Source organism: Herbaspirillum sp. 3R11, from assembly GCF_004563925.1.
Classification (GTDB): Bacteria; Pseudomonadota; Gammaproteobacteria; order Burkholderiales; family Burkholderiaceae_D; genus Herbaspirillum.
This window is the reverse complement of sequence record NZ_SPNJ01000002.1, coordinates 974808-1030815: the sequence shown is the minus strand read 5'-3', so window position 1 is coordinate 1030815 and position 56008 is coordinate 974808. Positions and strand designations below refer to the sequence as shown.

Sequence of the window (56008 nt, the reverse complement as noted above, 5' to 3'; positions counted from 1 at the left end):
ACAAGCAGAGCCGGCCGGCCGTCAACCAACCCGGGGATCAATTTCCAGTCGTTGATACCGGCGTAGTTGCCGAAGTAGCGCGATACTTCCTTGCGACCGCTCATGCGGGTGCGACTGACTAGTTCCAGTGCAACGTCGTCGGCCAGCATGTTGCGCACGGCATCGAAGTCATGGGCATTGAAACGGTCGGCGTAAGCCGCCAGGCGATCCAAGTCCGCATCGTCCAGAGCCGGGCGCTCGCCCGAGTTGTCGGCCAGCTCACGCAGACGGCCCCGTCCGCGATGCAGTGCAGCCTTGACCGCGGGAATCGTCAGGCCGGTAATGTCCCCTACTTCCCGCAACGAATATCCCAGTACATCCATCAGGATGACCACGCCGCGCTGGGCGACGGGAAGGTGCATGAAGGTGCGCAAGGCGGCTGCCGCTGCATGTCGGGAAACGGCCGATGCCGTTTCGTCGACTGCCGATTCCGGATCTTCTTCGGAATGAACGGCTTCTTGCCGGCGCCGGCGGCGCAGGAAATCCATCGCGGCATTGTGCGCAATACGGAAGAGCCAGCTTTCCGCATTGTCGATTGGCGTGCGGCCATATGCCTCGACCGCCTTGATCAGCGCTTCCTGAACGATATCTTCACCGTCGACGGCGGAACCCGCCATGCGTGCGCAATAGCGATGAAGCTTGGGACGCATGTCACCGAGCTTCCGGTCGAACAACAGTCGCGCCTCTTGCTGGTCTGAAATGAAAGCCATGTCTCTTGTTTCCTGACGCTCAAGAATCATCATCCGTCATGCCGTAACTACCGACGACCGTCACGTCGAGTCTCTGTGCGGGCGCAAGCAAACGTGTTCTGATATCCCATTGAAAGGATGCGAACGCTTCCGATTGCGCAAACGGCTCGACACCCTCGGGGGCTTGCAAAAAATGAAAGAATTGCCCGTTCGCTGCGCGCAATGCCATGTAGCGAAGCCCCTCCGGCGCCGTCTTCCGGAGCTCATCGAAGACGTCCCGGATCAGATCGGCATTCTCGTCCGCGCGTTCGGGCCTGGTGCTGTAGCTTATCAATATTTTCTGCATGAAATGACTCCGGGGAAAGTGCCGTGCCTGACGGCGTTGATCTTAGCCCGCCGCAACGTCTTATCAGCGGCGCCTGGCTCACGCTGATAAGACGTTTCGGAAAGCGAAAAGGATGCGCTGCCGCTCATGCTTGCTGCGACATTTTGCCGCAAACCTGAATCGTCAAATCAGAGGATAATGAGAACCATTATTGATTGACCTTGCAGACTTGCGTTGCTGCACGGACACCAGGCAGCTCATGACTTCCTCCCCAGCCACTGCAGCATCTGCTGCCCCATCCACTACCCTTGCCGATCTCGCCAAGGGCGAGCAAGCCTGCATCCGTTTCCTCGCTGCACCGCAAGGCGCCGAACAATCCGCGCTGCGCGAACGGCTGGAAGAACTCGGCTTCCTGCCCGGCGAAATCGTGCGCGTGGTGGCGCTGTCGTTTCCGGCCGGCGATCCGATCGCGGTGCGCATCGGCAACACCACTTTTGCATTGCGCCGCCACGAAGCCGAACTGATCCACATCGACCGGCTGGCCTGATCCATCCGTATCCAGGACATCCACCATGCAGCAATCCGACACCCTCTCGCCTCCATTTAACCTCGCCCTCGTGGGCAATCCCAATTGCGGCAAGACCGCGCTGTTCAATCGTCTCACCGGTGCGCGCCAGAAAGTCGCCAACTATGCCGGCGTCACGGTCGAGCGCAAGGCCGGGCGCTTCGTCTCCGGCAGCGGCGCGTCCTATCGGCTGGTCGACCTTCCCGGCACCTACAGCCTCAGCGCGCTGACGCCGGACGAAGCGGTCACGCGCGCGGTGCTGCTCGGCGAGCGCGCGGACGAAGCGCTGCCCGACCTGATCGTGCTGGTGGCCGACGCCAGCAAGCTGCGCCTGAATCTCAAACTGGCCATCGAAGTCCTGCGCCTGCAACGACCCGCCATCCTCGCGCTCAACATGTGCGACGTCGCCCGCAAGCGCGGCATCGAGGTGGACGCCGCCCGGCTCAGCGCCGAGCTTGGCATTCCCGTGGTGGAAACCGTGGCCGTGCAGCAGCAAGGCGCAACGGCGTTGGCCGACGCCGTCGACGCCTGGCGCAACCGCCATCCGGACAGCGGGCCGGATGCCTGGATTTCACGCCGCTTCGGCGATGCGTCCACACCGATGAGTGCGACCGAACGCCAGCAAGCCGTACGCGGCATCCTCGAAGCCGCCGTCACCGAACGCGCACAGGCGCGCACCACCGAAGACCGCATCGATGCCTGGGTGCTGCATCCGGTGTTCGGTTATGTGCTGTTGCTGGTGTTGCTGTTCACGATTTTCCAGGCGGTGTTCAGCTGGTCTGCGCTGCCGATGGACATGATCAAGAGCGGCGTCGACGGCATCGGCGCACTGGTCACGCAAACCATGCCGGAAGGATTGCTGCGCAGCCTGATCGTCGACGGCATCATCTCCGGCGTCGGCAGCGTGCTGGTATTCCTGCCGCAGATCCTGGTGCTGTTCTTCTTCATCCTGCTGCTGGAAGATTCCGGCTACCTGCCGCGCGCCGCCTTTCTGCTGGACCGGCTGATGGGCAGCGTCGGCCTGTCGGGACGGGCCTTCATCCCGCTGCTGTCGAGCTTCGCCTGCGCGATTCCCGGCGTGATGGCCACGCGCACCATCCAGAATCCGCGCGACCGCCTTGCCACCATCATGATCGCGCCGCTGATGACCTGCTCGGCGCGGCTGCCGGTGTATGCGTTGATCATCGGCGCCTTCATCCCGGATCGCGCGGTCGGTATTTTCAATTTGCAGGGACTGGTGCTGTTCGGCCTGTACGTGCTCGGCATCGTCTCGGCGATGGCGGTGGCGTATGTGTTCAAGCGCGTGATCGCCAAAGGCCGGCTGCAGCCGCTGCTGCTGGAACTGCCCAACTACCACGTGCCGCATCTGCGCAACCTGGCGCTGGGGCTGTGGGAACGCGCGCGTATTTTCATCACGCGGGTGGGCACCATCATCCTGGCGCTGATGGTGATCCTGTGGTTCCTGTCGACCTTCCCCGGTGCGCCGGACGGCGCGGTCGGCCCGGCCATCCAGTACAGCCTGGCGGGTCGCATCGGCAGTTTCCTCGAACCGCTGTTCGCGCCGATCGGCTTCAACTGGCAGATCGCCATCGCGCTGATCCCGGGTCTGGCCGCGCGTGAAGTCGCGGTCGGTGCGCTCGGCACCGTGTATGCGTTGTCGGCCAGCGGCGACCAGCTGGCGTCGGCGCTGGAGCCGATGCTGACGCAGACCTGGAGCCTGCCGACCGCGTTGTCGCTGCTGATCTGGTATGTGTTCGCGCCACAGTGCATCTCGACGCTGTCGATCGTCAAGCGCGAAACCAATTCGTGGACACCGGCGCTGGCGATGGCCGGCTACATGTTCGCGCTGGCCTATCTGGCTTCGCTGGCGACGTTCCGGCTGGCCACGGCCTTCCTGTAGAAGCGAGGATCATCATGCAAAACCTCATCGTCGCCGCCATCGTGTCCTATGCCTGCTGGTACGTGCTGCGGCGCTACCTGCCGAAACCATTGAAGCGCCGCATGGCGACTGCCGTTGCCGCATGGTGCCGGGATCGCGGCTGGCACGGCATGGCTGCGCGGATGCAAGCGACGGAGCAAGCGCCGGCGACCGGCTGCGACAGTTGCAGCGCGTGCGCGGGTGCGGAAGAAAAGGGAAAAGATAAAAAGGGAAAAGATAAAAAGGGAGCTCAGACCGTCCAGAAGATTTCGGTGGACAGCCTGAGGCGCAGTCTGCGCCGTTAGGTTTCTACAGCAGAATGCAAGCGGCAAGGACCGCCGCAACAACATCAATCGCCGCCATCGCAACGACGCCGATGCGACGCTGCATGAAGGCGCCCAGCGCCCAGAACGCCACCAGCAAGGCGCAGCACAGTTCCAGCAGGCGCGCGTAGGAAAGATCGTCCGACACCCACATGCACGCCGCACTGGCCGCCAGCAACAGGCTGAATTGCAGCACCGCCAGGACACCGGCGCCGCGCGACAACTTCGGATCGTAACGTTCGCGCGCCGCATCCAGATTGAATTCCGGTCCCGTCGCCGTCATCCCCGCCGGCAACCAACCGGGCGGCTTGAACCACAGCTTGAGCTTGTCCTGCCAGCGCGGCAGGCGCGCCGCGGTTTGCGCCAGTTGCCAGTAACCGCTGGTCACTGCCCACAGGGGATCCCAGCTCTTGAGCGGCGTGCGCGTGCCGTAGACGCAGGCTTCCTTCTCTTCCGCGAAGGTGCCGAACATCCGGTCCCAGATCACCAGCATGCCGCCGTAATTCTTGTCGAGGTATTGGTCGTTGACTGCGTGGTGCACGCGATGGTTGGACGGCGAGGAGAATATTTTGTCGAACCAGCCCAGTTTTCCCACGTGTTCGGTATGGATCCAGAACTGATACACCAGCACGATCAGGCCGGCAATCGCGAACTGCTCGGGCGGCACGCCCAGCACCGCCATCGGCAGGTAGAACATCCAGCCGATGAGGATCACTGTGCTCTCCTGGCGCAGCGCCGTCGACAGATTGAAATCCTGGCTCTGGTGATGCACCGCGTGTGCGGCCCACATCACGGCGTTTTCATGGCCCATGCGATGCAGCCAATAATCGAAGAAATCGAACAGCAGGATCGCCGCAATCCAGCCGGCCGCGCCGTGCCAGAAACGCGCATGCGGCGCGATCGCCACGAAGCGATAGGCAAAAGTATACAAACCGATCTGGAACAATTGCGTGACCAATCCCACCAGCTGGCCGATCAGGCCCTGGCTCAGGCTGCTGATGGCGTCGTTGAGGCGATAGGTATTGCGCCCGCGGAAATAGCCGTAGGCGAGCTCCGCACAGATCAGCACGAGGAACAGCGGGATGATGTAGACGACGAGTTGTTCCATGGGATATTTCTTGTAATTTCAGGCGACACCGTCACAACGAATCACGCGTGGGTGCTGGCGTTCAGCGCATCTTGCAGCGCACAACGAATTGTACGGCAGATAGCGAAAACGCGTCGGGGATGTCTTGCGGAAACGAATGATGACAGTGGCTTGAAATGAGAAGCGGGCATGACTGCTGAAGATCATGCCCGCAATGTCGTTGCGACTTTCCAGTAAGAAATGTTTCCGCTTCAAGCCGGCTGCAGCGCATCCCGATATGCGTACAACGCTGGCGTGCCACCCGTCATCACGAACAAAATATTCGCACCCGTTTGATATTGCCCTGCCCTGATCGCCGCCAGCATGCCGGCGAAGGCCTTGCCCGAATACACCGGATCAACCAGGATGCCTTCGCTGCGCGCCAGCGCCAGCAAAGCTTCCCGCATTGCCTCGGTGGCGATGCCGTAACCCGGGCCGCGCTGGCTGCCGTCGACCAGGATGTCGGCGTCGGCAATTGCAGTGTTGTCTCCCAGCAGCGCCAGCGTCTCGCGCACCAGCGTCAGCGTGGTCGCCTGCGCCGTTGCCGCTTCCGCCAGCGTGCTGTAGGCCTGCACCAGCGTCGCCGCTTTGCCGGCATGCACCAGCCCGGCGACCAGACCGGCATGCGTTGCGGAACTGCCATTGGGCACCACGATGCCGTCGAATTGCACCCCCAGCTTCTCGCCCTGTTGCAGCAATTCTTCCGCGCAGGCGACATAGCCGAGGCTGCCCACTGCGGTCGAGCCGCCGGTGGGGATCAGGTAAGGCTTGCGTCCGGCCGCGATCAGTTCGGCGACGCGTTCACGCGCCCGCACGATCGGCGCCACGCCATCGGGCGCGATCTCGACCCGTGCGCCGAAAATGGCGTTGAGCAGCACGTTGCCGCCCAGTGCATATTCTTCGTTGGTGCGCGGCACCAGGCGACCGAGCACGATCTCGCAATGCATGCCCGCTTTGGCCGCTGCCGCCGCAGTCAGGCGTGCGTGATTCGACTGCAGGCCACCGACGGTGACCAGCGTGTCGGCGCCTTCGGCCAGCGCAGCGCCGATCAGGAACTCCAGCTTGCGCAGCTTGTTGCCGCCGCCGCCCAGCGACATCAGGTCGTCGCGCTTGACGAAGATGTTGACCGCCGCCGTCTCCGGCAACAGGCGACGCAAGTTCTCGAGTTTCTGCACCGGCGTGGCCTGGTCGAGCAGACGGTAGCGCGGGAAGCGATCAAGTGAAGATGTTTGATTCAGGGACATGGATTCCTCATTGGTCTGGTGTGTTCTGATTGTGCAAATTCCACGTACGCCGATGATACGACGCCGGGTATATTCATGCTGCCGGCCACCGGTGCCCGGACGGCAATTGGTTTACCATCCGGGCTATTCCTCATAAAAACATTTCCGTACAGGACACCCGCATGAAAACCGGCACAAGGCGCCCCTTCGATGATCTTCAGGTCGGCAGCATCGAGTTGTTCTGTCTGGCCGCGGAACTGAGCAGCTTCAGCGCCGCCGCCGTGGCCGCCAGCGTGACGCCGGCCGCAGTCAGCCGTTCGGTCTCACGCCTGGAGGAGCGCCTGGGCGTGCGCTTGTTCGTACGCACCACGCGCCAGATCCGCCTGACCGAAGAAGGCCAGTTGTATTTCGAGCAATGCCGCAATGCGCTTTCCACGCTGATCGAAGCCGAACGCCGCGTCAGCGGACTGCACGGAAAACCGGCCGGCACGCTGCGCATCAGCCTGCCGACGCCGTATGCGCATTACCGCGTGCTGCCTATCCTGCCGGAATTCCGCGCACGCTATCCCGACGTCGCCGTCGAAACCCATATCAGCAACCGCAACGTCGATTTTGCCGATGACGCCTACGACCTGTCGGTGCGCGGCAAGGCGCCGGACGACTCGAACCTGATCGCGCGCACGCTGGAAGATGCCGAACTGGTCATCGTCGCCAGCCCGGACTACCTGCGCCAGGCCGCTGCGCCTCAATCTATCGACGAGCTGCATGCGCACGAATGCATCCAGTTCGATCTGCCCAGCAACGGCCGCCGCTTGCCGTGGACGCTGCGTCAGGACGGCGTCGACATCGACGTGCCGACCGCCGGCAACTACGGCTGCGCCGAAGACGTGCTCGGCGGCGTCACGCTGGCGCGCGCCGGCGCCGGACTGTTCCAGACCTATCGCTTCGTGGTCGAGGCAGACTTGCGCTCCGGCGCCCTGGTCGAAGTGCTGTCCGACTACGGCGGCGTCACCCGCCCCTTCGTGATGCTGTACCCGCACGCGCGCCACATGTCTTCGCGCGTGCGCGCCTTCGTCGATTTCATGATGGAGAAGCTGCAGCGCTAGGGCAACTTCCTGCGTTTTCCAACAACCTTCACCAGCGACCGGAACTGGCGCCGCCGTCAACCGGCAGGATCGCACCGGTGGTGAAGTTGGAATCGGTCAGGTATTGCACCGCGCCGATGATGTCGTCCACTTGGCCGATCTCGCCGGTAGGCTGCAAGGCCTTGAGGAAATCGTGACTGCCCGGAGCATGCAGCGGCGTCTCGATGATGCCGGGCGCGACTGCGTTGACCTTGACGTTGTGTGCCGCCAGCTCCAGCGCAAGTGCACGCGTGGCCTGGTTCAGACCGCCCTTGATCAGCACCGGCAACAGCGCCGGCACGGCGGTAGTCGGCTGCATGGCGATGCTGGCGGTGATGTTGATGATGTGGCCGCTGCGATGCTCGACCATGTGGCGCACCGCTTGCTGGGTGATGTAGAAGAAGCCCTTCAGGTTGGTGCTGACGATGCTGTCGACGTCCTGCTCGGTGTAGTCGACGGTCGGCTTGGCGATGAAGATGCCGGCGTTGTTGATCAGCACGTCGACCTTGCCGAAACGATCCAGCGCTTCCGAAAAGATTTCTTCCGCAGTGGCCGGCAGCGCGATATCGCCGGCCACGCCGAAGAAGTTGCCGGCGTTCTCGAACTGCGCAGCCGCAGCTTGCAAGCGCTCTTCGGTGCGCGCATTGCCGACGACGTAATCGCCACGCTTCAGATAGGCTTGCGCCAGGGCAAAGCCGATGCCGCTGGAAGCGCCGGTGATGACGATGGTTTTTGGTTGATAAGACATGATGATTTCCTTTGAGAGTGATTGACCGCAGTGCATGGTTTCGGCTTGCGGATCGCATTGATCTCGCGTTGCCTTGGAATGCACTATAGGGATTCACGCTCTGGGGAAAAAGCGGCCGGGCCGCATTTGACTTGATACATCGTGGAACAGATCAGCGGTGGATCACTACCCGTTGCCGGTCGCATTGCACGACCGGCAAACCCGCTGCACCACTGTTGTCCTCAGCTGTCCTCAGCCCGGCTGGCGCGGGATCTTCACCGTGAAAATGGTTTTGTCGTCCGCACCGGATTGCACCTCGATGTCGCCCTGATGCGCCTGCACGATCTGCTGCACGATGTACAGGCCCAGTCCGAGTCCTTCATTCTGGCCGCCCCGCGGCGCGCCGCTGCGGAACGGATCGAAGATGCCGGGCAGCACCTCGGGCGGAATGCCGCCGACGTTCGCCACCGAGAATATCGCCTGCTCCGGCTCGCTGCCGTCCAGCAGCACCAGCACCGTTTCGCCCGGCTTGCCGTGGCGGATGGCGTTGCCCAGCAGGTTGGCCGCCACCTGGCCCAGACGATCAGGGTCCCAGTGACCGGCCGGATCGCCGTCGATTTGCAATTCGATGCGGCTTTCCGGAAACGCCGCCTGATGTTCCTGCACCACGCGCTGCATCACCTCATCCAGACTAACCGGCTGGCGCGTCAGCGGAATACCGCCGGCCAGGCGCGCACGCGCCAGGTCAAGCATGCCGTCGATCAGGCGTCCCATGCGCTTGCCGCTGTTGATGATCTGCGCGCTGGCCTTCTGGGCGACCTCTTCCTTGTAGGCGCGCTGGATCAGCGACGCCGCGGTCAGCACCGCACCGAGCGGATTGCGCAGGTCGTGGCCGAGGATGGCGACGAACATTTCGTTGAGGCGCAGGGTCTCGGTGCGCTCGCGCAACTCCAGCGCCAGCTGTTGTTTCTGGCGATACAGCTGGAAGAACACTTCAGCCTTGTTGCGCAGGATATGCGGCTCGATCGGCTTGTAGAGGAAGTCTACCGCACCGCTCTCATAACCCTTGAACATGCGGCGCTCGTCGCGCGCGCCGGCGGTGACGAAGATCAGCGGCACGTTGCGCGTACGCTCGCTACCGCGGATCAATTCGGCCAGTTCGAAACCGTCCATGTCCGGCATCTGCACGTCGATGAAGGCCAGTGCCACGTCGTGCACCAGCAGGTATTCCAGCGCTTCAAAGCCGGAGCGCGCCTGCAGCAGTTCGACGTCGTCGCGTTCGAGCAGCGCCGACAAGGCCAGCAGGTTTTCGTCGAGATCGTCGACGAGGAGAAACTTCACGCGGGGCAGCATGGTTTCCTTGTTTTGATTGTTCATTTTTTTGTCTTCCCTTGCAGCGTTCCCAATAACGCGGCAATCTGCTCCAGCGTCAATACGTAATCTACTTCGCCCTGTTGCAACGCCAGCTCGGGCATGTACGGCACCTGCGCGGTGTCCGGCTGTTGCACGATGCTCATTCCGCCGGCCGCGCGGATCGCCTGCAAGCCGGCGGCGCCGTCCTGGTTGCCGCCGGTGAGCACGATGCCGAGCAGGCGCTCGCCGTATTCGTCGGCGGCCGACTCGAACAATACGTCAATCGCCGGCCGTGAAAAATTGACCAGTTCATCCGACGACAGCGCCAGTTGCGGGCCGGCGTCGATCAGCAAATGATAGTCAGGCGGAGCGAAGTATATCGTGCCGGCCTCAACCGGCTCCTTGTCGGCTGCCTCGCGCACCGCCATGTCGCACTTCGGCGCAAAAATATCGACCAGCAGGCTGGGCCGTTCGCGCGGCAAATGCAGCACCACGAACACCGCCACGGGTGCACCGCGCGGCAGCGCCGGCAGCAAGCGCGACAGCGCTTCCACACCGCCGGCCGAGGTGCCGATGACGACCGCGTCGATGCGACCTGCGAGCGAAACCATGGTGTCGATGGTACTCATAACGTGTTCTTTTTCTGGAAAATCCGATCCTCGCGCACGACGTCGTCAAAAGCCTCCGCATGCTCCGAAAAGCGCAGCGACTCCTTCGATCCCAGGCCGAGGAAACCCTTGCGGCACAGCGACTCGCGGAACAAGCCGAGCGCGCGTTCCTGCAATTGCCGGTTGAAATAGATCAGCACGTTGCGGCACGACACCAGGTGCATCTCGGCGAACACGCTGTCGGTCGCCAGGCTGTGATCGGAGAACACGATGTATTGGCGCAACGACTTGTCGAACACCGCACGGCCGTACGCCGCCGTGTAGTAGTCCGACAGCGAGGTAGGCGCACCGGACTTCTGGTGGTTGCTGGTGAAGCCGGCGATGCGGTCGAGCTCATAGACGCCGGCCTCGGCCTTCTGCAGCGCGGTCGGATTGATATCGGTGGCGTAGATCAGCGAACGCTCCAGCAAGCCCTCTTCGCGCAGCAGGATTGCCAGCGAATAGACTTCTTCACCTGCGCTGCAACCGGCCACCCAGATCTTCAGCGACGGATAGGTGCGCAGCAGCGGCACCACCTTTTCACGCAGCGAACGGAAATAGCTCGGATCGCGGAACATCTCGCTGACTTGCACCGTCATGTATTCCATCAACAGCGGGAATACTTCCGGATCGTTGAGCACCTTGTCCTGCAACTGCGACAGAGACTGGCAACGGAAACGACTCATCGCGCTGACCAGGCGGCGCTTGAGCGACGCCCCGGCATAGCCGCGAAAGTCGCAGTGATACTTGAGATAGATGGCGTCCAGCAACAGCTGCATCTCGATATCGAAGTGGCTTATCGGTGTCGGCATCCGGGGCTCAGCAATCACTGTTCATGATGGTCACGAAGTTCAGGATGTTCATTTCGGCATCCAGACGCGCACCAGCGACAGCAGCTTCTCGACGTCGAGCGGCTTGGCGATGTAGTCGTTGGCGCCGGCTGCCAGGCACTTTTCCTGATCGTCCTTCATGGCCTTGGCGGTCAGGGCGATGATCGGCAGCTTCTTCCATTCGGGCTGGCGACGGATTTCGCGCATCGCGGTCATGCCGTCCATCTCGGGCATCATGATATCCATCAGCACCAGGTCAATGTGCTGCGCACCCGGCGTCTGGCTGCGCTTGAGCGCCTCCAGCGCCTCGATGCCGTTGCGGGCGATCTCGACCTTCATGCCCTTCGGTTCCAGCACGCTGGACAGCGCAAAAATGTTGCGCACGTCGTCCTCCACCACCAGCACGCGGCGGCCCTGGAACACCGCTTCGCGATCGCGCGCCACCTTGAGCAGGCGCTGGCTTTCGGCGGGCAGCGTGGTTTCAACCTGATGCAGGAACAGCGTTACTTCATCGAGCAGGCGCTCGGGCGACCGTGCGTCCTTGATGATGATCGAGCGCGAGAAGCGGCGCAGGCCCTGCTCTTCTTCGCCGGTCAGCGAACGGCCGGTGTAGACGATCACCGGCGGGAAGGCGACGTCTTCCTGTGCCGCCATCTTTTCCAGCAACTCGTAGCCGCTCAGATCGGGCAGGTTGAGGTCCATCACCATGCAGTCGAAGGTGGTGGTGCGCAATTGTTCGAGCGCCTCGGCCGCCGTCTCGACACCGACGATGTTGACGTCATCGGTGCCCAGCAACTGGCGGATGCTGTCGCGCTGGCGCGCATCGTCCTCGACCACCAGTACATGGTGCAGGCTTTGCGAGAACTTGGCTTCGAGCTTGCGGAAGGCATCAATCAGCTGTTCGCGCTGGACCGGCTTCAGCGCGTAGCCGACGGCGCCGCGTTCCATGGCTTCCTGGATGTAGTCGGCGACCGACACCACATGCACCGGAATATGGCGCGTGCGCGGATTGCGCTTGATCTGGTCGAGCACGCCGAGACCGGAAAAATCAGGCAGGTTCATGTCGAGCAGGATCGCACTCGGGCGGTACAGATCGGCCGCCGCCACGCCGTCGTTGGCGGAGTGCGTGATCACGCACTGGAAGCCCATCTCATGCGCCAGGTCGCGCAGGATCAGCGCAAACGCAGTGTCGTCCTCGACCACCAGAATCAGGCGCGAAGCCGGTTTGAGGCGATGGCGATCATCGTCGAGGGAAATCGGATGCAGGCTTTGCGCAGTGCGCGAGGGCGCCTGCACATCGGGCGCCGCAGTGGCGGCCAGCGACGCGCGTGCGGCCGAGATCACCGATGAAGCGTGGTTGGCGTGGTTACCATGAGAGGTCTGCGTGCCAGACGGCATCGCCGCGACCTTGGCGTCGCCGGTCATCGGCAGCACCCGGTTCGAAGCTTCCGGCGAATACGCCAACGGCAAGGTCAGCGTGAAGATGCTGCCTTCACCCAGGCGGCTCTGCACCTGGATGTCGCCGCCGAGAATGCGCGCAAGGTCGCGCGAGATCGACAGGCCGAGGCCGGTGCCGCCATATTTGCGATGCGTGCTGCCATCGGCCTGGCGGAACGCTTCGAAGATGAACTGTTGCTGGTCGTCGGCGATGCCGATGCCGGTGTCACGCACTGAAAACGCCACCCGGCCTTCGGCATTCGGATAAATCGTCAACGTGACTTCGCCCTTGTCGGTGAACTTCACCGCGTTGGACAACAGGTTCTTGAGGATCTGGCCGAGGCGTTGCGCATCGGTGACGATATGTTCCGGCGTGCCGGCTTCGACGATGGTCCTGAACGGCAAGCTCTTTTGTTGCGCGGTCGGCAGGAAGGTCGCCGTCAATTCTTCGGTCAGCTTCTGCACCCGCACCTGCTCGGAGACGATGTCGATCTTGCCCGCTTCCATTTTCGATAAATCGAGGATGTCGTTGATCAGCGCCAGCAGATCGTTGCCGGCCGAAGAAATGGTCTGAGCGAAACGCACCTGCTCGTCGGTCAGGTTGCCGTTCTTGTTGTCGGCCAGCAGCTTGGCCAGGATCAATGTCGAATTGAGCGGCGTACGCAACTCGTGGCTCATGTTGGCGAGGAATTCACTCTTGTACTGGTTTGATCGCTCCAGTTCGGAGGCCTTCTCCACCAGTACGATCTGCGCCTTGGACAGATCTTCCTTTTGCGCTTCCAGTTGCTGCGCCTGTTCTTCCAGCTGAGCGTTGGTTTCTTCCAGCTCGCTCTGCTGGGTTTCCAGACGCGCCTGCGACAACTTGAGCGCCTGGCTCTGTTCTTCCAGTTCTTCGTTGTTGACGCGAAGTTCTTCTTCCTGCGTTTGCAGTTCTTCCGCCTGGCGCTGGGTTTCTTCCAACAGTTCTTCCAGTTTCGTGCGGTCCTTGGAAGAGCGCACCGAGACGGCAATCAGTTCGGCGGTACGCTCCAGCAACTCCAGTTCAGCCGCGTGCAGCGGACGGAAGAAACCGAGTTCGATCACCGCCTGCACCGCACCGTCGATGCTGGCCGGTGCGATCAGCAGCTCGCGCGATTTGCTGGCGCCGAGACTGGACGTCACCGGCAGGTAACCGTCCGGCACGTCGCGCACATGCACCACGCGATTGTTTTTTGCCGCCTGCCCAAGCAGGCCGTCGCCGGGTTGCAGCGCGGCATGGCTGGAACCGGCGCCGATGGCGTACGAGCCAAATCGACGGAAAGTCTCGATGTCGTCATGGATGTAAATCGCGCCGACCTGCGCGCCCAGATAGTCGGCCAGGAAAGCCAGCGCGTTGTCGCCCAGCACGTCGAGCCGTTGCTCGCCCTGCAGGCGTGCAGCGAGTCCGAGCTGGCCGGAGCGAATCCACACCTGGCGCTCACGCGCACGGTAGTCACGCGACGTCATCACCGCAGCCGCCACGATCAGCACCAGCAACACGCCCGAGCCGATCCAGGTCACTGCGGAGGCGAACACCACCGCATCGCGCCACTCTTCCTGGCGACTGGCCAGCAGGTTGCGTTCATTGAGCTCCATTTCATCGGTGATCGTGCGCAAGCGGTCCATTGCCACCTTGCCGCGGTTGGTGCGCACCACCGCCAGTGCAGCTTCCGCCCCGAGCGAGCGGCGCAACTCGATGCTTTCGGCCAGCTCATCCATCTTGTCCTTCGCCATGGCGGCGGCGGCATCGAGCCGCTGGACCTGTTCAGGATTGTCGCTGATCAGGCTGCGCAGGCGTTTCACCTGACCCGGCAACGCCGCCTTGGCGTTGGTGTACGGCAGCAGGTAGGTTTCGGTATTGGTCAGCAGGAAGCCGCGCTGGCCGGTCTCGGCATCCTTGAGCACGGACACCAGCGCCTGCAGCTGTTCGCGCACTTCGATGGTGTGCGACACCAGCTCGGCAGTGCTGGCGCGCACTTCCTGCGCACGATAGGAAAAGAAGGAAATCAGGATCACCGCGAGAATCGCGACGCCGAAACCGATCAGCGGTCCCGGCGGCAGCGGCGGACCGGAAATGGCGCCACCGGCGCGTGTTGGTTTTGCATCGATGCGTTGATCAGCTGGCATGGAAAAACCTGGCACGTTGTGCTCCGTCGAGTGGTGTTGGGGACAAGGAATAACAAGACGATAATCGTGACCGGTCAGACCGGATCACCGCGTTGGTAGTTCTTTTTCTTATAGGGAAATCGCGCGAAAATTATACTTGAATCCCTCTGCACGCAGGGACTGCCCGGCAGCTCTTGCGATCCTCGTTTAATGTTGTCTTTTCGACATCATCAAACTGAATCAGCGCACCGCCTCCAGCGCGAAATCGATGAAGGCCCGTACTTTGGCCGGCGGCCGGTGACGCGAAGGATGCAGCGCATAGAGCGGAAAGCGTTCGTCGGGCCAGTCCGGGAAAATCTCCACCAACTGCCCCTGCTTCAGCACGTTCTGCGTACCCAGCGCCAGGATCTGGGCGATGCCGGCGCCGGCGCTACACGCCAGCAGCATGGTGCCGGAATCGTTGAGGATGAGCCGGCCGGGCGGATCCACCTCGATCACCTTGCGCCCCTTGTGGAACACCCACTCGTACGGTCGGCCCGTGGTCGGGTCACGGAAATGGATGCATTGATGATTGACCAGCTCGGACGGATGCGCCGGCTTGCCATGCTTTGCCAGGTAAGCCGGCGAGGCGACCGTGAGGATGCGCGTCTCCAGCAGCTTGCGCGCCACCGTGGTCGAGGTCGGCGGTTTGCCGAAACGGATGGCGACGTCGATGCCGTCGGCGACCAGGTCGCCGAGATGTTCGCGCGTGGTCAGCTCCAGCGTCAGGTCGGGATATTTTTCGAGGAAGGCGCCGAGATGTTCGGCCAGCAGCAGCCGCGAGAAAAAGGGATCGAGGTCCACCCGCAGGCGGCCGCGCACGGCGCTGGCCGAGCCGGAGGCGTCGACGGCGGCCTCTTCGATACCGGCCAGCAGCGGCGCCACCTGCTCGTAAAAGCGCCGGCCTTCATCGGTCAGGTTCATCGAACGCGTGGTGCGGTCCAACAGGCGCACGCCGACGCGTACCTCCAATCGGGCGATGGCGCGGCTGACGCCGGAGTCCGACATGTTGAGCGCTTCGGCCGCACGCGCGAACGTGCCGCGCTCGATCACCGCGGCCAGCACGCTGACGCCGGCCAGCAGGCGTCCGTCAAAGGTCATGGCTTGCCTCCGGCTGATCAGCCGCGCGCGGGAATCGCCAGTCCCTTGATCACCGCAGGACGGGCGACGAAGGCGTCTAGTGTGCGTTTGATGTTCTTGAAATCCTGGAAGCCGACAAGCTCGCCTGCTTCGTAGAAACCAACCAGGTTGCGCACCCACGGGAAGATCGCAATGTCGGCGATGCCGTAGTCGCCCATCACCCATTCGCGGTCCGCCAGGCGCTGGTCGAGCACGCCGAGCAAGCGACGCGATTCGGCGACGTAACGGTCGCGTGGACGCTTGTCTTCATATTCCTTGCCGGCGAAGCGGTGGAAGAAGCCGAGCTGGCCGAACATCGGACCGATGCCGCCCATCTGGAACATCACCCATTGGATGGCTTCGTAACGCGCGGCCGGATCCTGCGGCAGGAACTTGCCGGTTTTCTCGGCCAGGTAAAGCAGGATCGCACCCGATTCGAACAGCGCCAGCGGCTTGCCGCCCGGACCATCGGGATCGATGATCGCCGGGATCTTGTTGTTCGGATTGAGCGACAGGAATTCCGGCGACATCTGGTCGTTGGTGTCAAAACTGACCAGGTGCGGCTCATAGGCCAGGCCGGTTTCTTCCAGCATGATCGAGGCCTTCACGCCATTGGGCGTCGGCAGCGAATACAGCTGGATACGCTCGGGATGCTGCGCGGGCCATTTAGCGTTGATGGGGAAATCGGTAATCTTTGAAGCAGCGTTGGAAGCAGCGGACATGTATTACTCCATATCGAGAATCGGATCGAAGGCCTGGACGAATTGCTCGAATCCGTCCAACGGCAGTGGCCGGCAGAAGAAGTAGCCCTGGTAGGCGTGACATCCTGCATCGGCCAGGAAATTACGCTGCGCGTCGGTCTCGACACCCTCGGCGATGACGCCCAGGCCGAGACTTTGCGCGAGTGCGACGATGGTCTTGGCGATGGAGGCATCGTTGGGGTCGATCAGGACATCGCGCACAAACGACTGGTCGATTTTAAGCTGATTCAGCGGCAAGCGTTTGAGATAGGACAAAGACGAATAACCGATGCCGAAGTCGTCCAGCGAGAACTCGACGCCCTTGGCCTTGAGCGCATACATCTTCTGGATAATGTCTTCGACGTTGTCGACCAGCAGGCTCTCGGTGAGCTCGAGCTTGAGGCGCTTCGGATTGGCGCCGGTGCGTTCGAGAATGCCGCACACAGTCTCGACGAAATCAGCTTCGCGGAATTGCTGCACGCTGACGTTGACGGCAATGCTCAGGTGCGAGGTCTCCGCGCGCAACGCCCAGCACGCCAGTTGCGTACAGGCAGTTTCCATGACCCAGTTGCCGAGCGACAGGATCAGGCCGGTCTCTTCGGCCAGCGGGATGAATTCGGAAGGCGGCACCGTGCCGCGCTGCGGATGCTGCCAGCGCACCAGCACTTCGGCGCCGGTCACGCGGCCGCCGTCGACCACTTGGGCCTGGTAGTGCAGCACCAGTTGGCCGCCGTCAATGGCTTTGCGCAGGCCCGCTTCGAGCGCGGCGCGCTCCAGCACCACGGTCTGCATCGCCGGGTCGAAGAAACTCATGGAATTGCGGCCGGTTTCCTTGGACTTGTACATCGCCAGGTCGGCTTGCTTGAGCAACTCGTCAATCGAGGCCTGGCGACCGCGGAACACCGTGGCGCCGACGCTGGCGGTGGTGCGGTATTCGATGTCGCCCAGTTGATATGGAGAATCGAGCACGCTGAGAATTTTTTCGCCGATGGCCTTGGTCTGGCTGGCGGCTTCCTGCGGATTGCGATGCAGGCTTTCCAGCACCACCACGAACTCGTCGCCGCCCACGCGCGCGACCGTATCGTTGGCGCGCACGCTCAACGCCAGCCGCTGCGCCACCTGTTTGAGCAGCATGTCGCCCTTGTCGTGGCCGAGCGTGTCGTTGAGCGTCTTGAAGTGATCAAGGTCGATGAACAGCAAGGCGCTGCTGGTCTTGTGGCGCGTGCTGACGGCAATCGCCTGCTTGAGGCGATCAAGCAGCAGCGTTCGGTTCGGCAGGCGCGTAAGCGCGTCGAAGAAGGCCAGCTCCTTGATGCGCTCTTCGGCGATCTTGCGTTCGGTGATGTCGTGATGGGTGCCGACGTAATGCGTGACCACGCCGTCATCGCCCTTCACCGCCGAGATGGTCAGCCATTCGGGATAGACCTGGCCGTTCTTGCGGCGATTCCAGATTTCGCCCTGCCAGCCGTCGGAGTGACGCACGCTTTCCCAGATGGCGCGATGGAACGCCGGGCTGTGTCGATCCGAGCGCAGCAGGCGCGGCGTCTTGCCGATGACTTCGTCGGCGTCGTAACCGGTGATCTGGGTAAAGGCCTGGTTCACACGCAGGATCCTGCTGTCAGCGTCGGTGACCATCATGCCTTCGAGCGAATCGAAGGCCACTGCTGCGATGCGCAGTTCAGCCTCGGCCTGCTTGCGCTCGGTGATGTCGCGACCGCTGGTGCGGAACCCCGTGAAGATGCCGTTGGCGTCGGTGATCGGCAACCATGACACCGACAGCCAGAACAGCGAACCGTCCTTGCGCACACAGCGGAATTCGAGATCGTCGCCGCGCTCGCCGAGCAGACCCTTGTCGAGCTCGGGCACCACGCGCGGCAGATCTTCCAGGTAAATGAACTGCGCCTTGAAGTTCGGCATCGCCATGCATTCCTCGACGGTGTAGCCGGTGTAATGGAATACCGAGGGATTGATCCAGCGCGGCTTGCCGTCCAGGCCCCACCAGACTTCCCAGTTGACGGTGCAGTCGGCGATGGCGCGGAACTGTTCTTCGCTGGCGCGCAGTTCGCTGGTCATCTTGTTGGCCAGACGAATCGCACGACGCCGGCTCGACATCAGCAGCCAGGCCAGCAACGCCAGCAGCACGCTCAGGCCGACGCCGGTCAGCGCAGTCTGCACTTCCGCGTTGCGGCCGAAGCGCGTGGTGAAGTCGTCAAGCGTGTTCATCGACAATGTCCAGTTATGGCCGGCCACCACCAGGTATTCGGTTGCGCTGATCAACGCCGGCTTCTTCTGGTCAAGACCGACCGCCGACTGGTACAGCAAGGCTTCGGGCGACGGTTCGACTCCGTCGTAAATGGCAAACGTCACCCCCATCGGCTGCTCGCCGTACAGGCTGGCGACCACATCGCTCATACGGAACGAGGCATGCACCCAGCCGATCAGGCTGGCGCGGCGTTCGGCGATGGTCGACTGCGGCATGCCGCGCGCATAGATAGGCAGGTACATCAGGAAGCTGGGCTGGCCCTGGCCGTCGGCGTCGAGGTCCAGCTTGACCTTGCCGGAGATCGCCGCCATGCCGGAGTCGCGCGCTTTTTCCATGGCGCGCCGGCGATAGGGTTCGGCCCAGGGATCGAAGCCGAAGGTGACGCGATTGCGACCGACATAGGGCTCGCGCATGATGATCGGCGCGTAGTCGGAACGCTCTCCTGCGGGCCGGATGGCGTAATCGGTGAAACCGAGTTCGTGCATGCGCGCGATGTGCGCAGTCTTGTCGGCTTTGCTGATCCATTCTTCCGCGCCGATGGCCTGGATGCCGGAAAAATTGGCGTCGAGATTGAGCGACGCGACATACTCATGCAGTGCCGTGCGGTCGAATTTTCCGTTGGCGGTGAACAGACCCTGCACGCCGTGCAGCATCTGTTCATAGCTGGAGACGCGCTGCTCGACGCGGCTGACCGCTTCGCGCAGGGAGAAATCGAATTGCGCGCGCAGCTCTTTCCGCGAGGCGTCGCGCTCGTGATCCCAGGCGACCCAGGTCACGCACAGGCCGGCGACCAGGATGGTCAACGGCAACAGGATTTGCCGTATCCAGTTCACGGCTCGGCCTTGAAGTCGACCATTGATGCCGCCAGCGAGGGTGGGAAATATTTTTCGAAGATGCGGCGGACGGTGCCGTCGGCGCGCATTTCTTCCACCAGCGCACGCCACTTGTCGCGCTCGCTGGGCGGCAAGGCCTTGTTGGACATGATCAGCCCGTGCGGAATCGAGGGATCGTTGAATTCGATGATCGCGGTGACGTCGCGTATGTGTTTCTCTTCCACCACCGGATAGTCGAACGGCTCCATGATCATGCCCTGGATGCGATTGGCCATCAGTGCCTGGTACAGCGGATCGAGGCCGCCGGCCTGGGTCACGCGATTGGCGCTTGCCAGCTTGTCGACCAGGCGGTTGGCCGAGGCGCTGTAGCGGAAACTGCGGATCACGCCGAGCCGGAAGGTCTCGCTGCGTTCGAACTCGATCAGTTGGCGCATGCCGGCGTCCTTGCGCACCAGCAAGTAATACTTGTTGCTGAAGTACCAGGCGAAGGAAGCGAAGCGGCTCCGCTCGGGACTGGCGATGCCGGACAGGCTGAAGTCGAGCGCGCCCGATTCGATCAGTTGCCAGATGCGCGCGCGCGACATCAGGCTGACGCCGACCTTGCAGCCGCTGCGCCGGATCAGCTCATCGGCGAAGTCCTTGTCGATGCCGGTGTCGGTATCGGCGGAATACAACAGGCCGTGGTCGTGCAGAGCGAGGGTATATGGGCGGGAGCAATCGGGACCGGCTGCCTGAGCAGCGCCCGCGACGCAGGTCATGAACAACATGCTGCATGCACAGACGATGCCGGCGAAGCGTCGGCGGATCACCGTTCCCCCGGCGGTAAGAATGACTGAAATACGGCCCCCTTCATGTGCACCGTGTACTGCTTACGTATTCTTTTGTGCAGCCTGCGGACGATTGTTTTTATTGCCGCAAACCAACAACGCGATGTGGTGCAAGTGCGCATGCAAATGCGCGTACAAATTTGGTCCTGCTGCCGGTTATTTTCCTGATTCGTCCGGCAAGGCGGACGAATGATGTTACCCGACGCCTATTGAAACTGCAACCGAGGAACACAGCCGGGAAAGCGGTGCTGAAGCACGCTTTGAAGTCGGCTTGGAAGTTCGCTTGGAGGTTCACTTGGACGTTCTATTTGAAGCGCGCCGGAAGTCCGCAGAATGTCAGCGTACAATTTGCATCATCCACCGTCATCATCCAAAAGAGGCCGCCATGCACTACGCCCTGTTTTATCGCTTCGTCAAAGACAGCAAGACCGCCAAGCAGCCGTTCCGCAGCGAGCATCTCAAGTACGCCTGGGAAGCCAGTGCGCGCGGTGAACTGATCCTCGGCGGGGCGCTGGCCGATCCTGAAGATGAGGCCTTGCTGCTGTTCACCGGCGATTCGCCGGAAGTCGCCGAGAATTTCGCCAACAAGGATCCCTATGTCCTCAACGGTGTGGTGACGCAGTGGCAGGTGCGGCCGTGGACCACGGTGGTGGGGAAAACCGCAGCGACGCCGGTGCAACCGGATTGAGGCAAAAAAAAGAGGACCACGCGGTCCTCTTTTTTATTGAGCTTCAGGGAAGAAAAATCCCCTTACCTTCCCCTTACCTGCCGACCTGATGTCCGATCACGCCGCCCACTGCAGCGCCGCCGGCGGTGCCGATGCCGCTGCCGCCGGTCAGGACCGCGCCGGCTACCGCGCCGATGCCGGCGCCCACGGCCGTGTTCTTGTCGCGTCGAGACATGTTGCTGCAACCGCTCATCGCCGCCAGCGCGCAGACCGTGATGGAAATGACTGTGATTTTTTGGATTGTTTTCATAATGAGAGTCCCTGTAAAAATAAGGTCGCTGCGTCGGTGGCTACTTTCGCAGCAAGTGGAATGTGGACGGCAGTTCGAGCCGCATTCTCGCCGAATAGTTTCGGTCCCTCGATGCCCGTAAACAATCCCTTACAGTTGTTACACACCTCTCGATGAAAAATTGACTATCCGTCAACTACTCCAACCCAAACCCAACGCCTTCTGGATGCCGACGAAACTGCGCGTCAGCGCCGCCTCGGCCTGCGACAGGTTCTGCTGTGCGGCGATTTGCTGGCGCGTCGTGTCCAGCACTTCAATCAGGGTGCCGGTGCCGGCCCGGTAGCGTTGCTGCGCCAGGTCCAGCGCACGGTCGGCCGAGGCCTTTGTTCGCGCTACCGTGGCAACGGTCACGCGGCCGTAACGGAAACGCGACAGCGAATCTTCGGCGTCGCGCAAGGCTTCGAGCACCGATTGCCGATACTTCATCTCGGCTTCGTCGCGCACGCGTTCAGCTTGCGTGACGCGCGCCTTGGCGCGACCGAAGTCGAGGAAATTCCAGCTCAGCATCGGCGCCGCCACTGCCGAGAAATCATCGAGTTTTGTCAGGTCGGACGGATGCGTACCGCCCAAGCCGATCACGCCGAACAACTTCAGGCTCGGATAGCGCGCTGCCTCGGCCTGGCCGATCTTGGCGGTGTCGGCGGCCAGCGTGCGCTCGGCCGCGCGGATGTCGGGACGCCGCCGCAGCAGGGTCTGCGGATCGCCCGCCGCGACTTGGGCGGGCGGCAGCGGCATGTCGCCAGCCGTTTTTGCGGCGAGCATGTCATCGAGCGCGCCGGGCTCCTGCCCCACCAGCGTCGCCAGTTGATTCAGATAAGACTCGAGGTCGGCCTGCAGCGGCACCTGGTCGCTGCGCGTGCCGTCGAGCTGGTTCTGCACACGAATCAGGTCGAGATTGGAGGCCGTGCCGCGGTCCAGCCGCTGGAGCGTCAGCGTCGCCATCTGCTCCTGTGCGCGGATCGATTCGTCGGCCAGCTGGATACGGCGCTGACGATCGCGCAGGTTGATGTAGGCATTTGCGACTTCTGCTTCGAGGCTGACCTGGACGTCGGCCAACGACGCCTCCGCGGCTTCGGCGGTGGCGTTGGCGGACTGCACCGCGCGTCGGTGTCCGCCGAACAAGTCGATTTCCCAGGTGGCGTCAAAACCGACGCTGTACAGGTTCAGGCTGGTGGATGAGCCGGATGAGCTCGATGATCCTGAAGAACCCGATGAACCGCCCAGATTGATCGGCGGCAGGCGCGCATGTCCGGCCAGTGCAGAGGCACCGACGCTGGGGAGTGAATTGGCCTGTTCCAGGTTGAGCGCGGCGCGTGACTGCTGCAGTCGCGCGCGAGCGATGCCGAGATTGGGATTGGCATCGAGTGCGCGCTGCACGAGGTCATTGAGCACCGGATCGCCGAGCGCCTCCCACCAGCGGTTGACTGGTGCGTCCGCGCTGGCGGCATCCTGGCCGCGCACGAAGCGGCCCGATTGCGCCGCCACCGGAGCGGCATCTGGTGGTCCGGAATAATCCGGGCCGAGCGCACATCCGGCCAGTGCGGCGACGCACGCGAGTGAAACAAGTCGGAAGAGAGGAAGTGTTCGCATGATGTTTTTCAGTGAGCCGCAACCGGTGCGGCGTTGGTCGGCAGAGGCCGCAGGAACAGCACCAGCGGCGTGATGCACAGGATCGCCACGCCCAGCAGCCAGAACAGGTCCGCATAGGTCATCGTCAGCGCCTGCATCTGGATGCTGGAGCCGAGCAGGCGTATGGCGGTATCTTGTCCGCCCAGCAGATGCGCTTGCGCCGCCATGCTCGACTGCACCAGCTCGGAATTGGCGGAAATGCTTTCTTCCAGGCGGCGACTGTGCAGCCACAGGCGCTGATCCTGGATCACGGCAATGCTGGCCAGCGCCAGCGAGCCGCCCAGATTGCGCGCGGCACTGTATATACCCGCCGCGTCGCCGGCCTGCGAAGCCGGCACTGAGCGGATCGCCGCCTGGTTAAGGAACAACATCGCCAGCACCGTACCGACGCCGCGCATCAGTTGCGAGGCGACGAACGAACCGCCGTAGGACAAGGGACTGAGATCCGTTTCGAGGAAGGCGCTCGCCGCCAGCAGCAGCAGGCCGAACCCGACCGCCAGCCGGATGTCGACGGTACGCATGAGAAAAGGCGTGAACGGCATCATCAGAATCATCGGCACACCGGACAGCAGCACAATCACACCCGACTGCAGCGAGTTGTAGCCGGCGATGCCGGCGAGGAATTGCGGGATCACATAGGCGGTGCCATACAGCGCCACCCCGACCGCCATCGCCATCAGCGCCACCGAACCGAACTGGCGATCGCGCAGCAGCCGCAACTGGATCACAGGATGTTTGGCGCGCCACTGGCCGATGGCGAGCAGGACGAATCCGAGCAGCGACGTCGCGGCCAGCCAACGGATATCCGGCGAAGAGAACCACTGTTCGCGCTCGCCCTCCTCCAGCACCACGGTCAGGCCGCCGAGGCCGAGCGCCATGCCGGCAATGCCGAACCAGTCGGCCTCGGCCAGTTGTTCGAACTTCGGCCGCGCATACGGCACCGCCACCAGCAGCAAGGTGATCAGCGCGATGCCGACCGGCACGTTGATGAAGAACGAATAGTGCCAGCTGACGTTCTCGGTTAGCCAGCCGCCCAGCACCGGGCCGAGCACCGGACCGAGGATGGCGGTGGCGCCGAACAGCGCGTTGCCGACCGGCTGCTGTTCGCGCGGCAGGCGCGTGGCGATGATGGTCATGGCGGTCGGAATCAGCGCGCCGCCGGTGAAGCCCTGGCCGATGCGGCCGACGATCATCATCGGCAGCGTGGTCGACAGGCCGCACATCACCGAGAACAGCGTGAACAGGCTCGCCGCCGCCAGCAACAGCGTGCGCAGGCCGAGCAGTTTTTCCAGCCATGACGACAGCGGGATGATGATGATTTCCGCCACCAGATAAGCGGTGGCGATCCAGGTGCCTTCGGTGCCGCTGGCCCCGATCTCGCCCTGGATGGTGGGCAGTGAGGAGTTGACGATGGAAATGTCCAGCGTCGCCATCAGCGCGCCGAGCGTGCCGGCGGCAACCGCCAGCCAGGCGCTGGCGTCGGCTTTCTGACTGGCGGCTGAGCTCAATGCGTACGCTCCGTCGCGGCGGTGTCGACTTCGGCCGTGACCGACAGGCCTACGACGAAGACCTTGCGGTCTTCCGCCGAGGCGTCAACAGCGATGCGCACCGGCACGCGCTGGACGATCTTGGTGAAGTTGCCGGTGGCGTTCTGCGGCGGCAGCAGCGAGAATTGCGCGCCGGTGCCGGGCGAGATGCTTTCCACATGCCCCTTGAATTTGGTGCCCGGCAAGGCATCGACCTTGATCGCCACGGGCTGGCCGTTGCGCATGCTGCCGATCTGGGTTTCCTTGAAGTTGGCGACCACGTAGAAGTCGGTCGGCACCACGGTCATCAAGCGTGTCCCGGCCGAGACGAACTGGCCGACGCGCACCTGCTTGTCGCCGACGCGGCCGGCCACGCTGGCGGTGACCTGGGTGGAACCGAGGTTGACGTTGGCGGCGTCGAACTGCGCCCGCGCCGTCTCGCCCTGGGCTTGCGCCTGGCGTACCTGCGCCTTGATCGAATGCACGCGCAGTTGCGCCGCTTCCAGCGCAGCGCGGCGCGAGGCCACGGTGGACTTTGCCTGCGCCGCCTGGTTGCGCAAGGTGGTCAGCCGTTCACGCGTTTCGGCGCCGCTGGCGGCCAGCGGCGTGTAGCGCTCCACTTCGGACGCGGCAAAGCGCGCATCTTCTTCCGCCGAACTCAGTTGCGCCTGGGCCTGGCTGATGGCGGCCTTCTGCTCCTGCAGCTGCGCCTTGGCGGCGTCTTCGCTGGCGGTGGCGGCGTCGATCTGTGCCTTCGACTGCGAGGACTGGGCGGCGTAGTCGCGCGCATCAATGCGCACCAGCGGCTGGCCGGCGTTGACATCCTGGTTGTCGATGACGAAGACCTGCTCGACATAGCCGGAAACCTTGGGCGCGACCGTCACGCTGTCTGCGTAGACGAAGGCATCGTTGGTGCTCTCCAGATACTTGCCGCGCAGTTGGTAATAGATGAACCAGGCGACGATCACGATCAGCACGACTACCAGCAGCGAGCGCAAGATCAGCTTGGCGCGCGGGCTCATTTTTTTCTTGGGCTTGTCACTCTTGGGATTTGCCTCGCTCGGATTTGCATCCGGAGGGTTCTGCGTCGCCTCGGGGCGATTATCTACCGCGTCGGTCATGTTTGTTTTATCCTGAACTGGTTTCATGCAGCAAAGCCGGGGTCAGTCCGTCAATGCTTGCAAATCGGCTTGCCGAAAAATTAGTGAGGTACCATATAATATGGCATCAATAAAAAATATGTCCACCACCTTTACAAACGACTACACCGAAGCCGCGGAAGCCTTGCGCGACTTTTACCTGCGCTCGCACCGCGCGCTCGACAAGCGCCTGGCCGGACAGGGTGCGACCATCGCGCGCATCAAGATCATGAGCCTGATCAAGCGCGAGGGAAAAGTGCGCTCGACCGATCTTGCCGAAGCGTTCGGCTTCGCTCCGCGCACGATTACGGAAGCCGTGGACGGACTGGAACGGGAGGGACTTGTCGAGCGGACAACAGACGAGAGCGACCGCCGCGCCAAATTCATTTCTTTGACAGCGTCGGGCAAAAAAGTGCTGCGCGCCTCCGAGCCGGTGCGCAAGCAGTTTGGCGATCAGTTGTTCGAGGCCTTGAGCAGTGAAGAGATTGCGCAGCTGACGCTGCTGCTGGGGCGGCTCAATGCACGCCTGCTTGAATTGGAAGAAGAGAAGTAATCCGCTGACGCGAAAATCAGCAATCCATCACCGGAGGAATCCGCCGTACTCTGACGAGGACGATCCCCGGATGCATTCAAGAACGCGGACAGGCATGCAGATGCCTGCCGCAAAAAAAATCAACCGCGCACGGCCGCTTCAATCGCTGCAACGTCGATTTTCCGCATTGTCATCATGGCGTCGAACGCGCGTTTTGCCGCAGCCGGGTCAGAACCCATGACCGCATCCGTGAGTACGCGCGGCGTGATCTGCCACGACAAACCCCACTTGTCCTTGCACCAGCCGCAGGCGCTCTCCTGACCACCGTTGCCGACGATCGCATTCCATAGCCGGTCAGTTTCTTCCTGGTCCTCGGTGGCGACCAGGAAAGAAAAAGCCTCGCTATGCCGGAACGCCGCACCGCCGTTCAGGCCTAGACAGGGAATGCCCAATACCGAGAACTCGACCGTCAGGACGTCGCCCTGTTTGCCGGAAGGATAGTCGCCGGGCGCACGATGGACCGCGCCGACCGCGCTGTCGGGAAACGTCGCAGCATAGAACTGCGCCGCCTCCAGCGCGGCGCCGTCGTACCAGAGGCAGAGTGTGTTTTTGGGGATCATGCGGGTCTCCTGAATGGGGCAGATGAATAATCGGATCTTGTCTGTCTTCGATCCGTCATCCCGATAATAGTGCCGAAGAATGTCCCCGAATATATCCGCCCCACTCCCTCCTGTCGCTATGCCTTGCGGTAGCGCGGCGCCGGTGCGCCGACCTGCGTTGCCGCAAACAAGGTCGAACGTGCAACATCGAAACTATCCCACAATGCTCCATCGGCGACCGAAGGCCAGGTCACCGCTTCGCCCATGTCGAGACCTGTCAGCGCGGCGTCGACACAGTCTTCCGCGCTCATGACGGATTCCTTGTTGAGCGCCGACAACGGGATGCCCGACACGCGTTCCGACCAGATTTCAGTGGCGGTGGATGCCGGCAAGACGACCTGGACCTTGACGCCGGTATTGGCAAGTTCGCCTTGCAGGCCACGGCTAAAGGCCAGCACGTAAGCCTTGGTGCCGCTGTACACCGAACTGATCGGCAGCGAGTGCACCGCCAGTACGGAGGCGATGTTGATGATGACGCCGTCGTTGCGCGAAATGAATCCCGGCAGCGCCGCGTGGGTCAGGCGTGTCAACGCCGTGATGTTGAGCGACAGCTGCGAATCGGTATCGCCTGATGAACTTTGTGCGAACGGCAACAAGCGCGCCAGTCCGGCATTGTTCACCAACATGTGGATGCTGCTGTCGCTGCGCAGCACGCTTTCGACTTTTGCCAGATCGCTTTCCTGTTCGAGGTCGGCCGCCAGCACCTGCACCTTGATGCCGTAAGTGCGGATGAGTTGCTCCGACAACGTCGCCAGCCGGTCAGCGCGGCGCGCCACCAGAATGAGATCGTAGCCGCGTGCGGCCAGGCGGTCGGCGTAGACGGCGCCAAGGCCCGAGGATGCGCCGGTAACGACAGCGCTTTTGTTCGATGTAGACATGATTTCTCCGATGAATTAACTTGAGTGCTCAATTAATTAAATTGAGGGCTCAAGTATATAATGTGACGGTTGGTACTTGTCAATGGTCTTGTACTCAACCATTCTTCGGTATTGAAAAAATCTTTGAAATGAAGGCTGCCAGCAACATGCGCAAAACAAAAAAGGAAGAGAAGAACGTTTTTGAAGTATTGGCGTGCACCAATACCGCCTTGCGGCGCGCGGCGCGGCGGCTGGGGAATCTGTATGACGACGCGCTGGCGCCGCTGGGCCTGAAGGCGACCCAGATCAGTTTGCTGGCGGAAATTGAACGGCTGGCGGCGGCAAACGACGGCAAGGCGCCGTCGCTGCAGGACCTGGCGAACAAGCTCTCGATCCAGATCTCCGCGATGACGCATGCACTGAAGCCGCTGATGCGCGATGGCCTGGTCGAGTTGCAGCCGGACGCCGACGACCGCCGCACCAAGCGCGGCGTGTTGACCAGCGCCGGCGCGGCGCGGCTGGAACAGGCGCTGGTCTACTGGGCAAAAGCGAACCAGCGCGTTGAGGAGGTATTGGGACCGGAGCACGCGGCGCTGCTGCGTACGCTCGCGGACCAGGTTGCTTCTGATGAATTTCTTGCCGAATACGAGCAGGGATAATCGCAAGTAATCGCAAGTAATCGCGTCAGCGCGGCGCTTCAGACGGTGCTTTTAACCAACTTCGTTAAACCATTCAACCGCATCTGCGCCAGCCGGAACGCGGAATCCGGTCGGGCCGTCTTGCACGACCTGCCAGACTGCTTCCGCAACGTCCACCGAATGCGTCACCGGACCAGAATAATTCTGGAATCCCGACAGCACCGCATTCATCGTGGCGGTGTAATCCTCGGGGAACACTTGCGCCACGCGCGCATGGGCGTTGCTGGCAAAGGCCGTTTCCGGCGCCATCCCGGGCAGCACCACGCCTACACGGATGTTGAATGCGTTCAGTTCCAGCGCCAGGGATTTGGTGAAGGCGACAACCGCTGCCTTGCTGGCCGTGTAGACAGGCAGCAGCGGCAAGGCCTTCAGTGTCACGGACGAAGCCACATTGACGACAACGCCTGACTTGCTTGCCCGGAACTGCGGCAGGAACGCTTGCGTCATGGCCATCGTACCGAAGGTATTCGTTTCAAATACTTCACGTACCGCATCCATCGAGGTGCTTTCGAACGGCCCCAGCATGCCGACGCCGGCGTTGTTTACCAGGACGTCGATAGTCCCGGCTTCTTCGACCAGACGACGGATGCTTTCGGTATCAGTGACGTCCAGCTTCAGGATGCGCAAATGTTCAGACTTCGGCAACACGTCGTCATTCGGTGTGCGCATGGTGGCGATGACTTTCCAATGGCGGTCCAGGAAATGTTTGGCGATTTCCAGACCGAAGCCGGAAGAGCAGCCAGTGATCAAAACGGTTTTCATGTGCATCCTTTCATTGTCAGGGGAAGCATGACAATAACGGGCATGAACAAAACCATCTACAATCCAAAGTCCTAGATTTGTTTGCGAGAGTCCAGCATGGTGGATCCCTTGACGTCCGTTGTCACCCTACTCCAGCCAAAGATGTCCTATACCAAAATTGTGACCGGGGCAGGACGCTGGGGAGTGCGCGGCAAACTCGAAGAAGCGCCGTTGTGCTGCTGCGTCGTGCTGGAGGGAAAGATCCGCTATACGGTCGATGAGTCGGAGCTGGTTGCCGAAGCGGGCGATTTCTTGCTGATTCCGTCGATGTCGGCATTTTCGGCGAGCAGCTTCGACGAGCCTTTAGAGCATGAATGGCAGACCGAACCGGTGGTGCTGGAAAACGGCGAACATCGCAACGGCTCGGTATCGGCCGAGGCCGATGTGCGATCGCTGGTGGGCTTCTGTCAGCTGACGTCGCCGGACGCCGCCTTGCTGTTGACGCTGCTGCCGAAGGTGATCCTCATACGAGGCGATGTCCGCCTGACGGCGCTGGTTCAACTGGCCATCGATGAAGCGCGTTCACAGCGGCCGGCGCGGGAGGTGGTGATCGAACGCCTGCTGGAAGTTCTGCTGATCGAGGCCTTACGCTCATCCAACAACGCGGCGACGTCGCCCGGCTTGTTGCGCGGCTTGTCCGACGAACGCCTGGCCGTTGCCCTGCGACGCATGCACGAAAGCCCGACGCTGCCGTGGACGGTGGCGCAACTGGCGAAGGAAGCGGCCCTATCGCGCTCGGCATTCTTTGAACGCTTCAGCAACGCCGTCGGCGCTGCGCCGATGGAGTACCTGCTGACCTGGCGCATGGCGCTGGCCAAGAAGCTGCTGCGCACGACCGGCAACGGCGTTGCCGCTGTCGCCGAGCTGGTCGGCTATGGCTCAGCCAGCGCGTTCAGCGTCGCCTTCAATCGCCACGTCGGATTGCCGCCCATGCGCTATGCGCGTGAGCATGCCAACGCGGAAATCCGTTAATTACCCGGCGTTTTCCGCAGCCGCAGCAGTCACGCACATCTCGATGAGCTTGGCCGGATTCGCCAGGCGCGCCTCGACCGTGGCGCGTGCCGGTGCGTTGCCTTGCGCCACCCAGGCATCCCAGACTTCGTTCATCTCCTTGAAAAGACGCATGTCGGCGATGAAGATCTGGCAGAACAGGATGCGGTCCTTACCGCTGCCGTGCTCGCTCAGGATGCTATCGATCTTCGACAGCACTTCCCTGGTCTGGTCTGCAATCCCCACTTCGATGTTGTCCGCCACCTGCCCCGCCAGGTATAGCGTGCCGTTGTGCCGGACCACGTTGGACATACGATGATTGCCGCCGGATCGTGCAATTGCTGACATGCCTGCTCCTTGTATGATGTAGAAATCTGTCTGATGGATGAATAAAAACTAGCGCTCCAACCCAGCCTTGCGCTTCTGATAGCCGATGGCGCTGACCACCGCGATGCGACGGATCGGCTCGGGCGGCAACCAGGTGGGACGCTCAAAGCCGAGCGCATCGGCCAGCATCGGCGACTGCTGCCCGCACGCCATTTCTCCCAGCAGCTTGCCGAACATGCTGCCCTTGAGCATGCCGGCGCCGTTGCAACCGATGGAGATGAACATGCCGTCGTCGACCTGGCCGAAGTACAAGGCGCCATTGCGTGTGAGCGCCGTCACGCCGCCCCACACGTATTCAAAGCGATGATCGCGCAACGCCGGAAAGCGGCGCCGGTAAGAGTCCTGCAACAGCGCGTTGACCTGATCCAGCGGCTGCTCGCTCTCGTACGAATAGGCGCTGCGCACCATGAAGCGGCCCGACGCCACTTTGCGCAAGGTGGTGCCTAGACGGTTGGCCGGAATCACGCCCCATTCGGCCGCCGGCCCCAGCTTGTCCAGTTCGTTCTGTTCAAGCTGCGGCGTCAGCGCGGCGTAGGTGTAGATGGTGAAGACACGGTCGCGCGCGAAGCCGAGCTTGCGGGCGAAGCCGTTGTTGGTGATCACCACGCGCGGGGTGGTGAGTTGCATGGTTCGGGTCAGGACGCGATGCGGCTTTCCCTTTTCCACGGCGATCACCGGTTCACCTTCCCATAGATGAATGTTCTGCGGCAGGCTGTCCGCCAGTCCGCGCACCAGCGTCGCCGGCTGCACGAACACGTTGTTGTCGGAGTGATACCCGTAACGGTAATAGCCGGTGCCGAGATCATTCTCCAGATCGGCCTTGCGCAGCTCGCGGTACTCCACACCCCATTGCCGGTATTGATGCAGATTGCTGCGCAGGCTGGCTTCGCCCTCTTCGGTCGCTGCCGCGTGATACTTGCCGATGTGGCTCCAGCCGCAGTCGATCCGGTGATGATCGACCAGCGACTTCAGCCACGTCAGTCCCTCGTCGTACATGGCAATCTGTTTCTTTGCGGTTTCCAGCGGACTTCCGTGACCCGACATGCCGGTGTTGTGCGGCAGATTGATCAGGAAGCCGGAATTGCGCCCCGAGGAACCCTCGCCGATCACGCTGGCGTCGACCAGCAAGATGCGTGAAGCCGGTTCGATTTCGGCGATGCGACGCGCGGCGGCCAGTCCTGTCACGCCGGCGCCGATGACGATGACGTCGAAGTGCCGGTCGGCGGGAGCGGCCAGCCGCGGCGTCCGTTGCCCGAGCAAGGCATTCCAGCCCGAACCCGCCTGGTAAGACGGAAAGGTTTGAGTTGTCGTCATAAGATTGCGCTTTCAGATAATGCAAATCGTGCAAACAATGCTCAGGCGCCGGGATGTTCCCGAAGCGTGGGCGCGACCGTCCCCGCACCGGCCATTGGCATGAACGGCCGGCGTGAACGTATCAACAAGTAAGGGAGCGCAGGAGCGGGAGCGGAAGTCCGTCCCGCCCGCGATCAGTGGCTAGTCGCCTGCATGCTGCGCATGACCTCCGCCTGCACGGTGTCCCAGATTTGCGCTTTCAGCTCGTTGTAGCGCGGCGAGAGCTGGACTTGTGCGTTCCGCGGCATCGGCAGGTCGTTAACGATGTCCGTCACCACGCGGCCGGGACGGGCGCTCATGATGAGCATGCGGGTCGACAGCAACAAGGCTTCATCGATCGAGTGCGTGATGAAGATGATGGTCTTCTTGCTCTTCTCGTAGATCTGCAGCAATTCGTCCTGCAAGACCTGCCGCGTCATGGCGTCAAGCGCAGCGAAAGGTTCGTCCAGCAAGATCACGTCCGGATCGTTCGCCAGCACCCGCGCAATCGAGACGCGCTGGCGCATGCCGCCCGAGAGCGCGCTGGGATATTTGTCTTCGAAGCCTTTCAGACCGACCATCTCGATGAAGCGCCGCGCGGTGGCGTGCCGCTCGGTCTTCGAAATACCCTTCATCTTCAGTCCGAAGGCGACGTTGTCCAGCACGTTCAGCCACGGAAACAGCGCGTACTGCTGGAACACCATGCCGCATTGCGGCTCGACCTTGGTGACTTCGCGGCCGTTGACCACGATGCGTCCGGAGGTCGGACGGTCGAAGCCGGTGACCAGGTTCAGCAAGGTCGATTTGCCGCAACCCGATGCGCCCAGCAAGACCACGAACTCGCCCTGCCTGATATTGAGGTCGACGTGCTGCAACGCCTCGAAATCGCCGTAGTGCTTGGAGATGCCCTGGATGGAAATCATGGAATCATTTCTGCCGTTTGTCATGTCAGTCATTTCTGCCACCTTAAAACACGGTTTTCGATCACCCTGAAACACAGGTCGGTAATCAGGACGGTGACGCTGATGAGCACCATGCCGAGCACCACCACTTCGGTCTGGAAGAACTCCTTGCCATTCATGATGAGGAAGCCCAGGCCTTCGCGCGCCGCCACCAGTTCAGCCGAGATCACGCAGGTCCATGCCAGGCCGAGGATCACCTTGAGGCCGCTGAGGATTTGCGGCAGGCTGCCCGGCAGGATCACTTCCTTCATTACGTTCCAACGGCTGGCGCCGAGATTCTGCGCGGCGCGGATCAGCAGCGGATCGATGTTCCTGGTCGCCTCGATGACGTAGACCAGCGCCGGCGCAAAAGTGCCCATGAACACGATGCTGTACTTCTGTGTTTCGGTGATGCCGAACCACAGCAGCGACAGCGGGATCCAGCTCATCGACGGCAACGGTCGCAGGAAGGACAGGATGGGATTGAAGGCGGCACGGCCGAACACCGAAGTGCCGAGCAGGATGCCCAACGGAATCGCCACCACGGTCGCTGCTAGGAAGCCGATCATCACCCGGCGCGCCGACGCCAGGATGTTGGCCAGCAAGGTGCCTTCGTTGCCCATGGCGATAGCCTTGCCGAGGATGGCGCTCGGCGGCGGCAGGAAGATGGGATCGACCAGGCCGGAACGGCAGGCGGTTTCCCAGATCAGCAAAAAGATTAAAACCGAGGTGGCGCTGGTGACCAGCAGCGCGCCTCTCGAGGGAGATTTGGAACTCATGTTGAACTCACGCGGTGACTTATTTCAGACTCAAAGGAATTGCAGATGCGCGTCAGAGGAACGACGGATCGATCCAGTCTTTTACGGCAGGCGCCTTGTCGATTTGCTTGTGCGCGACCAGCAGCTCGGCCAGCTTTTGCAAGCCCTCAACATACTGTCCCTTGAGCAGGCCGGCCTGCTGTTCGCGCGAGTACCAGTCCGCACCCTTGACGGCGCCGACCTGGTCCGCCTCGCTGAGATTGGTAAGCTTCATGAGCGGCTTCGCCGCTTCCGCCGGATGGTCGCGCAGCAAAGCGGTCGCCTTGAAATACGCTGTCAGATAAGACTTCACGGCGGCGGCGTTGCTTTCCGCAAACGCCTTGCGCACGATCAGCACGTCGGGGCCCGGTGTCACGTTGAACGACTTGTAGAGACTGAATTGCGTATCGTCCGCCAGCAGGGTCACACCCGGTTGCTTGCGGATCAGGTCGAACTGCGGCGTCCAGGCGGCGGCTGCATCGATCTGCCCGGCCTGGAACGCTGCCGGCAATTCCGGCGCAGGCACGTTCAGCACGGTGATATCGTCGGCCTTGAGACCGGCCTTGGCGATCAGGTCCAGCACCAGCAAGTGCGCGCTGGAGGCGAAGGTCACGCCGATCTTCTTGCCCTTGAGTTCGGTGATGTTCTTGATGCCGCCTTTGACGAACAAGCCTTCGACACGGCCGAAGTTCTCGGGAATCGCGATGATGGAAAACTGCCTGGCACCGCGCGCCATCAGCGCCAGCGCCGACACCACGCCGGTACAGGCGATGTCGATGCCGCCGGCCATCACTGCGCTCATGCGTGAAGAGGAGGTGCCGAAGGATTGCCATTCCTGTTCCAGCTGCGCTTCCTTGAGATAGCCGTTGGTCATCGCCAGATAGGCCGGGTAATGTCCCAGCCATGCCGAACCGCCGTATCTGATGGCAGGATTGGCGGCTGCAGCGCTCAGCGGCATGCCGGCGGCCATAGTAGCGATGGTGGCAGCGGCGCCGCCGATGAATTGTCGACGAGTGATATCCATGGTTGTCTCCTTCTTGGTTATTTTGAAAAACGGGACTACTGTATCGGTGTTGGCTGGTGCGGGCTGGTCCAAATTCTTGCTAACTCAACGCGATGCTGTTGCGCAGCCATGGAACCAGCGAGCGCACCAGCGGAAAAATTTCAGTCTCCAATACATTGCGGCTGACCTGGAAACAGTTCTCCGCCATGTCTTCGTATTCGCCCTGCCGCGACAGCTGATAAATCGTGCGCGAGAACGGCGCTCCCGGCAACGGAAACGCCACCAGCTGCGGCATATAGGCGCGCCCCTGTAACAGGCACAAGGGCGTGGTGATGGTCCATCCCAGATCGGCCGCCACCATCGCCATGACCACGTCGGACGAATCCATTTCCAGATACGGCCGCGGGCTGTGTGCGCTGCGCCGCAGGTAACGCTCGATCATGGCGCCGAAGTGCGACCGGGCGCTGAAGCGGATCAGCGGCTGCGAGCTGACCAGCGCGTTGAGGTCGGCGTTTTCAAATTCCTCGGCGCGACTGCGCGCGGCCACGATGATGAACGGCTCGGTGAAGATCGAACGCCGCACGATGTTGTCGACGTCCTCCAGCGTGTCCGACGTCACGATCAGATCAAGCTGCCGGTTCAGCAGCGCCTGCGCATGACTGTTCGCCAGTCCTGACCACAGCAGCAACTGGCTGGCCGAGGTGGTGATCTTCTTGACGATGGCCGGTCCCGCCGTCGCCGCGAACGAGTCGATCATGCCGACCCGGATCGCCGGCCGGCTGGCGAGGTCGGCGTCGCGCACGTGCGCCACCAACCGGTCCATGTCATCCACGATCAAGCGTGCGCGCCTGCTCAGTGCAATGCCCGCCGCAGTCAGCTTGAAAGGACGATGCGTGCGGTCGAACACCGCCGTCTCCAGAATCGCTTCCACCTGGAACAGCGCCTGCGATACGGCGGATTGCGTGACGCCCAACTCCTTGGCCGCAGTCGACAAGCTGCCACTCGCGGCGACTGCCTCGAAAATTCTGAGTACACGGACATCCAGGTTTCCGGCTCGCTTCATCATGCCTCCGTTCTTGTATTAATAATTCTATATATGAGCTTATTTACTTCCAATTTATTCCGTAAATATTAGCAACTCTAATAGTTATTATTAGATTTTGAAGGAATCAGACTGTCTTTAGTGCAAGCACGAGCGGCGCAGGAGTGTTCATCACCAAGCAGCGAGACTTCATGCTTTCTTCACATAAGCCCAAGCAGCATCTGCGCAGCGACGTTACAATCGCCATCGCACCATGTTGGTGCCTTGTTCGATTACCACTCTTCCCCCATGAATCATTCCGAAACGGCGCGCGGCATCGCTTTGTCGGTGACGGCGTCGCTGCTGTTCGCCCTTCTCTCCGCTTACACCAGCTGGCTAACGCCGCTGGACGGGCTCGACATCTTTGCCTGGCGTATCTTGTGGACCTTGCCGCCGGCGCTGCTGCTGATCGTCTGGCGCAAACATGGCGCACAACTGGGCAATGCCGTTCTTGCATTGCTGCGCAGCCCGGTGCAGGCGCTGCTGTTCGTGGTGATGACGGCGATGCTGGGCGTGCAGCTGTGGCTGTTCCTGTGGGCGCCGGTGAATGGCCGCGCGCTGGAGGTGTCGCTCGGGTATTTCCTGCTGCCGCTGGCGATGGTGCTGATCGGTCGCTTCTATTATCACGAGCGGCTCGACGTGTGGCAGCACATTGCCGTGGTGTGCGCAGTCATCGGCGTGCTGCACGAGCTGTGGATGACGCGCGCGTTCTCGTGGCCGACGCTGCTGGTGGCGCTGGGGTATCCGCCTTATTTCATGATGCGGCGCCGCCTCAAACTGGATTCGCTGGTGATCTTCATCATGGAGATTGCCCTGCTCACGCCAGTGGCGCTGTACACGCTGGCGATCAGCCCCAATCTTGCCGCCGTGTGGCAACGCCCGGACATGTACCTGATGCTGCTGCCGGGCCTCGGCCTGCTCAGCACGGTGGCGCTGGATTGCTATCTGCGCGCCAGCCGCCTGCTGCCAATGGGCCTGTTCGGCATCCTCGGCTACGTCGAGCCGGTGTTGCTGGTGGTGGTGGCGATCATCCTGCTCGATGAAACAGTGAGCGCGGCGCAGCTGTGGACGTATATCCCGATCTGGATGTCGGTGGGCTTCACCGCGATCCACAGCGTGCGGCTGATGCAGCGGCGCTGACGCCGTCATCCTCGTCGTCGCTATTCCGACGCCGCCTTCAGCGCTACGCTGATAGGCGGCGTTGTCGTATGGGCGCACCATGATCGTTCTGCCGGCAGCCGGATTTGTTTGCTGCCGGGACGACCACCACACATGGAGAAATCATCATGGCCAATCCATCTGCAACATCCTCTCACTCATCTTCTCAACTCTGCGTTGCCATCCTCGCCACCGACGGCTTTGAACAAGCCGAGCTGCTGGAACCGAAGAAGGCGCTCGAAGCCGCCGGCGTCAAAGTCGACGTGATCTCCGCCAAGGCGGGCTCGCTGCAGGGTTTCAAACACGTCGACAAGGGCGAACAGGTCAAGGTCGACAAGACCTTCGACCAGGCGCATCAGGAAGATTACGCCGCCGTGCTGTTGCCGGGCGGCGTGGTCAACGGCGACGCCATGCGGCTGGTGCCGGAAGCGGTCAAGTTCGTGCAGCAGGCCGACGCCGCGCACAAACCCATCGCAGCAATCTGCCACGGCGGCTGGCTGCTGATCTCGGCTGGTCTTGCCAAGGATCGCACCGTGACCAGCTGGCCGAGCTTGCAGGATGACTTCAAGAATGCCGGCGGCAAGTGGGTCGATCGTGAAGTGGTGCAGGACGACAACTTCATCACCTCGCGCAAGCCGGACGACATCCCGGCGTTCAACAAGACCTTGCTGGCGGCGTTGAAGAAGGCCGCATAAGTTTCACCAGCTCACTAATGTCTGCGCAATAAAAAAGGGACTTGCATTGCAAGTCCCTTTTTGTTGGTCCGACGATCCGACAAGGAAAATTTATTCCTTGCCTATTCCTTGTGGTAGCCGGTGACGCGCTCGACTTCGTTCTTCGAACCGAGGAACACGGCGACGCGTTGATGCAGCTTCTCAGGTTGAATGTCGAGGATGCGCTGGTCACCGTTGGTGGCGGCGCCGCCGGCCTGCTCGACGATGAAGGCCATGGGATTGGCTTCGTACATCAGGCGCAGCTTGCCTGGCTTGTCCGGTTCACGCGCATCGGCCGGGTACATGAAAACGCCGCCACGGTTGAGGATGCGATGCACGTCGGCGACCATCGAGGCGATCCAGCGCATGTTGAAATCCTTGCCGCGCGGACCGGTGGAGCCGGCCAGCATTTCGTCGACGTAACGCTTGACCGGCGGATACCAGTGGCGCGCGTTGGAGGCGTTGATGGCGAATTCCTTGGTGTCGGCGGGAATCTGCATGTCGCGTTGCGTCAGTACCCAGGCTCCCATTTCGCGGTCCAGCGTGAAGCAGTGCACGCCGTCGCCGGTGGTCAGCACCAGCACGGTTTGCGGGCCGTACACGGCATAGCCGGCGGCGACTTGCTTGGTGCCGGGCTGCAGGAAGTCTTGTTCCGACGGCTTGGTCATGCCGTCCGGCGCCTTCAGCACGGAGAAGATGGTGCCGATGGAAACATTGACGTCGATGTTGCTGGAGCCGTCCAGCGGATCGAACATCAGCAGGTATTCGCCCTGGGGATAACGGTTGGGAATCGGATGGATGGTCTCCATTTCTTCCGAAGCCATGCCGGCCAGGTGGCCGCCCCATTCGTTGGCTTCGAGCAGGATTTCGTTGGAGATGACGTCCAGCTTCTTCTGCACTTCGCCCTGCACGTTTTCGCTGCCGGCGGTGCCCAGTACTTCACCGAGCGCGCCTTTGCCGACGGCGTGGCTGATGCTCTTGCAGGCGCGGCCGACGACTTCGATCAGCAGGCGCAGTTCGGACGGGATCTTGTTGTGCAGGCGCTGCTGCTCGATCAGATGCTGGGTAAGGCTGATGCGTTTGGTCATGATGCTCTCTCTAAAAATCAATTCAAAATCATTGCTGCCGGTATCAGTTCGCCAGCGACTTGGTGATCACCTCGGCGACGTCGCGCGACAGTTTGGGCGTGTCGGCGACCTGACGCAAGGCGTTGCGCATTCTTTCCTGCAGCGCCGGCGAATACTTGCGCCAGCGGTCCAGGCTGCGCGCCAGGCGTGCGGCGACTTGCGGGTTGCTGGCGTTGAGCGCGATGACTTGCTCGGCCCAGAAGGCATAGCCGCTGCCGTCGAGCGCATGGAAGGCCGAAGGATTGCCGTTGCAGAAGCTGAAAATCAGGCTGCGCGCACGGTTCGGGTTCTTCAGTGTGAAGGCCGGATGCTGCGCCAGCGTGCGCACGGTCTCGACGTCGGCGGTGCGCGCAGTGGCCTGCAGCGTGAACCATTTGTCGATGACCAGCGCTTCCTGTTCGAACTCGCTGTAGAAATCTTCCAAGGCCTTGCCCTTGCCGGCGGCGCCGCTGTTGGTCAGGGCGGCGAGTGCAGCCAGCCGGTCGGTCATGTTGTTGGCGTTGTCGCATTGCTGTTGCGCCAGCGTGTGGGCCTGTTCGTCGTCGAGCTCGGCCAGGTAGGACAGCACCACGTTCTTGAGCGCGCGCTTGCCGGAGGCGGCAGCGTCCGGGCTGTAGGCGCCGGTGTCGTGATTGTCGCGGTAAGCCTCGAGCAGGTCGGCGCTCAACTCCCTGGCCAGCGTACGGCGCAGGAACTGGCGCGCGGCGTGGATGGCTTGCGGGTCGATGACTTCCATCTGCTCGGCGATCATGGTTTCCGACGGCAGCGTCAGCACCAGTTCGCGGAACGCCGGATCGAGCGAAGCGTCGTTGAGCGTGGCGCGCAAGGCATCCGTCAGCGCGCTGTCGTGCTGCAGGCTGTTCAGCACGGAATCGACCGAGACCACGTGGCCGGACTGGCGTGCAGCCTGCACCGCGATGGTCAGGCTGAGCAGACGGCGCGTGGCGAGGCGCTGGCCGGCCTCCCAACGGTTGAACGGGTCGCTGTCATGCGCCATAAGGAAGGCCAGCTCGGCGTCGCTGTAATCGTATTCCAGCACCACCGGCGCAGAGAAGCCGCGCAGGATCGACGGCACCGGCTTTTCGGCGACGTTGGTGAAGGTAAAGGTTTGTTTCGCTTGCGTCAGTTCCAGCACGCGGGTGGTCGCTGTGGCTGCTGGCTTGGCGGTCTTTTCACCGGCCAGCGTCAGCGCCAAGTCGCGGCCCTTGCGGTCGAGCAAGCCGACGGCGACAGGGATGTGGAACGGCAACTTTTTCTTTTGACCGGGTGTCGACGGGCAGGATTGCTCCAGCGTCAGTTCCAGCGTCTTGGCCTTGGCGTCGTAGCGCACCGAAGCGGCTACGCGCGGCGTGCCGGACTGGCTGTACCAGCGCTCGAACTGTTTGAGGTCGCGTTTGTTGGAATCCGCCATCGCGGCGCGGAAATCGTCGCAGGTCACAGCCTCGCCGTCGTGGCGCTGGAAGTAGAGGTCCATGCCCTTGCGGAAGCCGTCGCGGCCGAGCAGGGTCTGGTACATGCGCACGACTTCGGCGCCTTTTTCGTAGACGGTGACGGTGTAGAAATTGTTGATCTCGACGAAGGAGTCGGGACGCACCGGATGCGCCATCGGGCCGGCGTCTTCCGGGAATTGCGCCTGGCGCAGCACGCGCACGTCGTCGATGCGCTTGACCGCGCGGCCGCTGTCACTGCCGATCATGTCGGCGGAGAATTCCTGGTCGCGGAACACGGTCAGGCCTTCCTTCAGCGACAGCTGGAACCAGTCGCGGCAGGTGACGCGGTTGCCGGTCCAGTTGTGGAAGTATTCATGGCCGACCACAGCTTCGATGTTGGCATAGTCGACATCGGTGGCGATGCGCGGATTGGCCAGCACGAACTTGGTGTTGAAGATGTTGAGGCCCTTGTTCTCCATCGCGCCCATGTTGAAGTCGCCGACGGCGACGATCATGAAGCGGTCCAGGTCGAGCTCCAGGCCGAAGCGCTCTTCATCCCAGCGGATGCTGTTCTTGAGCGAGTCCATGGCGTGCTGGGTCTTGTCGAGGTTGCCGTCTTCCACCCATACCTGTAGCAGCACTTCGCGGCCGGATTGCAGCTTGTATTTTTCTTCCTGGCAGACCAGCTTGCCGGCCACCAGCGCGAACAGGTAGGACGGTTTCTTGAACGGGTCTTCCCACTTGGCGTAATGACGACCGTCAGGCAGCTCGCCCTCTTCGATCAGGTTGCCGTTCGACAGCAGCACCGGGCATTGCTTCTTGTCGGCGCGCAGCATGACGGTGTACTTGCCCATGACGTCGGGACGATCGGGGAAATAGGTGATCTTGCGGAAACCTTCGGCTTCGCATTGCGTGAAGAAATTGCCGTTGGACACGTACAGGCCCATGAGCGAGGTATTGCGCTGCGGCTGCGTGGTGGTTTCGATTTCCAGCGTGACTTTGGCGGGGGCGCCGGCGATGCGCAGGATGCCGCCCTGGATACGGTAGTCGCGCGCGGTCAGGGTCTTGCCGTTCAGGCGCAGTTGCACCAATTCGAGTTCTTCGCCGTAGAGTTCGATATCCTTGCCGGCGGCGGCCGGGTTGCGCTGCATCACGATGCGGGTGGCGACGCGGGTCAGTTCAGGCTCGAGGTCGAAACCCATTTCGACGGTGTCGACAAAATAGGTCGGTGCGGCGTAATCTTTGCGGTAAATCGTCGGAGGCGTATCGGTGCGCATGGAGGAGATCCCGGGGAAAAAGTGCAATGAGGTGCAATACTGGCTGTAAAGCAGCTGCAATAGGAACAAAAGGCAATTTTACCAATCAACCGAATGGATAGGCAGAAAAGGGCGAGAATAGTGCCCCGACCTGCCAGAAGAATTTCACAGAAACGGTCGCAGCTTCCCGACTGTTTGCCAGAATCACCGGAGAACCACCATGAAACGCTTGCTCGGCATCATCTTCACTGCAAGCAGCATCCTGCTCGCAGGCTGCGCCAGCACCATCACCAGCGACGTCACCGCCTTCCACGCCTGGCCGACTGACCTGCCGGACAAGTCCTATGTCTTCACGCCGACCAAGGATCAGGAAGGCAGCCTCGAATACCGCAATTACGAGCAACTGGTGCGCGCTGAACTGCAGCGCCTCGGCTTCATGGACGCCGCCGGAGCCAAAGCGCCCGTCAAGGCGACGCTCAAGGTGGCGTTCAGCTACGGCATGCAGGCTGGCACCGTCGTCGTGACCCAGCCGGTCTACGATCCGTTCTGGTACGGCCCGGGCTATCCGGGATGGCGCGGACGATTCGGCCCCTGGGGTCCGGGACCGTTCTACGATCCGTTCTGGGGGCCGCCGATGCAGACCACCGCCTTCCCGGTGTTCCAGCGCCGCCTGTACCTGAGCATCACGCGCGCCGACAGCGACCGCAAGCTGTATGAAGTCACGGTCGACAGCGAAGGCCGCGAAGCGACGCTGCCGATGGCCATGCCGTACATGGTGCACAGCGCGTTTTCGGAATTCCCGGGACCCAGCGGCGTCTCTCGCCATGTGGTGCTGAAACTGGACAAGCGTGCACCTGCCGCGCCGACAGCAACCACCTCCACCACCGTCAAACCCGCCGCACCCGCCCAATAAGCAGCGGCGAAAATGAAAATCCCGGTCTTGCCACCTGAGCAAGACCGGGATTTTTTATGCCCTCTTCCTGTATTTCTGTATTTCTGTCTTTCTACATTCCTGATCAGGAATACAGCGCTTCGCTGCCGAAGGTGATCGCCACGATCAGCAGCACCGCCAGGATCAGCACCACCAGCAATCGCCCGAACTTGGGCGAACCGTCGGTGCCGGAGGGCTGTTCATCGGGATGGTTCATCGGACTCTTGCCGGGATCGGAGGTAGTCACGACCGGTCCTCAAGGAATCAGGATGGTGGAGCCGGTGGTCTTGCGGCCTTCCAGGTCGGCGTGCGCCTGGCCGACGTCCTTCAGCGCGTAACGCTGATTGATGTCGATGTTGACCTTCTTGGCTTCAACCATGGCGAACAGGTCGTTGGCGGTGGCGTTGAGCGCCTCGCGCGTGGCGACGTAATTGCCCAGCGACGGACGCGTCAGGAACAGCGAGCCGCGTGAAGCCAGCTCGCTCACGCCGAACGGCGACACCGGGCCGGAGGCGCTGCCGAAGCTGACCATCATGCCGCGTGGCGACAGGCAGTCGAGTGAGCCGAGGAAGGTGTCCTTGCCGATCGAGTCGTACACCACCGGCACGCCTTTGCCGTCGGTGAGCTCCTTGACGCGCTCAACGAAATTCTCGGTCTTGTAATTGATGACATGGGTGCAGCCGGCAGCGGTGGCCAGCGCGGCTTTCTCATCGGTGCTGACGGTGCCGATCACGGTCACGCCCAGCGCCTTGGCCCATTGCGATGCGATCAACCCGATGCCGCCGGCGGCAGCGTGCAGCAGGATGGTCTCGCCGCCCTTCAACGGATAGGTCTGGCGCAGCAGGTATTGCACGGTCATGCCTTGCAGCATCATCGCGGCGGCGGTGTCGAAGCTGATCGAATCGGGCAGCTTGACCAGAATGTCAGCGGGCATCACGCGCGCTTCGGCGTAGGCGCCGTTGGGACGACCGGCGTAAGCCACGCGGTCGCCGACCTTGAAGTCGGCAACGCCGGCGCCGACCGCTTCGATGGTGCCTGCACCTTCCTGGCCGAGGCCGCTCGGCAACGGCTGTGGGTACAGGCCAATGCGGAAATAGACGTCGATGAAATTCAAACCGACGGCGGCGTGGCGGATGCGGACTTCGCCCGGACCGGGATCGCCGACTTCAACGTCAACGTATTCCATGACTTCGGGTCCGCCGGTCTTGAACATTCTGATTGCTTTTGTCATTTCGGTCTCCTGGGTGGCAATTAAAGAAAAGCTAAGTCTTTTAAGTCTTTTTACGCGACAGCAAATAAATTCCCGACAGCACCAGCGCGGTGCCGGTCAGCTGGATCGCCGTGATCGGTTCGTCCAGCAGCATGGCGCCGAGGAACAGCGTCGACACCGGGCCCACCAGGCCGGCCTGCGCCGCGCTCGGCGCACCGATGCGCGACACCGCGACCATCGTCAGGCACACCGGCAACACCGTGCAGAACACCGCGTTGATCAGCGACAGCTGGTACACCTCGACCGGTTGCACCAGCGCCGAGGCCGGACGCAGGACGAAGAACTGGATGATGCAGGCCACCGACGATACGCACATGGCGTAGGCCACCAGGCGCATGGCGCCGACGCGGCGCACCAGTTCGCCGGAAAAGATCAGGTACAGCGCATAGCTGATCGCCGCGCCCAGCACCAGCACGCTGCCCAGCACAACATTGTTGCCGCCGGTATTGATATCGTGCTGCAGCACCAGCGCGGTGCCGAGGTAGGACACCAGCAGCGCGCCCCACTCGATCAGGCCGACCTTGCGCTTGTAGAAGGTGAAGGAAATCAGCAGCACGAAGGACGGCGTCAGGAACAGGATCAACCGCTCCAGCCCGGCCGAAATGTATTGCAGCCCCAGGAAATCAAGGAAGCTCGACAGGTAATAGCCGATCAGGCCCAAGAAAACGATCCGGGCGTAATCGCGCCCGGCCAGCGGCGGCGAGTTGCGTGCCTGCCAGATCGCCAGCACTGCAAACATCGGCAGCGAAAACATCATGCGCAAGCTGATCACCATCACCGCATCGACGTGATAGCGGTACATCAGCTTGGCGACGATGGCCTTGGCGGAAAAGAAAATGGCGCCGACGACGGCGAGCAGCAGACCGGCCAGATAGGCGCGGCGCGGGGAAATGGAGGGGGAAAGCGCGGTGGAAGACATCCCGTGATTGTAAACGCTACGGGCCTGCTCTGCCCGGCGGCGGCCGGGTCATTTCCGGATCAGCCCGGCCGCGCGAGCTGCAGCGGCGCAATCAGCGCATCAAGCTCCGCCTGGCCGAACTTGGGCGTCACCGCGCCGTCAGTGCCGAGTACGCCCTCGGCCAGCACCGACTTGCGCTCCTGCAATTCCAGAATGCGTTCTTCGATGCTGCCTTCGATGATGAGCTTGTAGACCAGCACCGCCTGGTCCTGGCCGATGCGATGGGCGCGGGCGATGGCCTGTTCTTCCACCGCAGGGTTCCACCATGGATCCACCAGAATGACGGTATCGGCGGCGGTCAGGTTGAGGCCGATGCCGCCGGCCTTGAGGCTGACCAGCATGATGGGTACGTCCTTGCGCTGGAATTGCGCCACCACCTCGCCGCGCGCCGCCGTCGGCGTCTTGCCGGTCAGCGACAGCCACGGCAACTCCAGCACATCGAGTTCGGTCTCGATCAGTTCCAGCATTTCGGTGAACTGTGAAAACACCAGCACGCGTCGGCCCTCCGCCGCCAGCGATGGCAGCATGTCGCGCAGCATTTCGATCTTGGCGCGCTCGATGGTTTTTGGCGTCTTGCCGCCCTTGAGCAGGAAAGGATCGCAGCACACCTGACGCAGCTTGAGCAGCGCATCCATGATGGTCACGTGCGAACCGGTGAAACCGCGCCGCTCCAGCGCGCGCCGCACCTGCTTGTCGGCGGCCGCGCGCACGCTTTCGTAGAGATCGCGCTGGCGACCCTGCAATTGCAGCAGCTTGATCGCCACGGTTTTGGGCGGCAATTCGGCGGCGACGTTTTCCTTGCGGCGACGCAGGATGAACGGCCGCACCCGCTGCGCCAGCAATTGCGCGCGCAGGGTTTCGCCGTTTTCCTCGATCGGCTTGCGCCACAGCCGCGCGAAGGTGGAGGCCTCACCGAGGAAGCCCGGCATCAGGAAATTGAATTGCGCCCACAGCTCGCCGAGATGGTTTTCCAACGGCGTGCCGGTCATGCAGACGCGATGGCGCGCACGCAGGCGGCGCACTGCGCTGGCGCTGCGGGCGGCGGCGTTCTTGACGGTCTGCGCCTCGTCGAGGATCAGCAGGTGGAACTGCTGGCGCGCCAGCGCGTCGAGGTCGCGCCACACCAGTGGATAAGTGGTCAGCACGATGTCGAATTCGGCCATGCGCGCAAAGTCGTCCTCGCGCTGCGGCCCCTGCAAGGCCAGCACGCGCAGGTCCGGCGTCATGCGCCTGGCCTCGGCCTGCCAGTTGAACACCAGCGAGGTTGGCAACACCACCAGCGCCGGGCAATCGAGCCGCCCGGATTGTTTTTCGATCAGGATGTGCGCCAGCATCTGCGCGGTCTTGCCCAGGCCCATGTCGTCGGCGAGGATGCCGGCCAGGTGATGCGCGCGCAGGTATTGCAGCCAGGCGACGCCGTGCAGCTGATACGGCCGCAAGGTCACGCCGAGTCCGGTGGGTGCGGCTACCGGCGGCGGCTCGCCGGCAGCGCGCAGGCGCAGCGCTAGTTCACGCAGGCCGGCGTCGCTTTGCAGGTGGAAGCCGTTTCCATATGTAGCGCCGTCTTCGCCGAGGCGGCGGCACATGTCGTCCAGGCGACCGGCGTCCCACGGCGAAATGCGCAGTACGCCTTCCTTGCGGCGCAGGTCGGTCAGCAGGTCGAGCATCGCCGACACGATCACCTTGAGCGGCGCGGCAAGTGCGTCAACGCGTTTGCCTCCCGGTGCACGTAATGAGATCAGGGAAATGTCATCGATGGCGGCGATCTTCTGGATGTCAGTCCAGCGCGCGTCGCGTCGTAGCAGGTCGGCCAGCATCGGCGTGAGATCGAAGAACTGGCCTTCGATTTCCACGCCCATGGTGAGCAGCCACCAGGCTGCGCGTCCAAGGTCAGCAAACCCGCCGAAGTCGCCGATGATTTTGGTGCGGCCCTGTTGCAGCGTGCTCGCGACTTCCTTGCCGAGCACCGCGCCCGATTCGGGGCTGACGATGACACGCCAGGATTCGACCGGCACGCTTTCGTGCGCGAAGCCGGGACGCACCACGACGCTCCAGCCTTGCTGCTGCAACGCCGGCACGCGGTCGGCCCAGAAATCGCCGAAATTGTTTTCCAGCAGCAGCGACCACAGTTGTCCATCGATGGTCGCCATGTCGTCCGCGCGCCATTGCAAGGCGTCCGCCGGCAGCGGCAACAAACCCGCAGCCTGGATCGCTTCGAGCGCGTCAGCTTCGGCGTGCAGGTTGCGCCGCATGACGACTTGCCTGCCTTGCGGATTGAAAAGGAGTTGTGTGGCGGCGGCGCTCTGGTCCATCAGGCTGGCCGGGGCTTCGGTTTCCCAGTGCAGGCCGGCGCCGGCCTGGTAGGTCCAGTCGACTTGCGCCACCGTGACGTTGCCGCCGCGCGGGCCGAACAGTCCACCCGGACGCAGCCCGAGCACGCCGTCGCCGCGCGTGAAGGTCTGCAGCGTCAGGCGCGGACGAAAACGTCCGAGCACTTCGCTCTGGTCGGACTGCGCCTGCGGAACCGCCATCGGTCAGCGCTTCTTGAGCAAGGATCCGAGCACGCCGCGAATGATTTCGCGGCCGACCTGCGAGCCGATGCTGCGCGCTGCGGACTTGACCATGGCTTCGACCGGCGACTCACGACGGCTGCTGCTACCCTTGCCGCCAGCGCTGTTGCCGAAGAAGCCGCCGGCGGCGTCCCTGAGCAGGTCGCCGAGGCCGCCTCCGCCGCCCGATGATTCGGATTCGGCCGGGACCGTGGAAGGCGCACCGGCCGGCGCATTGCCCGGCTGCTGCGCCGCGCGGCCCTTGATTTTTTCGTAGGCCGATTCGCGGTCGACGGCTTTTTCATAGACGCCGGCCACCACCGACGAGGCGATGAAGGCCTTGCGCTCGTCGTCCGTGATCGGACCGATCTGCGAACCCGGCATCAGGATGTAGGCGCGCTCGACGATATTGGGACGGCCCTTCTCATCGAGAAAGGACACCAGCGCTTCGCCCACGCCGAGTTCGGTGATGGCGGTCGCGGTATTCAATTGCGGATTGGCGCGGAAGGTCTCGGCGGCGGCCTGCACCGCTTTCTGGTCGCGCGGCGTGTAGGCGCGCAGGGCGTGCTGCACGCGGTTGCCGAGCTGGCCCAGCACGGTGTCGGGAATGTCGAGCGGATTTTGCGTGACGAAGAACACGCCGACGCCCTTGGAGCGGATCAGGCGCACCACCTGCTCGATCTTTTGCAGCAGCGGCTTGGGTGCTTCGTCGAACAGCAGATGCGCCTCGTCGAAGAAGAACACCAGCTTGGGCTTGTCGAGGTCGCCGACTTCCGGCAGGTGCTCGAACAGTTCGGACAGCATCCACAGCAGGAAGGTCGAATATAAACGCGGTGCGTTGAGCAGCTTGTCGGCGGCAAGGATGTTGATCACGCCCTTGCCCTTGGCGTCGGTCTGCATCCAGTCTTCGATGTTGAGCATGGGCTCGCCGAAGAACTTGTCGCCGCCCTGCTCCTCGATGCCGATCAGGCCGCGCTGGATGGCGCCGATGCTGGCGGCGGAGATGTTGCCGTATTCGGTCTTGAAAGTGGCGGCGTTGTCGCCGACGTGCTGCAGCATGGCGCGCAGATCCTTGGTGTCGAGCAGCAACAGGCCGTTGTCATCGGCGATCTTGAAGACCAGTTGCAGCACGCCCTCTTGCGTGTCGTTCAGATTGAGCATGCGCGCAATCATCAGCGGCCCCATGTCGGAAATGGTCGCGCGCACCGGATGGCCTTTTTCGCCGAAGACGTCCCAGAAGGTCACCGGCAAGGCTTCCCAGGCCGGTTCATCCATGCCGAGCGAGCTCAGGCGTTCCTTGCTCTTGGCCGACAGCACGCCGGCCTTGGACAATCCGGACAGGTCACCCTTGACGTCGGCCATGAACACCGGCACGCCGATGTCCGAGAGCGCCTGCGCCACCACTTGCAGGGTCACGGTCTTGCCGGTGCCGGTGGCGCCGGTGATGCAGCCGTGGCGGTTGACCAGGTTGGGCAGCAGGGACAGTTCCTGCGTCTGATTTTTAGCGATGAGAAGTGGCTTGATCATGATAGAAAATCAATAAGAGGGAGGGCCGGAGATGGGCTCGGAGGTCGGGCGATATGGTAAAATCCTCGGTCGATTATAACTAGAACCCCCTTCGTCAATTCGCGATATTCGCGCAGAGTTCAGGCAGAGTCCGCCGAACTTCGCGCCGATCCGGACGGAGCGCGTTCCATCAAGGCAGGAAAGATTCATCATGGCTGGACACAGCAAATGGGCCAATATTCAGCATCGTAAAGGCCGTCAGGACGAAAAGCGCGGCAAGATCTGGACCCGCCTCATCAAGGAAATCACCGTGGCATCCCGCATGGGCGGCGGCGACGTGGACGCCAACCCGCGCCTGCGCCTGGCCGTCGACAAGGCCGCCGACGCCAACATGCCCAAGGACAACGTCACCCGCGCCATCCAGCGTGGCAACGGCACCCTGGACGGCGTCAACTACGAAGAAGTCCGCTACGAGGGCTACGGCATCAACGGCGCCGCCATCATCGTCGACTGCATGACCGACAACCGCATCCGCACCGTGGCCGACGTGCGCCACGCGTTTTCCAAGTACGGCGGCAACATGGGCACCGAAGGTTCGGTGTCGTTCATGTTCAAGCACTGCGGCCAGTTGCTGTACGCTCCGGGCGTGAGCGAAGACGCCATCATGGAAGCCGCGCTCGAAGCCGGCGCCGATGACGTCCTCACCGACGACGAAGGCGGCATCGAAGTGCTGACGCCGCCGCACGACTTTGGCGCCGTCAAGGCCGCGATGGAAAAAGCCGGCTTCAAGGCCGAGATGGCCGAAATCATCATGAAGCCCGCGACCGAAACCGTCTTCACCGGCGACGACGCCGTCAAGATGCAAAAACTGCTGGATGCTCTGGAAAACCTCGACGACGTGCAAGAGATTTACAGCAACGCCGTTATTGAAAATTAAGCCGCCGGCCAACCATTTCTTACCTAGTCCCTATCATGAAAATTCTCGTTGTTGGCTCCGGTGGTCGTGAACACGCACTGGCCTGGAAAATCGCTCAGTCGCCGCGCATCCAAACCGTCTACGTTGCCCCGGGCAACGGCGGCACCGCGCTCGACGAGCGCCTGGAAAACGTCGCGATCACCGATCTGAACGAACTCGCCGACTTCGTCGAAAAAGAACACGTCGCGCTGACCGTGGTCGGCCCGGAAGTACCGCTGGCCGCCGGCATCGTCAACCTGTTCCGCGCCCGCGGCCTGAAGGTCTTCGGCCCGACCAAGGAAGCCGCGCAACTGGAAAGCTCGAAGGATTTCTCCAAGTCCTTCATGAAGCGCCATGCGATCCCGACCGCTGAATACCAGACCTTCTCCGACGTCAAGGCGGCCCACGACTACGTCGACCAAAAAGGCGCACCGATCGTCATCAAGGCCGACGGCCTGGCTGCCGGCAAGGGCGTCGTCGTCGCATTGACGCTGGAAGAAGCGCACGGCGCAGTCGACATGATGCTGTCCGACAACAAACTCGGCGACGCCGGCGCACGCGTCGTGATCGAGGAATTCCTGGCCGGCGAAGAAGCCAGCTTCATCGTCATGGTGGACGGCAAGAACATCCTGCCGCTGGCCACCAGCCAGGACCACAAACGCCTGCAGGACAATGACCAGGGTCCGAACACCGGCGGCATGGGTGCATACTCCCCTGCCCCGATCGTGACGCCGGCGCTGCACGCCCGCGTGATGCGCGAAATCATCGTGCCGACCGTGCAAGGCATGGCCAAGGACGGCATCCCGTTCTCCGGCTTCCTGTATGCCGGCCTGATGATCGACGACAAGGGCAATCCGAAGACGCTGGAATTCAACTGCCGCATGGGTGACCCTGAGACGCAGCCGATCATGGCCCGCCTCAAGACCGACCTGCTGACCGTGATGGAACATGCCGTCAACGGCACGCTCGACACCATCGAACTGGAATGGGATCGCCGCACCGCGCTGGGCGTGGTGATGGCCGCAGCCGGCTATCCGGATGCGCCGCGCAAGGGCGACCTGATCACCGACATTCCGGCGGAAACCGACGATTGCGTCACCTTCCATGCAGGCACCACCCTGACCGGCGACAAGCTGACCACTTCAGGCGGCCGCGTGCTGTGCGTGGTGGGTCTGGGCGACAGCGTCAAGGTCGCCCAGAAACAAGCCTACGCCGCCGCCGACCTGATCCATTTTGAAGGCGCGCAACTGCGCCGCGACATCGGCTGGCGCGCGATCAAGCGCTGATCACGGCATCCGGAATCGTGAAAAACCTCGCAAACCTTGGGTTTTGCGAGGTTTTTTGCTTTGGAACCACCCGTTTTCCATAAAATGGCTAAAAATCTGCAACAAAAACGGCCCGTGAGCACCTAATCCCGGTCAACAACGCATTCAACACAGGAAAAACGCATGCAACAACACCTGCTCAACCTCGATAACCTGATCAATCTCTATCTGGTGCCGTTCGGCCTCAAGGTCCTGGCGGCGCTGGTCATCTGGTTCGTCGGCGGCATGCTGATCGGCACCTTCGCCAAGGTGGTGCGGCGCGTGCTGACCGCGCGCCAGCTGGAACCGACACTGGTGAACTACGCCATTTCGGCAATCCACGTGGTCTTGCGCGTGCTGCTGGTGATGGGCATCCTGGAAGTCTGCGGCGTGCCGACCACCTCGTTCGCGGCCATGATCGGCGCGGTCGGCGTGGCGCTGGGCGTGGCCTGGTCGGGCCTGCTGTCGAACTTCGCGGCCGGCATCTTCCTGGTGGTGCTGCGTCCGTTCAAGGTCGGCGACTACATCACGGCGGCGGGCCAGACCGGCACCGTCACCGACATCGGCCTGGTCACCACGACCATGCTGACCGACAACAATCTGCGTGTGATCATCGGCAACAACAAGTTGTTTTCCGACATCATCACCAATTACAACGTCCAGCCGACCCGCCGTGTCGACTTGCGCTGCCAGATCGCCTACGGCGTCGATCCGGCCGAGGCGATCACGCGCCTGAATACAAAAGTGGCGCAGATCCCGAATGTGCTGGTCGATCCGGCGCCAGCCGTGGTGATTCAGGAATTCAACGCCACCGGCACCCTGCTGGCAGTGCGCCTGTTCGCGCCGACGCCGAATTTCGGCCAGGTCTACAACGACACCAACCGCGCCATCGCGCAAACCTGCGCCGAAGCGGGCTGGCCGGCGCCTGCCACGTACCAGGTCAGTGTTGCCAATCCGAATCAGCCCGAACCGGCTGCGTCAGTTCCGCCAAGCGCTACATAAGTCACATAAAAGCCCACCAAAAGCCTGCTCCGAAGCCGCCTAAACGGCTTCGGGCTACCCGCTGACGGCTCCGTCAGGGTACAATCGCGGGGGTAATTTTTCTTGCGTGCACCAAAGAGCGCCTTTGCGCCTGCCCCAGAACCTGTTTGCGATCTGTAGCGAGAGGCCATCAGCCGGTGGCGGACGGAGCGGAGGAACCGGAATGTACTTGAGTACATGAGGATTCCGAGCACCGCCCGACGCCGGATCATGGCCTCGCAGTAAGATCGAAAACAGGTTCCACGCCTCCCTAGCGACGACATCCGTGACAGCAACCGCCACCGCCTCAACCATTAAAGCCTATCTGCAAGACCTCCAGCAACGCATTGTCGCGGCGCTGGAAGGAGTTGACGGCAAGTCCTTCCTCACCGATTCCTGGGAACGCCCTGAAGGCGGCGGCGGGACTTCGCGCATCATCGAAGAAGGCAATGTATTCGAACGCGGCGGCGTCGGTTTTTCGCACGTGATGGGCAAGAACCTGCCGCCCTCGGCTGCCGCCAACCGTCCGGAAATCGCTGGCCGTGAATGGGAAGCCATGGGCGTGTCGCTGGTGCTGCATCCGCGCAATCCTTATGCGCCGACGGTGCACATGAATGTGCGCTTCTTCGTCGCCAAGGCGGACGGCCAGAACCAGGAGCCGGTCTGGTGGTTCGGCGGCGGCATGGACCTGACGCCTTATTACGGTTTCGCCGAAGACGCGACGCATTTCCATCGCAGCTGCCGCGATGCGCTGGCGCCGTTCGGCAACGAACTGCATCCGCGCTTCAAGAAGTGGTGCGACGACTATTTTTACCTGAAGCACCGCAAGGAAGCGCGCGGCGTCGGCGGGATTTTCTTTGATGATTTCAACGCGCTGCCGCTGGACGACAGTTTTGCGCTGATGCGCAGCGTCGGCGACAGCTTTATCGGCGCTTACCTGCCGATCCTGGAGCAGCGCAAGGACACGCCTTACGGCGAACGTGAACGCGATTTCCAGGCCTATCGGCGCGGACGTTATGTCGAGTTCAACCTGGTGTTCGACCGCGGCACGCTGTTCGGCCTGCAATCAGGCGGACGCACCGAGTCGATCCTGATGTCGATGCCGCCGGTGGTGAAGTGGCGCTATAACTGGCAGCCGCAAGACGGCAGCCCGGAAGCGCAGCTGTACAGCGACTTCTTGCCGCACAAGGAATGGATTTGATGGTCACAGCTTCCTTGCCCGTGCAAGCCACGCGCTGTATCGCCATTCTGGGCGGCAGCTTCGATCCCGTGCACAACGGCCACGTCGCGCTGGGCGATCATTTTGTCGAGCTGCTGCAGCCGGACGAGCTGCGCGTGATTCCGGCCGGCAACCCGTGGCAGAAGCATGGCTTGCAAGCCACATCAGCGCAACGCGTGGACATGGTCGAACTGGCGTTCAGCCATGAACATGTACCTGTGGTGATTGACCAACAGGAAATTCGCCGCACGACGGCAACGTACACCATCGATACCTTGCAGGCCTTGCGCGCCGAGCTCGGTCCCGAGGTCTCCATCGTTTTCCTGATGGGCGCAGACCAATTGCAGCATCTGGATACCTGGCAAGGTTGGCAACAATTATTCGACTATGCCCACCTGTGCGCCGCTTCGCGCCCGGGCTTCGGCATCGACGCTGCGCAGGTGCCGGATGTTGTCATGCAGGAATTTACACGCCGTGCCGGCACTGAAAAGGAAATACGCACCACCTCGCACGGCAAAGCCTATCTGGCATCCAGTCTCGACGTCGACATTTCATCGACCGAGATCCGTTCCTTGCTGCAACGCGGCGAAAGACCGGAGTCGCTGATCCCGGCGAGGGTGCTAGACTATATCGAACAACATCATCTCTATCAAAACTAATGGATATCAAAAAACTGCAAACCGCCGTCGTCGACGCGCTGGAAGACGTCAAAGCTCAGGACATCAAGATCTATGACACCACTCACCTGACCAGCCTGTTCGACCGCGTGGCGATCGCCTCCGGCACTTCGAACCGCCAGACCAAGGCGCTCGCCGCTTCGGTGCGCGACAAGGTCAAGGCCAAGGGCGGCCATGTCGTCAGCGTCGAAGGCGAAGACACCGGTGAATGGGTGCTGGTCGATCTGGGCGACATGATCGTCCACATCATGCAACCGGCCATCCGCGCTTACTACCGCCTGGAAGAAATCTGGGGCGACAAGGAAGTGAAGATGGGCGCGGCCAAGCGTGTCGCTTCCAGCGCCGCCGCCAAGAAAGCCGGCGAAGACGAAAAGCCTGCCAAGATCCGCCGCACCCGCGAGCAAGCCGAAGCGGTGGAAGCCAGCCAGGCGATCGACGACGAAGCACCGAAGAAGCCGGCACGCAAGCCGCGCACCACGTCGGTCACCTCCGACGCCAAGCCGGCGCCGAAGACCACACGTGCGCCACGCGCATCGACCACGCTCAGCGCCGCCAAGACCAAGGCCGCCGCTGGTGCTGCTGGCACGGCAGTCAAGCGCAAGGCCCCGGCTAAAAAAGCGGTCGGCACCACCGTCAAGGTCGCCATGCCGAAAAGCGCCGTTGCGTCGAAAAAAGCGGCCGCCGCCAAGCGTCCGGCACGTCCAAAAGCCAAGGCCTGACCCCGGTCGTGTGAGCCATGCAGCTCATCATTACCGCCGTCGGCCACAAAATGCCGGGCTGGATCGAATCGGGATTTAACGAATACGCCAAGAGGATGCCGGCCGAGTGCCGCGTCCTGTTGAAAGAAATCAAACCGATCGAACGCTCCGGCAGCAGGACCGCAGAAACCGTGATGTCGCAGGAACGCAGCAAGATCGAAGCCGCGCTGCCGAAAGGCGCGCGCATCGTGGCGCTGGACGAGCACGGCAAGGACATCACCTCGATGCAGTTGTCGCAGTTGCTGACCCAATGGCAGCAGGACGGCCGTGACGTCGCCTTCGTGATCGGCGGCGCCGACGGACTCGATCCCGGCCTCAAGGCCAATGCCGACATGCTGGTGCGCATCTCCAGCCTGACGCTGCCGCACGGCATGGTGCGCGTGCTGCTGGCGGAACAGCTGTACCGCGCCTGGTCGATTACGCAGAATCATCCGTATCACCGCGTATAGGAAACCGATCAGGTACCGAGTAAAAACGAAAGACAAGCAAGCACAACGCCTTCGACAATCGAAGGCGCTGTACGGATAAATACTGAGAAGTGTTGCTTCATGAAACTTGCTGACAAAAAAATCTACCTCGCCTCCAAGAGTCCCCGCCGGCGCGAACTGCTGCGCCAGATCGGCATCGATTTCGAATTGCTGCTCAACGACAAGGAAGTCGACGAGCAAGTCCTGCCGAACGAGAAGCCGGCCGACTACGTCGCCCGCGTCACCCGCGACAAACTGCTCAGCGCACGCCAGACCATGCTGTACCGGCAATTGCCGATGCGCCCCATCCTGTCGGCCGACACCACCGTGGTGGTGGACGACCTGATCCTCGGCAAACCGGCCGACGTCAGGGAAGCCGTCGAGATGATCACGCGCCTGTCCGGCCGCACGCACCAGGTGCTGACCAGCGTCGCGGTGGCCTTCCAGGAACAGATGTGGCAGATCACGCAATATTCCGACGTCGCCTTCGAAGCGCTGACCGACGACATGATCCGCGCCTACTGCTCGACCCAGGAGCCGTTCGACAAAGCCGGCGGCTACGGCATCCAGGGCCTGGCGTCGATTTTCATCAAGGACATCGCCGGCAGTCATTCCGGCATCATGGGCCTGCCGCTGTTCGAGACCGCGCAATTGCTGCAGAAGACCGGCATGCGCATCTTGCCGCAAGCCACATTGTGAGCTGCAGCGGACGGCTTCCCTATCCGTCCGCGCCAGCCCTTTCCAGCATTCACCATTTTTAGGGTCACCAGACCATGAACGAAGACATCCTGATCAACATCACGCCGCAGGAGACGCGCGTGGCGCTCATCCTGCAAGGCGCGGTGCAAGAGCTGCACATCGAGCGCACGCTGTCGCGCGGCCTGGCCGGCAACGTATACCTCGGCAAAGTCGTGCGCGTGCTGCCCGGCATGCAATCCGCCTTCATCGACATCGGCCTCGAACGCGCCGCCTTCCTGCATGTCGCCGACATCTGGGAAGCCAAGCCGCATGATGGACAGCACGGCCAGCATGGCCAGAGCGCGCCGCAGGT

53 protein-coding genes and 1 other RNA gene (2 of these 54 only partly in view) are annotated in these 56008 nt (G+C 62.2%); 20 read left to right on the top strand and 34 right to left on the bottom strand.

The genetic code is table 11. The features are described from left to right. Both E4P32_RS12975 and E4P32_RS12970 read right to left on the bottom strand, forming a co-directional pair. On the bottom strand, positions 1 to 749 hold the 5' portion of the coding sequence (locus E4P32_RS12975; protein WP_199525706.1) for an RNA polymerase sigma factor. The gene continues 166 nt to the left of window position 1, outside the view; only the first 749 of its 915 coding nucleotides appear in the window; it begins with the start codon at positions 747 to 749; the stop codon falls past the left edge of the window. 19 nt (positions 750 to 768) lie between these two features. Further along, positions 769 to 1074, bottom strand: a complete 306-nt coding sequence (locus E4P32_RS12970) for a hypothetical protein (protein WP_116436734.1) — start codon at positions 1072 to 1074, stop codon at positions 769 to 771. Positions 1075 to 1312: 238 nt separating this feature from the next. On the opposite strand from E4P32_RS12970, the gene E4P32_RS12965 reads away from it, so the two are divergent. From E4P32_RS12965 to E4P32_RS12955, 3 genes are read left to right on the top strand one after another with little or no spacing between them, the layout of a single operon-like run. Next, positions 1313 to 1600, top strand: coding sequence for a FeoA family protein (locus E4P32_RS12965; protein ID WP_116436735.1), 288 nt, complete (start codon positions 1313 to 1315; stop codon positions 1598 to 1600). 25 nt (positions 1601 to 1625) lie between these two features. Further along, the gene (gene feoB / locus E4P32_RS12960) at positions 1626 to 3518 is read left to right on the top strand and encodes a ferrous iron transport protein B (RefSeq protein WP_116436736.1); all 1893 of its coding nucleotides are present in this window, start codon (positions 1626 to 1628) and stop codon (positions 3516 to 3518) included. A gap of 14 nt (positions 3519 to 3532) precedes the next feature. Further along, the gene (locus tag E4P32_RS12955; RefSeq protein WP_116436737.1) at positions 3533 to 3841 is read left to right on the top strand and encodes a DUF6587 family protein; all 309 of its coding nucleotides are present in this window, start codon (positions 3533 to 3535) and stop codon (positions 3839 to 3841) included. A 4-nt stretch (positions 3842 to 3845) separates the two neighbouring features. On the opposite strand, the gene E4P32_RS12950 is transcribed toward E4P32_RS12955, so the two are convergent. Together E4P32_RS12950 and E4P32_RS12945 are read right to left on the bottom strand one after the other, a co-directional pair. After that, a complete protein-coding gene (locus E4P32_RS12950; RefSeq protein WP_116436738.1) occupies positions 3846 to 4967 on the bottom strand; it encodes a sterol desaturase family protein in 1122 nt (373 codons plus the stop codon). Between the two features lie 230 nt (positions 4968 to 5197). Next, positions 5198 to 6229 carry a D-cysteine desulfhydrase family protein gene (locus E4P32_RS12945; protein ID WP_116436739.1) on the bottom strand — a complete coding sequence of 344 codons (1032 nt, stop codon included), beginning with the start codon at positions 6227 to 6229 and terminating at the stop codon, positions 5198 to 5200. A gap of 161 nt (positions 6230 to 6390) precedes the next feature. Between E4P32_RS12945 and E4P32_RS12940 the strand changes: the two genes are divergently transcribed. Further along, entirely contained in the window at positions 6391 to 7314 is a 924-nt protein-coding gene (locus E4P32_RS12940; RefSeq protein WP_116436740.1) for a LysR family transcriptional regulator, read from the top strand. Between the two features lie 28 nt (positions 7315 to 7342). Here E4P32_RS12940 and E4P32_RS12935 read toward each other — a convergent pair whose 3' ends face one another. The 9 genes from E4P32_RS12935 to E4P32_RS12895 form a co-directional block, all read right to left on the bottom strand. Next, on the bottom strand, positions 7343 to 8080 hold the full coding sequence (locus E4P32_RS12935) for an SDR family oxidoreductase (RefSeq protein ID WP_116436741.1): 738 nt from the start codon (positions 8078 to 8080) through the stop codon (positions 7343 to 7345). A 231-nt stretch (positions 8081 to 8311) separates the two neighbouring features. Next, entirely contained in the window at positions 8312 to 9436 is a 1125-nt protein-coding gene (locus E4P32_RS12930) for a hybrid sensor histidine kinase/response regulator (RefSeq protein WP_116436742.1), read from the bottom strand. After that, entirely contained in the window at positions 9433 to 10041 is a 609-nt protein-coding gene (locus E4P32_RS12925; RefSeq protein WP_116436743.1) for a chemotaxis protein CheB, read from the bottom strand. The genes E4P32_RS12930 and E4P32_RS12925 overlap by 4 nt, the downstream gene beginning before the upstream one ends. Beyond that, positions 10038 to 10871, bottom strand: a complete 834-nt coding sequence (locus tag E4P32_RS12920) for a CheR family methyltransferase (protein WP_116436744.1) — start codon at positions 10869 to 10871, stop codon at positions 10038 to 10040. Before E4P32_RS12920 ends, E4P32_RS12925 begins: the two co-directional genes overlap by 4 nt. 48 nt (positions 10872 to 10919) lie before the next feature. After that, complete coding sequence (locus tag E4P32_RS12915; protein WP_116436745.1) at positions 10920 to 14471, bottom strand: response regulator; 3552 nt, start codon at positions 14469 to 14471, stop codon at positions 10920 to 10922. A 219-nt stretch (positions 14472 to 14690) separates the two neighbouring features. Further along, positions 14691 to 15590, bottom strand: coding sequence for a LysR family transcriptional regulator (locus E4P32_RS12910; RefSeq protein ID WP_116436746.1), 900 nt, complete (start codon positions 15588 to 15590; stop codon positions 14691 to 14693). Between the two features lie 17 nt (positions 15591 to 15607). Beyond that, complete coding sequence (locus tag E4P32_RS12905; protein ID WP_116436747.1) at positions 15608 to 16330, bottom strand: glutathione S-transferase N-terminal domain-containing protein; 723 nt, start codon at positions 16328 to 16330, stop codon at positions 15608 to 15610. A 3-nt stretch (positions 16331 to 16333) separates the two neighbouring features. Next, positions 16334 to 19444 carry an EAL domain-containing protein gene (locus E4P32_RS12900; protein ID WP_116436748.1) on the bottom strand — a complete coding sequence of 1037 codons (3111 nt, stop codon included), beginning with the start codon at positions 19442 to 19444 and terminating at the stop codon, positions 16334 to 16336. Then, positions 19441 to 20211 carry a transporter substrate-binding domain-containing protein gene (locus E4P32_RS12895; protein ID WP_116436749.1) on the bottom strand — a complete coding sequence of 257 codons (771 nt, stop codon included), beginning with the start codon at positions 20209 to 20211 and terminating at the stop codon, positions 19441 to 19443. The genes E4P32_RS12900 and E4P32_RS12895 overlap by 4 nt, the downstream gene beginning before the upstream one ends. A 445-nt stretch (positions 20212 to 20656) precedes the next feature. Between E4P32_RS12895 and E4P32_RS12890 the strand changes: the two genes are divergently transcribed. Next, positions 20657 to 20959 (top strand): YciI-like protein, encoded by a 303-nt coding sequence (locus tag E4P32_RS12890; RefSeq protein ID WP_116436750.1) that lies wholly within the window; start codon positions 20657 to 20659, stop codon positions 20957 to 20959. Positions 20960 to 21032: 73 nt separating this feature from the next. On the opposite strand, the gene E4P32_RS12885 is transcribed toward E4P32_RS12890, so the two are convergent. From E4P32_RS12885 to E4P32_RS12870, 4 genes are all read right to left on the bottom strand, one after another. Then, complete coding sequence (locus E4P32_RS12885; RefSeq protein WP_116436751.1) at positions 21033 to 21248, bottom strand: glycine zipper 2TM domain-containing protein; 216 nt, start codon at positions 21246 to 21248, stop codon at positions 21033 to 21035. Positions 21249 to 21419: 171 nt separating this feature from the next. Next, positions 21420 to 22877 (bottom strand): efflux transporter outer membrane subunit, encoded by a 1458-nt coding sequence (locus E4P32_RS12880; protein ID WP_116436752.1) that lies wholly within the window; start codon positions 22875 to 22877, stop codon positions 21420 to 21422. An 8-nt stretch (positions 22878 to 22885) separates the two neighbouring features. Next, positions 22886 to 24424, bottom strand: coding sequence for an MDR family MFS transporter (locus E4P32_RS12875; protein ID WP_116436753.1), 1539 nt, complete (start codon positions 24422 to 24424; stop codon positions 22886 to 22888). Then, a complete protein-coding gene (locus E4P32_RS12870; protein ID WP_116436754.1) occupies positions 24421 to 25563 on the bottom strand; it encodes an HlyD family secretion protein in 1143 nt (380 codons plus the stop codon). Before E4P32_RS12870 ends, E4P32_RS12875 begins: the two co-directional genes overlap by 4 nt. A gap of 118 nt (positions 25564 to 25681) precedes the next feature. On the opposite strand from E4P32_RS12870, the gene E4P32_RS12865 reads away from it, so the two are divergent. Next, positions 25682 to 26134: a MarR family transcriptional regulator gene (locus tag E4P32_RS12865; protein ID WP_116436755.1), complete on the top strand. Its 453-nt coding sequence runs from the start codon at positions 25682 to 25684 to the stop codon at positions 26132 to 26134. A gap of 119 nt (positions 26135 to 26253) precedes the next feature. On the opposite strand, the gene E4P32_RS12860 is transcribed toward E4P32_RS12865, so the two are convergent. Both E4P32_RS12860 and E4P32_RS12855 read right to left on the bottom strand, forming a co-directional pair. After that, complete coding sequence (locus E4P32_RS12860) at positions 26254 to 26733, bottom strand: VOC family protein (protein WP_116436756.1); 480 nt, start codon at positions 26731 to 26733, stop codon at positions 26254 to 26256. Positions 26734 to 26849: 116 nt separating this feature from the next. After that, positions 26850 to 27650: an SDR family oxidoreductase gene (locus E4P32_RS12855; RefSeq protein WP_116436757.1), complete on the bottom strand. Its 801-nt coding sequence runs from the start codon at positions 27648 to 27650 to the stop codon at positions 26850 to 26852. Positions 27651 to 27796: 146 nt separating this feature from the next. Here E4P32_RS12855 and E4P32_RS12850 point away from each other — a divergent pair, with 146 nt between their 5' ends. After that, entirely contained in the window at positions 27797 to 28288 is a 492-nt protein-coding gene (locus E4P32_RS12850; RefSeq protein ID WP_233526789.1) for a MarR family transcriptional regulator, read from the top strand. A 51-nt stretch (positions 28289 to 28339) separates the two neighbouring features. Here the strand turns inward: E4P32_RS12850 and E4P32_RS12845 are convergent, their stop codons facing one another. Next, the gene (locus tag E4P32_RS12845) at positions 28340 to 29089 is read right to left on the bottom strand and encodes an SDR family oxidoreductase (protein WP_116436759.1); all 750 of its coding nucleotides are present in this window, start codon (positions 29087 to 29089) and stop codon (positions 28340 to 28342) included. A gap of 96 nt (positions 29090 to 29185) precedes the next feature. Between E4P32_RS12845 and E4P32_RS12840 the strand changes: the two genes are divergently transcribed. Further along, positions 29186 to 30100 (top strand): AraC family transcriptional regulator, encoded by a 915-nt coding sequence (locus tag E4P32_RS12840; RefSeq protein WP_116436760.1) that lies wholly within the window; start codon positions 29186 to 29188, stop codon positions 30098 to 30100. On the opposite strand, the gene E4P32_RS12835 is transcribed toward E4P32_RS12840, so the two are convergent. From E4P32_RS12835 to E4P32_RS12810, 6 genes are all read right to left on the bottom strand, one after another. After that, the gene (locus tag E4P32_RS12835) at positions 30101 to 30466 is read right to left on the bottom strand and encodes a RidA family protein (protein WP_116436761.1); all 366 of its coding nucleotides are present in this window, start codon (positions 30464 to 30466) and stop codon (positions 30101 to 30103) included. It lies immediately after the preceding gene. A 48-nt stretch (positions 30467 to 30514) separates the two neighbouring features. Further along, a complete protein-coding gene (locus E4P32_RS12830) occupies positions 30515 to 31819 on the bottom strand; it encodes an FAD-binding oxidoreductase (RefSeq protein ID WP_116436762.1) in 1305 nt (434 codons plus the stop codon). Positions 31820 to 31992: 173 nt separating this feature from the next. Beyond that, on the bottom strand, positions 31993 to 32760 hold the full coding sequence (locus E4P32_RS12825; protein ID WP_116436763.1) for an ABC transporter ATP-binding protein: 768 nt from the start codon (positions 32758 to 32760) through the stop codon (positions 31993 to 31995). Between the two features lie 29 nt (positions 32761 to 32789). Next, complete coding sequence (locus E4P32_RS12820) at positions 32790 to 33557, bottom strand: ABC transporter permease (protein WP_116436764.1); 768 nt, start codon at positions 33555 to 33557, stop codon at positions 32790 to 32792. A 52-nt stretch (positions 33558 to 33609) separates the two neighbouring features. Beyond that, entirely contained in the window at positions 33610 to 34599 is a 990-nt protein-coding gene (locus tag E4P32_RS12815) for an ABC transporter substrate-binding protein (protein WP_116436765.1), read from the bottom strand. Between the two features lie 79 nt (positions 34600 to 34678). Then, positions 34679 to 35641 (bottom strand): LysR family transcriptional regulator, encoded by a 963-nt coding sequence (locus E4P32_RS12810; protein WP_116436766.1) that lies wholly within the window; start codon positions 35639 to 35641, stop codon positions 34679 to 34681. Positions 35642 to 35908: 267 nt separating this feature from the next. Here E4P32_RS12810 and rarD point away from each other — a divergent pair, with 267 nt between their 5' ends. Together rarD and E4P32_RS12800 are read left to right on the top strand one after the other, a co-directional pair. Continuing rightward, positions 35909 to 36799, top strand: coding sequence for an EamA family transporter RarD (rarD, locus tag E4P32_RS12805; RefSeq protein WP_116436767.1), 891 nt, complete (start codon positions 35909 to 35911; stop codon positions 36797 to 36799). Between the two features lie 146 nt (positions 36800 to 36945). Beyond that, positions 36946 to 37512, top strand: a complete 567-nt coding sequence (locus E4P32_RS12800) for a type 1 glutamine amidotransferase domain-containing protein (RefSeq protein WP_116436768.1) — start codon at positions 36946 to 36948, stop codon at positions 37510 to 37512. A 101-nt stretch (positions 37513 to 37613) separates the two neighbouring features. Here E4P32_RS12800 and E4P32_RS12795 read toward each other — a convergent pair whose 3' ends face one another. Continuing rightward, positions 37614 to 38618: a class 1 fructose-bisphosphatase gene (locus E4P32_RS12795; RefSeq protein ID WP_116436769.1), complete on the bottom strand. Its 1005-nt coding sequence runs from the start codon at positions 38616 to 38618 to the stop codon at positions 37614 to 37616. Positions 38619 to 38661: 43 nt separating this feature from the next. After that, positions 38662 to 41364, bottom strand: coding sequence for an aminopeptidase N (gene pepN / locus E4P32_RS12790; RefSeq protein WP_116436770.1), 2703 nt, complete (start codon positions 41362 to 41364; stop codon positions 38662 to 38664). Positions 41365 to 41563: 199 nt separating this feature from the next. Here pepN and E4P32_RS12785 point away from each other — a divergent pair, with 199 nt between their 5' ends. After that, positions 41564 to 42256 carry a DUF4136 domain-containing protein gene (locus E4P32_RS12785; RefSeq protein ID WP_116436771.1) on the top strand — a complete coding sequence of 231 codons (693 nt, stop codon included), beginning with the start codon at positions 41564 to 41566 and terminating at the stop codon, positions 42254 to 42256. Positions 42257 to 42359: 103 nt separating this feature from the next. Here the strand turns inward: E4P32_RS12785 and E4P32_RS24100 are convergent, their stop codons facing one another. From E4P32_RS24100 to E4P32_RS12765, 5 genes are read right to left on the bottom strand one after another with little or no spacing between them, the layout of a single operon-like run. Then, positions 42360 to 42521: a hypothetical protein gene (locus E4P32_RS24100; RefSeq protein ID WP_158559763.1), complete on the bottom strand. Its 162-nt coding sequence runs from the start codon at positions 42519 to 42521 to the stop codon at positions 42360 to 42362. 9 nt (positions 42522 to 42530) lie between these two features. Further along, positions 42531 to 43505, bottom strand: a complete 975-nt coding sequence (locus E4P32_RS12780; RefSeq protein WP_116436772.1) for a quinone oxidoreductase — start codon at positions 43503 to 43505, stop codon at positions 42531 to 42533. Positions 43506 to 43545: 40 nt separating this feature from the next. Next, a complete protein-coding gene (locus tag E4P32_RS12775) occupies positions 43546 to 44463 on the bottom strand; it encodes a DMT family transporter (RefSeq protein ID WP_116436773.1) in 918 nt (305 codons plus the stop codon). Between the two features lie 59 nt (positions 44464 to 44522). Beyond that, complete coding sequence (locus E4P32_RS12770) at positions 44523 to 47033, bottom strand: DEAD/DEAH box helicase (protein ID WP_116436774.1); 2511 nt, start codon at positions 47031 to 47033, stop codon at positions 44523 to 44525. Between the two features lie 3 nt (positions 47034 to 47036). Continuing rightward, complete coding sequence (locus E4P32_RS12765) at positions 47037 to 48578, bottom strand: helicase HerA-like C-terminal domain-containing protein (protein WP_116436775.1); 1542 nt, start codon at positions 48576 to 48578, stop codon at positions 47037 to 47039. Between the two features lie 190 nt (positions 48579 to 48768). On the opposite strand from E4P32_RS12765, the gene E4P32_RS12760 reads away from it, so the two are divergent. The 3 genes from E4P32_RS12760 (at position 48769) to E4P32_RS12750 (ending at position 51818) form a co-directional block, all read left to right on the top strand. Beyond that, positions 48769 to 49494 (top strand): YebC/PmpR family DNA-binding transcriptional regulator, encoded by a 726-nt coding sequence (locus tag E4P32_RS12760; protein WP_116436776.1) that lies wholly within the window; start codon positions 48769 to 48771, stop codon positions 49492 to 49494. A gap of 35 nt (positions 49495 to 49529) precedes the next feature. Then, positions 49530 to 50798: a phosphoribosylamine--glycine ligase gene (purD, locus tag E4P32_RS12755; RefSeq protein ID WP_116436777.1), complete on the top strand. Its 1269-nt coding sequence runs from the start codon at positions 49530 to 49532 to the stop codon at positions 50796 to 50798. Between the two features lie 162 nt (positions 50799 to 50960). Further along, on the top strand, positions 50961 to 51818 hold the full coding sequence (locus tag E4P32_RS12750) for a mechanosensitive ion channel family protein (protein ID WP_116436778.1): 858 nt from the start codon (positions 50961 to 50963) through the stop codon (positions 51816 to 51818). Between the two features lie 143 nt (positions 51819 to 51961). On the opposite strand, the gene E4P32_RS12745 is transcribed toward E4P32_RS12750, so the two are convergent. Further along, positions 51962 to 52036, bottom strand: a non-coding RNA gene (locus tag E4P32_RS12745) — sX9 sRNA. 86 nt (positions 52037 to 52122) lie between these two features. Between E4P32_RS12745 and hemF the strand changes: the two genes are divergently transcribed. The 6 genes from hemF to rng all read left to right on the top strand — a co-directional run. After that, positions 52123 to 53037: an oxygen-dependent coproporphyrinogen oxidase gene (hemF, locus tag E4P32_RS12740; protein WP_116436779.1), complete on the top strand. Its 915-nt coding sequence runs from the start codon at positions 52123 to 52125 to the stop codon at positions 53035 to 53037. After that, positions 53037 to 53714 (top strand): nicotinate-nucleotide adenylyltransferase, encoded by a 678-nt coding sequence (locus E4P32_RS12735; RefSeq protein WP_116436891.1) that lies wholly within the window; start codon positions 53037 to 53039, stop codon positions 53712 to 53714. Before hemF ends, E4P32_RS12735 begins: the two co-directional genes overlap by 1 nt. After that, entirely contained in the window at positions 53714 to 54451 is a 738-nt protein-coding gene (rsfS, locus tag E4P32_RS12730; RefSeq protein WP_116436780.1) for a ribosome silencing factor, read from the top strand. Before E4P32_RS12735 ends, rsfS begins: the two co-directional genes overlap by 1 nt. A 17-nt stretch (positions 54452 to 54468) precedes the next feature. Next, on the top strand, positions 54469 to 54939 hold the full coding sequence (rlmH, locus tag E4P32_RS12725; protein ID WP_016834523.1) for a 23S rRNA (pseudouridine(1915)-N(3))-methyltransferase RlmH: 471 nt from the start codon (positions 54469 to 54471) through the stop codon (positions 54937 to 54939). A gap of 99 nt (positions 54940 to 55038) precedes the next feature. Then, positions 55039 to 55656: a nucleoside triphosphate pyrophosphatase gene (locus E4P32_RS12720; protein WP_116436781.1), complete on the top strand. Its 618-nt coding sequence runs from the start codon at positions 55039 to 55041 to the stop codon at positions 55654 to 55656. A 74-nt stretch (positions 55657 to 55730) separates the two neighbouring features. After that, a protein-coding gene (rng, locus tag E4P32_RS12715) for a ribonuclease G (RefSeq protein ID WP_116436782.1) crosses the window boundary here: on the top strand, positions 55731 to 56008 show its beginning. 1204 nt of this gene lie beyond the right edge of the window; 278 of the gene's 1482 nt are visible here — the first part of the coding sequence; the start codon lies at positions 55731 to 55733; its stop codon lies beyond the right edge, outside the window.

Excerpts from the sequence above, each read along its gene's own strand:
- E4P32_RS12970 (WP_116436734.1), bottom strand. The coding sequence starts at position 1,074 with ATGCAGAAAATATTGATAAGCTACAGCACCAGGCCCGAACGCGCGGAC.
- E4P32_RS12965 (WP_116436735.1), top strand. The coding sequence starts at position 1,313 with ATGACTTCCTCCCCAGCCACTGCAGCATCTGCTGCCCCATCCACTACC.
- feoB (WP_116436736.1), top strand. The coding sequence starts at position 1,626 with ATGCAGCAATCCGACACCCTCTCGCCTCCATTTAACCTCGCCCTCGTG.
- E4P32_RS12955 (WP_116436737.1), top strand. The coding sequence starts at position 3,533 with ATGCAAAACCTCATCGTCGCCGCCATCGTGTCCTATGCCTGCTGGTAC.
- E4P32_RS12950 (WP_116436738.1), bottom strand. The coding sequence starts at position 4,967 with ATGGAACAACTCGTCGTCTACATCATCCCGCTGTTCCTCGTGCTGATC.
- E4P32_RS12945 (WP_116436739.1), bottom strand. The coding sequence starts at position 6,229 with ATGTCCCTGAATCAAACATCTTCACTTGATCGCTTCCCGCGCTACCGT.
- E4P32_RS12940 (WP_116436740.1), top strand. The coding sequence starts at position 6,391 with ATGAAAACCGGCACAAGGCGCCCCTTCGATGATCTTCAGGTCGGCAGC.
- E4P32_RS12935 (WP_116436741.1), bottom strand. The coding sequence starts at position 8,080 with ATGTCTTATCAACCAAAAACCATCGTCATCACCGGCGCTTCCAGCGGC.
- E4P32_RS12930 (WP_116436742.1), bottom strand. The coding sequence starts at position 9,436 with ATGAACAATCAAAACAAGGAAACCATGCTGCCCCGCGTGAAGTTTCTC.
- E4P32_RS12925 (WP_116436743.1), bottom strand. The coding sequence starts at position 10,041 with ATGAGTACCATCGACACCATGGTTTCGCTCGCAGGTCGCATCGACGCG.
- E4P32_RS12920 (WP_116436744.1), bottom strand. The coding sequence starts at position 10,871 with ATGCCGACACCGATAAGCCACTTCGATATCGAGATGCAGCTGTTGCTG.
- E4P32_RS12915 (WP_116436745.1), bottom strand. The coding sequence starts at position 14,471 with ATGCCAGCTGATCAACGCATCGATGCAAAACCAACACGCGCCGGTGGC.
- E4P32_RS12910 (WP_116436746.1), bottom strand. The coding sequence starts at position 15,590 with ATGACCTTTGACGGACGCCTGCTGGCCGGCGTCAGCGTGCTGGCCGCG.
- E4P32_RS12905 (WP_116436747.1), bottom strand. The coding sequence starts at position 16,330 with ATGTCCGCTGCTTCCAACGCTGCTTCAAAGATTACCGATTTCCCCATC.
- E4P32_RS12895 (WP_116436749.1), bottom strand. The coding sequence starts at position 20,211 with ATGTTGTTCATGACCTGCGTCGCGGGCGCTGCTCAGGCAGCCGGTCCC.
- E4P32_RS12890 (WP_116436750.1), top strand. The coding sequence starts at position 20,657 with ATGCACTACGCCCTGTTTTATCGCTTCGTCAAAGACAGCAAGACCGCC.
- E4P32_RS12885 (WP_116436751.1), bottom strand. The coding sequence starts at position 21,248 with ATGAAAACAATCCAAAAAATCACAGTCATTTCCATCACGGTCTGCGCG.
- E4P32_RS12880 (WP_116436752.1), bottom strand. The coding sequence starts at position 22,877 with ATGCGAACACTTCCTCTCTTCCGACTTGTTTCACTCGCGTGCGTCGCC.
- E4P32_RS12870 (WP_116436754.1), bottom strand. The coding sequence starts at position 25,563 with ATGACCGACGCGGTAGATAATCGCCCCGAGGCGACGCAGAACCCTCCG.
- E4P32_RS12865 (WP_116436755.1), top strand. The coding sequence starts at position 25,682 with ATGTCCACCACCTTTACAAACGACTACACCGAAGCCGCGGAAGCCTTG.
- E4P32_RS12860 (WP_116436756.1), bottom strand. The coding sequence starts at position 26,733 with ATGATCCCCAAAAACACACTCTGCCTCTGGTACGACGGCGCCGCGCTG.
- E4P32_RS12855 (WP_116436757.1), bottom strand. The coding sequence starts at position 27,650 with ATGTCTACATCGAACAAAAGCGCTGTCGTTACCGGCGCATCCTCGGGC.
- E4P32_RS12850 (WP_233526789.1), top strand. The coding sequence starts at position 27,797 with ATGCGCAAAACAAAAAAGGAAGAGAAGAACGTTTTTGAAGTATTGGCG.
- E4P32_RS12845 (WP_116436759.1), bottom strand. The coding sequence starts at position 29,089 with ATGAAAACCGTTTTGATCACTGGCTGCTCTTCCGGCTTCGGTCTGGAA.
- E4P32_RS12840 (WP_116436760.1), top strand. The coding sequence starts at position 29,186 with ATGGTGGATCCCTTGACGTCCGTTGTCACCCTACTCCAGCCAAAGATG.
- E4P32_RS12835 (WP_116436761.1), bottom strand. The coding sequence starts at position 30,466 with ATGTCAGCAATTGCACGATCCGGCGGCAATCATCGTATGTCCAACGTG.
- E4P32_RS12830 (WP_116436762.1), bottom strand. The coding sequence starts at position 31,819 with ATGACGACAACTCAAACCTTTCCGTCTTACCAGGCGGGTTCGGGCTGG.
- E4P32_RS12825 (WP_116436763.1), bottom strand. The coding sequence starts at position 32,760 with ATGATTTCCATCCAGGGCATCTCCAAGCACTACGGCGATTTCGAGGCG.
- E4P32_RS12820 (WP_116436764.1), bottom strand. The coding sequence starts at position 33,557 with ATGAGTTCCAAATCTCCCTCGAGAGGCGCGCTGCTGGTCACCAGCGCC.
- E4P32_RS12815 (WP_116436765.1), bottom strand. The coding sequence starts at position 34,599 with ATGGATATCACTCGTCGACAATTCATCGGCGGCGCCGCTGCCACCATC.
- E4P32_RS12810 (WP_116436766.1), bottom strand. The coding sequence starts at position 35,641 with ATGAAGCGAGCCGGAAACCTGGATGTCCGTGTACTCAGAATTTTCGAG.
- rarD (WP_116436767.1), top strand. The coding sequence starts at position 35,909 with ATGAATCATTCCGAAACGGCGCGCGGCATCGCTTTGTCGGTGACGGCG.
- E4P32_RS12800 (WP_116436768.1), top strand. The coding sequence starts at position 36,946 with ATGGCCAATCCATCTGCAACATCCTCTCACTCATCTTCTCAACTCTGC.
- E4P32_RS12795 (WP_116436769.1), bottom strand. The coding sequence starts at position 38,618 with ATGACCAAACGCATCAGCCTTACCCAGCATCTGATCGAGCAGCAGCGC.
- pepN (WP_116436770.1), bottom strand. The coding sequence starts at position 41,364 with ATGCGCACCGATACGCCTCCGACGATTTACCGCAAAGATTACGCCGCA.
- E4P32_RS12785 (WP_116436771.1), top strand. The coding sequence starts at position 41,564 with ATGAAACGCTTGCTCGGCATCATCTTCACTGCAAGCAGCATCCTGCTC.
- E4P32_RS12780 (WP_116436772.1), bottom strand. The coding sequence starts at position 43,505 with ATGACAAAAGCAATCAGAATGTTCAAGACCGGCGGACCCGAAGTCATG.
- E4P32_RS12775 (WP_116436773.1), bottom strand. The coding sequence starts at position 44,463 with ATGTCTTCCACCGCGCTTTCCCCCTCCATTTCCCCGCGCCGCGCCTAT.
- E4P32_RS12770 (WP_116436774.1), bottom strand. The coding sequence starts at position 47,033 with ATGGCGGTTCCGCAGGCGCAGTCCGACCAGAGCGAAGTGCTCGGACGT.
- E4P32_RS12765 (WP_116436775.1), bottom strand. The coding sequence starts at position 48,578 with ATGATCAAGCCACTTCTCATCGCTAAAAATCAGACGCAGGAACTGTCC.
- E4P32_RS12760 (WP_116436776.1), top strand. The coding sequence starts at position 48,769 with ATGGCTGGACACAGCAAATGGGCCAATATTCAGCATCGTAAAGGCCGT.
- purD (WP_116436777.1), top strand. The coding sequence starts at position 49,530 with ATGAAAATTCTCGTTGTTGGCTCCGGTGGTCGTGAACACGCACTGGCC.
- E4P32_RS12750 (WP_116436778.1), top strand. The coding sequence starts at position 50,961 with ATGCAACAACACCTGCTCAACCTCGATAACCTGATCAATCTCTATCTG.
- E4P32_RS12735 (WP_116436891.1), top strand. The coding sequence starts at position 53,037 with ATGGTCACAGCTTCCTTGCCCGTGCAAGCCACGCGCTGTATCGCCATT.
- rsfS (WP_116436780.1), top strand. The coding sequence starts at position 53,714 with ATGGATATCAAAAAACTGCAAACCGCCGTCGTCGACGCGCTGGAAGAC.
- rlmH (WP_016834523.1), top strand. The coding sequence starts at position 54,469 with ATGCAGCTCATCATTACCGCCGTCGGCCACAAAATGCCGGGCTGGATC.
- E4P32_RS12720 (WP_116436781.1), top strand. The coding sequence starts at position 55,039 with ATGAAACTTGCTGACAAAAAAATCTACCTCGCCTCCAAGAGTCCCCGC.